The 57,671-nt window shown below is 68.1% G+C and carries 46 protein-coding genes and 1 riboswitch (2 of these 47 running past the window's edge); of the genes, 37 read left to right on the top strand and 9 right to left on the bottom strand.

What is annotated here, in order from left to right; genetic code table 11:
* Window positions 1-892, top strand: the 3' portion of a protein-coding gene (locus AC07OX_RS20055; protein ID WP_447743754.1) for a LysR family transcriptional regulator. Its footprint begins 50 nt before the window's first position; 892 of the gene's 942 nt are visible here — the last part of the coding sequence; its start codon lies off the left edge, out of view; the stop codon is at window positions 890-892.
* Window positions 893-895: 3 nt separating this feature from the next.
* Here the strand turns inward: AC07OX_RS20055 and AC07OX_RS20050 are convergent, their stop codons facing one another.
* The gene (locus tag AC07OX_RS20050; protein WP_495261652.1) at window positions 896-1,834 is read right to left on the bottom strand and encodes a LysR family transcriptional regulator; all 939 of its coding nucleotides are present in this window, start codon (window positions 1,832-1,834) and stop codon (window positions 896-898) included.
* Window positions 1,835-1,974: 140 nt separating this feature from the next.
* On the opposite strand from AC07OX_RS20050, the gene AC07OX_RS20045 reads away from it, so the two are divergent.
* From AC07OX_RS20045 to AC07OX_RS20010, 8 genes are all read left to right on the top strand, one after another.
* A complete protein-coding gene (locus tag AC07OX_RS20045) occupies window positions 1,975-2,748 on the top strand; it encodes an SDR family oxidoreductase (RefSeq protein ID WP_070060483.1) in 774 nt (257 codons plus the stop codon).
* 42 nt (window positions 2,749-2,790) lie between these two features.
* Window positions 2,791-3,060: a hypothetical protein gene (locus AC07OX_RS20040; RefSeq protein WP_390344242.1), complete on the top strand. Its 270-nt coding sequence runs from the start codon at window positions 2,791-2,793 to the stop codon at window positions 3,058-3,060.
* Window positions 3,061-3,117: 57 nt separating this feature from the next.
* The gene (gene lgt / locus AC07OX_RS20035) at window positions 3,118-3,948 is read left to right on the top strand and encodes a prolipoprotein diacylglyceryl transferase (RefSeq protein WP_492726432.1); all 831 of its coding nucleotides are present in this window, start codon (window positions 3,118-3,120) and stop codon (window positions 3,946-3,948) included.
* 190 nt (window positions 3,949-4,138) lie between these two features.
* Window positions 4,139-4,807 (top strand): GntR family transcriptional regulator, encoded by a 669-nt coding sequence (locus AC07OX_RS20030; RefSeq protein ID WP_062480546.1) that lies wholly within the window; start codon window positions 4,139-4,141, stop codon window positions 4,805-4,807.
* 40 nt (window positions 4,808-4,847) lie between these two features.
* Window positions 4,848-6,314: a malonyl-CoA decarboxylase gene (locus tag AC07OX_RS20025; protein ID WP_495261651.1), complete on the top strand. Its 1,467-nt coding sequence runs from the start codon at window positions 4,848-4,850 to the stop codon at window positions 6,312-6,314.
* Window positions 6,315-6,407: 93 nt separating this feature from the next.
* Window positions 6,408-7,397, top strand: a complete 990-nt coding sequence (locus AC07OX_RS20020) for a Bug family tripartite tricarboxylate transporter substrate binding protein (protein ID WP_495261650.1) — start codon at window positions 6,408-6,410, stop codon at window positions 7,395-7,397.
* Complete coding sequence (locus AC07OX_RS20015) at window positions 7,394-8,176, top strand: enoyl-CoA hydratase/isomerase family protein (protein ID WP_495261649.1); 783 nt, start codon at window positions 7,394-7,396, stop codon at window positions 8,174-8,176. Before AC07OX_RS20020 ends, AC07OX_RS20015 begins: the two co-directional genes overlap by 4 nt.
* A 27-nt stretch (window positions 8,177-8,203) precedes the next feature.
* A complete protein-coding gene (locus AC07OX_RS20010; protein ID WP_495261648.1) occupies window positions 8,204-9,748 on the top strand; it encodes a malonate--CoA ligase in 1,545 nt (514 codons plus the stop codon).
* Window positions 9,749-9,769: 21 nt separating this feature from the next.
* Here AC07OX_RS20010 and AC07OX_RS20005 read toward each other — a convergent pair whose 3' ends face one another.
* Together AC07OX_RS20005 and AC07OX_RS20000 are read right to left on the bottom strand one after the other, a co-directional pair.
* Window positions 9,770-10,834: a phenylacetaldoxime dehydratase family protein gene (locus AC07OX_RS20005; RefSeq protein ID WP_495261647.1), complete on the bottom strand. Its 1,065-nt coding sequence runs from the start codon at window positions 10,832-10,834 to the stop codon at window positions 9,770-9,772.
* Window positions 10,835-10,854: 20 nt separating this feature from the next.
* Entirely contained in the window at window positions 10,855-11,859 is a 1,005-nt protein-coding gene (locus AC07OX_RS20000) for a carbon-nitrogen hydrolase family protein (protein WP_492695968.1), read from the bottom strand.
* A gap of 179 nt (window positions 11,860-12,038) precedes the next feature.
* Between AC07OX_RS20000 and AC07OX_RS19995 the strand changes: the two genes are divergently transcribed.
* Window positions 12,039-13,004, top strand: a complete 966-nt coding sequence (locus AC07OX_RS19995; protein ID WP_495261646.1) for an AraC-like ligand-binding domain-containing protein — start codon at window positions 12,039-12,041, stop codon at window positions 13,002-13,004.
* Between the two features lie 45 nt (window positions 13,005-13,049).
* On the opposite strand, the gene AC07OX_RS19990 is transcribed toward AC07OX_RS19995, so the two are convergent.
* From AC07OX_RS19990 to AC07OX_RS19975, 4 genes are all read right to left on the bottom strand, one after another.
* Complete coding sequence (locus tag AC07OX_RS19990) at window positions 13,050-13,475, bottom strand: universal stress protein (RefSeq protein WP_062480532.1); 426 nt, start codon at window positions 13,473-13,475, stop codon at window positions 13,050-13,052.
* A gap of 73 nt (window positions 13,476-13,548) precedes the next feature.
* A complete protein-coding gene (locus AC07OX_RS19985; protein WP_062480530.1) occupies window positions 13,549-14,376 on the bottom strand; it encodes a sulfite exporter TauE/SafE family protein in 828 nt (275 codons plus the stop codon).
* A 292-nt stretch (window positions 14,377-14,668) separates the two neighbouring features.
* Window positions 14,669-15,004 (bottom strand): cell division protein ZapA, encoded by a 336-nt coding sequence (locus AC07OX_RS19980; protein ID WP_369647215.1) that lies wholly within the window; start codon window positions 15,002-15,004, stop codon window positions 14,669-14,671.
* Window positions 15,001-15,228, bottom strand: coding sequence for a hypothetical protein (locus tag AC07OX_RS19975; RefSeq protein WP_056581479.1), 228 nt, complete (start codon window positions 15,226-15,228; stop codon window positions 15,001-15,003). Before AC07OX_RS19975 ends, AC07OX_RS19980 begins: the two co-directional genes overlap by 4 nt.
* A 133-nt stretch (window positions 15,229-15,361) precedes the next feature.
* A riboswitch (cobalamin riboswitch) is annotated at window positions 15,362-15,601 on the top strand.
* A gap of 72 nt (window positions 15,602-15,673) precedes the next feature.
* Here AC07OX_RS19975 and AC07OX_RS19970 point away from each other — a divergent pair.
* The 21 genes from AC07OX_RS19970 to AC07OX_RS19870 all read left to right on the top strand — a co-directional run bounded on the left by AC07OX_RS19970 (window position 15,674) and on the right by AC07OX_RS19870 (window position 46,620).
* Entirely contained in the window at window positions 15,674-17,638 is a 1,965-nt protein-coding gene (locus tag AC07OX_RS19970) for a TonB-dependent receptor domain-containing protein (protein ID WP_495261645.1), read from the top strand.
* Window positions 17,623-19,020 (top strand): cobyrinic acid a,c-diamide synthase CobB, encoded by a 1,398-nt coding sequence (locus tag AC07OX_RS19965; protein WP_495261644.1) that lies wholly within the window; start codon window positions 17,623-17,625, stop codon window positions 19,018-19,020. The genes AC07OX_RS19970 and AC07OX_RS19965 overlap by 16 nt, the downstream gene beginning before the upstream one ends.
* Window positions 19,007-19,588, top strand: a complete 582-nt coding sequence (locus tag AC07OX_RS19960) for a bifunctional adenosylcobinamide kinase/adenosylcobinamide-phosphate guanylyltransferase (RefSeq protein ID WP_159271953.1) — start codon at window positions 19,007-19,009, stop codon at window positions 19,586-19,588. The genes AC07OX_RS19965 and AC07OX_RS19960 overlap by 14 nt, the downstream gene beginning before the upstream one ends.
* Before the next feature lie 11 nt (window positions 19,589-19,599).
* A complete protein-coding gene (locus AC07OX_RS19955) occupies window positions 19,600-20,466 on the top strand; it encodes an ABC transporter substrate-binding protein (RefSeq protein WP_495261811.1) in 867 nt (288 codons plus the stop codon).
* A 5-nt stretch (window positions 20,467-20,471) separates the two neighbouring features.
* Window positions 20,472-21,482 (top strand): FecCD family ABC transporter permease, encoded by a 1,011-nt coding sequence (locus AC07OX_RS19950; protein WP_095747588.1) that lies wholly within the window; start codon window positions 20,472-20,474, stop codon window positions 21,480-21,482.
* On the top strand, window positions 21,479-22,261 hold the full coding sequence (locus AC07OX_RS19945; RefSeq protein ID WP_493192460.1) for an ABC transporter ATP-binding protein: 783 nt from the start codon (window positions 21,479-21,481) through the stop codon (window positions 22,259-22,261). The genes AC07OX_RS19950 and AC07OX_RS19945 overlap by 4 nt, the downstream gene beginning before the upstream one ends.
* Before the next feature lie 307 nt (window positions 22,262-22,568).
* The gene (cobO, locus tag AC07OX_RS19940; protein WP_495261643.1) at window positions 22,569-23,138 is read left to right on the top strand and encodes a cob(I)yrinic acid a,c-diamide adenosyltransferase; all 570 of its coding nucleotides are present in this window, start codon (window positions 22,569-22,571) and stop codon (window positions 23,136-23,138) included.
* A gap of 5 nt (window positions 23,139-23,143) precedes the next feature.
* The gene (gene bluB / locus AC07OX_RS19935; RefSeq protein WP_354343563.1) at window positions 23,144-23,842 is read left to right on the top strand and encodes a 5,6-dimethylbenzimidazole synthase; all 699 of its coding nucleotides are present in this window, start codon (window positions 23,144-23,146) and stop codon (window positions 23,840-23,842) included.
* Window positions 23,842-24,315 carry a MotA/TolQ/ExbB proton channel family protein gene (locus AC07OX_RS19930; RefSeq protein ID WP_159271949.1) on the top strand — a complete coding sequence of 158 codons (474 nt, stop codon included), beginning with the start codon at window positions 23,842-23,844 and terminating at the stop codon, window positions 24,313-24,315. The genes bluB and AC07OX_RS19930 overlap by 1 nt, the downstream gene beginning before the upstream one ends.
* On the top strand, window positions 24,312-24,665 hold the full coding sequence (locus AC07OX_RS19925; protein ID WP_062479884.1) for a DUF2149 domain-containing protein: 354 nt from the start codon (window positions 24,312-24,314) through the stop codon (window positions 24,663-24,665). The genes AC07OX_RS19930 and AC07OX_RS19925 overlap by 4 nt, the downstream gene beginning before the upstream one ends.
* The gene (gene cobN, locus AC07OX_RS19920; RefSeq protein WP_495261642.1) at window positions 24,662-28,654 is read left to right on the top strand and encodes a cobaltochelatase subunit CobN; all 3,993 of its coding nucleotides are present in this window, start codon (window positions 24,662-24,664) and stop codon (window positions 28,652-28,654) included. The genes AC07OX_RS19925 and cobN overlap by 4 nt, the downstream gene beginning before the upstream one ends.
* 18 nt (window positions 28,655-28,672) lie before the next feature.
* Window positions 28,673-29,653 (top strand): adenosylcobinamide-phosphate synthase CbiB, encoded by a 981-nt coding sequence (gene cbiB / locus AC07OX_RS19915; RefSeq protein WP_495261641.1) that lies wholly within the window; start codon window positions 28,673-28,675, stop codon window positions 29,651-29,653.
* Entirely contained in the window at window positions 29,650-30,666 is a 1,017-nt protein-coding gene (locus tag AC07OX_RS19910) for an aminotransferase class I/II-fold pyridoxal phosphate-dependent enzyme (protein ID WP_495261640.1), read from the top strand. Before cbiB ends, AC07OX_RS19910 begins: the two co-directional genes overlap by 4 nt.
* Window positions 30,667-30,720: 54 nt before the next feature.
* Window positions 30,721-31,074 (top strand): CidA/LrgA family protein, encoded by a 354-nt coding sequence (locus tag AC07OX_RS19905; protein WP_056581435.1) that lies wholly within the window; start codon window positions 30,721-30,723, stop codon window positions 31,072-31,074.
* Window positions 31,071-31,799 (top strand): LrgB family protein, encoded by a 729-nt coding sequence (locus AC07OX_RS19900; RefSeq protein WP_495261639.1) that lies wholly within the window; start codon window positions 31,071-31,073, stop codon window positions 31,797-31,799. The genes AC07OX_RS19905 and AC07OX_RS19900 overlap by 4 nt, the downstream gene beginning before the upstream one ends.
* A 42-nt stretch (window positions 31,800-31,841) precedes the next feature.
* Entirely contained in the window at window positions 31,842-32,312 is a 471-nt protein-coding gene (locus AC07OX_RS19895) for an OsmC family protein (RefSeq protein WP_495261638.1), read from the top strand.
* A gap of 208 nt (window positions 32,313-32,520) precedes the next feature.
* Window positions 32,521-43,122 (top strand): two-partner secretion domain-containing protein, encoded by a 10,602-nt coding sequence (locus AC07OX_RS19890; RefSeq protein WP_495261637.1) that lies wholly within the window; start codon window positions 32,521-32,523, stop codon window positions 43,120-43,122.
* A gap of 10 nt (window positions 43,123-43,132) precedes the next feature.
* Window positions 43,133-43,483, top strand: a complete 351-nt coding sequence (locus AC07OX_RS19885; protein ID WP_495261636.1) for a hypothetical protein — start codon at window positions 43,133-43,135, stop codon at window positions 43,481-43,483.
* A gap of 114 nt (window positions 43,484-43,597) precedes the next feature.
* A complete protein-coding gene (locus AC07OX_RS19880; protein WP_492696453.1) occupies window positions 43,598-45,316 on the top strand; it encodes a ShlB/FhaC/HecB family hemolysin secretion/activation protein in 1,719 nt (572 codons plus the stop codon).
* A gap of 24 nt (window positions 45,317-45,340) precedes the next feature.
* Entirely contained in the window at window positions 45,341-45,826 is a 486-nt protein-coding gene (locus tag AC07OX_RS19875) for a hypothetical protein (RefSeq protein ID WP_492695993.1), read from the top strand.
* Window positions 45,827-45,993: 167 nt separating this feature from the next.
* Window positions 45,994-46,620 (top strand): FMN-binding negative transcriptional regulator, encoded by a 627-nt coding sequence (locus tag AC07OX_RS19870; protein ID WP_495261635.1) that lies wholly within the window; start codon window positions 45,994-45,996, stop codon window positions 46,618-46,620.
* Window positions 46,621-46,643: 23 nt separating this feature from the next.
* Here AC07OX_RS19870 and AC07OX_RS19865 read toward each other — a convergent pair whose 3' ends face one another.
* Entirely contained in the window at window positions 46,644-47,558 is a 915-nt protein-coding gene (locus tag AC07OX_RS19865; protein ID WP_159271942.1) for a LysR family transcriptional regulator, read from the bottom strand.
* A 181-nt stretch (window positions 47,559-47,739) separates the two neighbouring features.
* Between AC07OX_RS19865 and AC07OX_RS19860 the strand changes: the two genes are divergently transcribed.
* The 4 genes from AC07OX_RS19860 to AC07OX_RS19845 all read left to right on the top strand — a co-directional run bounded on the left by AC07OX_RS19860 (window position 47,740) and on the right by AC07OX_RS19845 (window position 54,832).
* Entirely contained in the window at window positions 47,740-48,621 is an 882-nt protein-coding gene (locus tag AC07OX_RS19860; RefSeq protein WP_070060505.1) for an alpha/beta hydrolase fold domain-containing protein, read from the top strand.
* Between the two features lie 155 nt (window positions 48,622-48,776).
* On the top strand, window positions 48,777-50,030 hold the full coding sequence (locus AC07OX_RS19855; RefSeq protein ID WP_487847065.1) for an efflux RND transporter periplasmic adaptor subunit: 1,254 nt from the start codon (window positions 48,777-48,779) through the stop codon (window positions 50,028-50,030).
* A gap of 40 nt (window positions 50,031-50,070) precedes the next feature.
* Window positions 50,071-53,343: an efflux RND transporter permease subunit gene (locus AC07OX_RS19850; protein ID WP_495261634.1), complete on the top strand. Its 3,273-nt coding sequence runs from the start codon at window positions 50,071-50,073 to the stop codon at window positions 53,341-53,343.
* A gap of 25 nt (window positions 53,344-53,368) precedes the next feature.
* Window positions 53,369-54,832: an efflux transporter outer membrane subunit gene (locus AC07OX_RS19845; protein WP_495261633.1), complete on the top strand. Its 1,464-nt coding sequence runs from the start codon at window positions 53,369-53,371 to the stop codon at window positions 54,830-54,832.
* A gap of 16 nt (window positions 54,833-54,848) precedes the next feature.
* Here the strand turns inward: AC07OX_RS19845 and AC07OX_RS19840 are convergent, their stop codons facing one another.
* Window positions 54,849-55,088, bottom strand: coding sequence for a hypothetical protein (locus AC07OX_RS19840; RefSeq protein ID WP_495261632.1), 240 nt, complete (start codon window positions 55,086-55,088; stop codon window positions 54,849-54,851).
* Between the two features lie 90 nt (window positions 55,089-55,178).
* Here AC07OX_RS19840 and AC07OX_RS19835 point away from each other — a divergent pair, with 90 nt between their 5' ends.
* Together AC07OX_RS19835 and cobT are read left to right on the top strand one after the other, a co-directional pair.
* The gene (locus AC07OX_RS19835) at window positions 55,179-56,645 is read left to right on the top strand and encodes a cobyric acid synthase (protein WP_495261631.1); all 1,467 of its coding nucleotides are present in this window, start codon (window positions 55,179-55,181) and stop codon (window positions 56,643-56,645) included.
* Window positions 56,642-57,671: the 5' portion of a nicotinate-nucleotide--dimethylbenzimidazole phosphoribosyltransferase gene (cobT, locus tag AC07OX_RS19830; RefSeq protein WP_495261630.1), read on the top strand. The gene runs 14 nt beyond the window's last position; the window shows 1,030 of its 1,044 coding nt (coding positions 1-1,030); its start codon is at window positions 56,642-56,644; its stop codon lies beyond the right edge, outside the window. The genes AC07OX_RS19835 and cobT overlap by 4 nt, the downstream gene beginning before the upstream one ends.

Raw genomic sequence — 57,671 nt, 5'->3', positions numbered from 1 at the left:
GGCCGAAGAACTGCACTTCGGTCGCGCCGCCCTGCGCCTGCACATGACGCAGCCGCCGGTCACGCAGGCCATTGCCCAGCTCGAGAAAACGCTGGGCGTGGTGCTGTTCGACCGCACCCGAAGGCGCGTGGCGCTCACGCCGGCCGGCGAGGCGCTGCTGCCCGATGTGCGCGAGCTGCTGGCGCGTGCCCAGGCGCTGCCGGCGCGGGCGCGCGCGGCGGCGGCGGGGCAGGTGGGGCGCGTGCGCATCGCCTTCGTTTCGACGGTCGGCTTCGAGCAGTTGCCGGCCTGGGTGCGCGAGTTCCGCGTGCTGTGTCCCGAGGTGGCGCTGGAGCTGGTCGAGGCCACCGGCGACGTGCAGCTCGAAGCCTTCGCGCGCGGCGAGATCGACGCCGGCCTGATGCTGCATTCGCCAGGCGCCGCGCCGCCGGGGCTGGCCTGCCTGCCGGTCGAGGTGGAGCCGCTGGTGCTCGCGCTGCCCGCCCAGCACCGGCTGGCCGAGGCGCGGCCCGTGCCGCTGGCCGAGGTGCTGGACGAGCCGCTGGTGATCTTTCCGCGCCGCATCGTGCCTTCGCTGCACGACGCGATCTTCGACCTCTACCACGCGGCCGGGCGCACGCCGCAGGTGGCGCAGGAGGCGATCCAGATGCAGACCATCGTCAACCTCGTGTCGGGCGGCATCGGCGCGGCCTGGGTGCCGCACAGCGTGATGCAGTTCCGGCGCGCGGGCGTGGTCTACCGGCAGGTCCACGAGTTCAAGGGCGTGGGGCGCCGCCGCGTGACGCTGCCAGTGTGCGAGACCAGCCTCGTGTGGCCTGCACAGGCGGCGCATCCGGCGCTGGCGCGCTTCGTGGCCTTCGTGCGCGAGCGGGCCGGTCGCGTGACGGTGTAAAGCTCAGGCGCTGCGCGCCGCCCGGCCGGCGGGCGAGGGCGCATCGAGCGTGGCCGCCAGCAGCGTGTCGAGCCATCCCGCGAAAGCCTGCACCCGTCGCGACAGATTGCGCCGGTGCGGGTAGACGAGGTGCACCGGCAGCGGCTCGGCGCGCGCGTCGGGCAGCACTTCCACCAGCTCGCCGGCCGCGAGGTGCTCGCGCACGTCGTAGGCCGGGATCTGGATCAGGCCCAGCCCCGCCAGCGCGCAGGCGATGTAGGTCTCGGCGTTGTTCGCCGCCACCTGGCTGCGCAGGCGCAGCACCTGGGTCTCGCCGTCGCGCACTTGCCACTCCCAGGGCGCGGCCCGGCCGCTGATCGGCGAGGCGTAGTTGACCGCCATGTGCTGCGGCAGGTCGGCCGTCGTGCGCGGCGTGCCGTGACGCGCGAGGTAGGCGGGGCTGGCGCAGTTGATGAGCGTGAAATGCCCCAGCGGCCGGGCCACGAGGCTGCTGCTGGCGAGCGGGCCGACGCGCAGGGCGCAGTCCACACCTTCGAGCACGAGGTCGACCGCGCGGTCGCTGGAGCCCAGCTCGAGCTCGACCGCCGGGTGGCGTGCAAAGAAATCGGGCAGCGCCGGCGCGATCAGCAGGCGCGCGATGCGGCTGGGCACGTCGACCTTGAGCCGGCCGCTCACGCTGCTGTGCGCGGGCTGGAACTGCTGCTCCATGTCTTCCATGTCGGCCACCAGCGCGCGGGCCCGCTCGAGCAGCACCTCGCCGTCGGGCGTGAGGCCCACGCGGCGCGTGGTGCGGTGCAGCAGGCGCGAACCCAGGCGGGCCTCGAGCTGCTGGATGGCGGTCGAGATGGTGGCGCGCGGCAGCGCCAGCCGGTCGGCGGCGCGCGTGAAGCTGCCGGTTTCGGCCACGCGCAGGAAGACCTGGAGGAGTTCGATGCGGTCCATGTCGGCGGGGCTGATTGCTCGTATTTTTCAGAACAGTCTAGCCTTGAATGAATGATTTATCTGCAACTTGGCGATCAATAGACTGGCGGCTCGTCACACATCCCGTCCCGGGTCTTTCACTCACTCAGAGGAATCCATCCATGTCCGCACGCACGCTCACGAACAAGGTCGCCGTCATCGCCGGCGGTGGCAAGAACCTCGGTGCCCTCATCGCCCACCAGCTGGTCGACGGCGGCGCCCGCGGCATCGCCATCCACTACAACAGCGACGGCTCGCGCGCCGAGGCCGAGCAGACGGCCGCCGCGCTGAAGGCCAAGGGCGCCGACACGCTGCTGGTGCAGGGCGACCTCGCGGTGGTCGAGAACAACGTGAAGCTGTTCGACCAGGCCGTGAAGCACTTCGGCCAGGTCGACCTCGCGATCAACACGGCGGGCGTGGTGATCAAGAAGCCGATCCTGGACATCACCGAGGCCGACTACGACAAGAGCTTCGACGCCAACGCCAAGGCGGCCTTCTTCTTCATCCAGCAGGCCGGCCGCACGCTGGCCGACGGCGGCAGCATCGTGACGCTGGTGAGCTCGCTGCTGGCGGCCTACACGCCGTTCTATGCGATCTACCCGGCGGCCAAGGCGGCGGTGGAGCACTACACGCGCGCGGCCTCCAAGGAGTTCGGCGACCGCGGCATCTCGGTGAACGCGATCGGCCCCGGCCCGATGGACACGCCGTTCTTCTACGGCCAGGAAAGCCCCGAGGCCGTGGCGTACCACAGCAGCGCCGCCGCGCTCAGCAAGTACTCGAAGAAGGGCCTCACCGACATCGAGGACATCGCGCCCATCGTGCGCTTCCTGGTCACCGAAGGCTGGTGGATCACGGGCCAGACCATCTTCGCCAACGGTGGCTACACCACGCGCTGAAGCGCCGATATCCGGCAAGATGCGCCCAGGAGGACAACGCAGATGCACACAGTCATGGTGATGGGGGGCGGCTTCGCGCTGCTGGTGGTGTTTCTTCTGGCCGGCCGCTTCATGGGCGACGGCTCGTCGATGGCGCTGGCCGCGGCGGCCAAGTGGTTCATTCCGGCGTGGTTCGTCGGCGCGGGCATCAACATGGCCGTGGGCGTGCTCAAGGCCGGGTACTCGGTGGCCGAGGAGCTGCCGATCTTCCTGTTCGTCTTCGCGGTGCCGGCCCTGGTGGCGGGGTTGCTGTGGTGGAAGTTCGGGCGCTGACATTGCCCTGAATGCCCCCGTGGCGGCGGCGTCATTGCGCCACGGCACAATCGTCGGATGCTCATGTATCCGCAGATCAATCCCATCGCCTTGCAGCTGGGGCCGGTGGCCATCCACTGGTACGGCCTGACCTACCTGGCGGCCTTCGCGCTGTTTTATTTTCTGGGCACGCGCCGCCTGCACCACGAGCCGTTCCGCTCGCTGGCCACGGCCGGCGTGTGGCAACGCAAGGACATCGAGGACATCCTGTTCCTGGGCGTCATGGGCGTGATCGTCGGTGGCCGGCTCGGCTACTGCCTGTTCTACAAGCCCGAGTACTACCTCACGCACCCGCTCGAGATCCTGTACGTGTGGCAGGGCGGCATGAGCTTCCACGGCGGCCTGCTCGGCGTGATCGGCGCCATGGTGTGGTTTGCGCGCTCGCGTGCGCGGCCGTTCTGGCAGGTGATGGACTTCGTCGCGCCCTGCGTGCCGACCGGCCTGGCCGCGGGCCGCGTGGGCAACTTCATCAACGGCGAGCTGTGGGGCCGCTTCAGCAGCCCCGAGCTGCCCTGGGGCATGGTGTTCCCGCAAAGCGGCTCGATGCTGCCGCGCCATCCGTCGCAGGTCTACCAGTTCCTGCTCGAAGGGCTGCTGCTGTTCGTCGTGATGTGGCTCTACGCGCGCAAGGAGCGCAAGCAGGGGCAGGTGGCCGCCGTGTTCCTCATCGGTTATGGCGTGCTGCGCTTCGTGGCCGAGTACTTCCGCGAGCCCGACGATTTCCTGGGCCTGCGCGCGCTCAGCCTGAGCCAGGGCCAGTGGCTCAGCGTGCCGATGGTGATCGGCGGCATTGCGCTGTGGTTCTGGTTCGGCCGCGCCGGCAAGACGGGCAGCACCGCGCGCGCCTGACCTCTCCACACCCCGCACAACGCGGCGCGGCACCTTCGGGTGCGCGCCGCTTTTTTTCGTCTGTCTCAGGGTAATTCCGGGCCGCAAGGGCAGGGCGCGGCCCTTGCATTGCGTTAACCATGCACTCACAATTATGCGTAATTACAGGAAATTACGCGAAAAGCCCACCGACTTTCCGAGTCCTTCACGCATGCGCCTGGTCCCCAATTCCCTCCACGACGAAGTCGCCGCCACGCTGCGCGAGCAGATCTTCGACGGCACGCTGTCGCCCGGCAGCTTCGTGGACGAGGTGGCCCTGTGCGAGCGGCTGTCGATCTCGCGCACGCCGCTGCGCGAGGCGCTGAAGGTGCTCACCGCCGAAGGCCTGCTGCGCCACGAGCCGCGCCGCGGCTGCTTCGTGAACGAGGTGACCGAGCGCGACCTCGACGAAATCTTTCCGGTGATCGCGCTGCTCGAAGGGCGCTGCGCCTACGAGGCCGCGCGCAATGCCAGTGACGCGGAGCTGAACGAGCTCGACGCGCTGCACGAGCGCCTGGTGCGCCACGCCAAGGCGCGGCGCATCAACGACTACTACGCCACCAACCACATCATTCACGAGGCGATCATCAAGCTCGCCGACAACAAGTGGCTGGCCCAGGTGATCGGCGACCTGCGCAAGATCCTGAAGCTGGCGCGGCTGCAGCAGCTGCACGCGCCGGGGCGGCTCGACCAGAGCCTGTCGGAGCACCTGGCCGTGTTCGCGGCGCTCAAGGCGCGCGACAGCGAAGGCGCCGACGCCGCCATGCGCACCCACATGACGCGCCAGCGCGAGGCGCTGCGCGAAGTGATGCAACAGCAGAAATCCCGGGTGATGCCGTGACAGGCATCGCCCATACAGCCAACGGCACAGGAGCAGATCGATGAGTGCGACCGAGTGGTTCCAGGCGCGCCTGCGCATGGGCGAATCGTCCAAGGTTCCTGTGGCGAGCAACGGCGCCACGAAAGGCCCGGCCCGCCACACGCCCAAGCCCAGCGCCCGCACCACCGCCGAGCGGCTGCAGGCCACGCTGCGCAAGGCCGACGAGGCGCTGTCGCCGCGCACGCTGCGCCGCGTGCTGGCCGAGCTGCAGGCCGTGATCGATCCGCGCGTGAGCGAGGTCGAGGGCGGCCGCCGCGCCCATGCCATCGCGCAGGCCTATGCCGGCGCCTCGCCCGAAGAACGCCGCGACTACTGGGCGCTCATGAGCGAGCATTTCGCCGCCGATGCGGGCAAGCTCAAGAGCGCGCGCGACCAGCACCAGAGCGCCGTCGGCACCCCCGACGAAGGGCAGGCCGAGCTGCGCCTGCGCCGCGCGCTGGTGTCGCCGCGCATGCGGCTGCTGCAGCGCTTCGCGGTCGAGCCCGGCGGCATGCGCTTCCTGGTCGACCTGCGCGCCGACCTGCTGCCGTGCCTGAAGTCCGACAAGCGCCTGCTGGCGCTCGAGGCCGAGCTGGAGCACCTGTTTTCCACCTGGTTCGACGTGGCTTTTCTCGAGCTGCGCCGCATCGACTGGAACTCGCCGGCGTCGCTGATCGAGAAGCTCATCCGCTACGAGGCGGTGCACGACATCAAGAGCTGGTCCGACGTGAAGAACCGCCTGGACGACAGCGACCGCCGCTGCTACGGCTTCTTCCATCCGCGCCTGCCGAACGAGCCGCTCATCTTTGTCGAGGTGGCGCTGGTCGACCGCATCAGCGAAGGCATCATGCCGCTGCTCGACGAGGCCGCCGTGCCGGTGCAGCCGGCCAAGGCGACCACCGCGATCTTCTATTCGATCAGCAACACGCAAACGGGCCTGCGCGGCGTGAGCTTCGGCGACTCGCTCATCAAGCGCGTGGTCGAGACCCTGCAGGACGAGCTGCCGCGCCTGAAGACCTTCGCCACGCTGTCGCCCATTCCGGGGCTGCGCGCGTGGCTCGCCAAGAACGCCGGCGAGCTGCTGCCGCGCCTGGACGAGAAGCGCGAAGCCGAACTCGGCCGGCTCGTCGGCTCGGTGCCGCCCACGGCCGAGCGCCTGCTGGCGGCGGTCGACGCGGGGCCCGAGCTCGATGCCAAGTCGCCGCTGCGCCAATGGCTGCTGCAGGCCACCGCCGAGTACCTGGGCCGCACGCTGGTCGACGGCACGCCGGCCGACCCGGTGGCGCGCTTCCACCTGGGCAACGGCGCGCGCGTCGAGCGGCTCAACTGGGCCGGCGACCCGTCGGCCAAGGGGCTCAAGCAGTCGTACGGCCTCATGGTCAACTACCTGTACGACCTCAAGCGCCTGGACCGGCATCGCGGCTGGCTGGCCGAAGGCAAGATCGCGGTTTCGGGAGACATCGAAGGCCTGTTCCTCAAAAAAGGCTGAGTCCGTTCGCTTCGCCGCGGCAGCGCTGCGGCCCGCACCTTGACCGCCGGAGGGCGGCAACATCCACAACGACGACGACAGGAGACGAGACAGATGACGCAACAGAGTTTTCAACGACGCGATGTGCTGCGCGTCGCCGCAGCAGCCGGGGCCGTGGCCCTGTGCGGTGGCGCACGTGCCCAGGGCTGGCCGACCAAGCCCGTGACCATGGTGGTGCCGTTCCCGGCCGGCGGAGGCACCGACGCCTTCGCGCGCCCGCTGTCGGCGCAGTTCGCGCGCGCGGCGGGCCAGACGCTGGTCATCGACAACCGCGGCGGCGCCGGCGGCACCGTGGGCGCGAGCATCGCGGCCAAGCTGCCGGCCGACGGCTACGCGCTCTTCATGGGCGCCGTGCACCACGCGATCGCACCGTCGATCTACCCCAAGCTCGACTACGACCTCGAGAAAGACTTCGTGCCCCTGATGCTGCTGGCCAACGTGCCGCAGGTGGTGGTGGTCAACCCGAAGCGGGTGCAGGCCGCGACCATTCAGGAGCTCATTGCCACCGCCAAGCGCAACCCCGGCAAGCTCAACTACGGCTCGGCCGGCTCGGGCACCTCGCACCACCTGGCGGGTGAGCTGTTCAAGCTGCAGACCGGCACCTTCATCACCCACATCCCGTACCGCGGCGCGGGCCCGGCGCTGTCCGACCTGATCGCGGGCAACGTCGACCTGATGTTCGACGGCCTGGGTTCCTCCGCGCAGCACATCAAGGGCGGCCGCATCAAGGCGCTCATGGTGGCCGGTGCCAAGCGCAACCCCGCGTTCCCCGACGTGCCCTGCGCCGCCGAGGTCGGGCTGCCCGACTACACCGTCACCACCTGGTACGGCCTGTGGGCGCCCAAGGGCACGCCGGCCGAAGCGCAGACGCAGATCATCGACACGATGAAGAAGGCGCTGGGCACCGACGAGCTGAAAGCCATCTGGGCCCAGAACGGCTCCGAGATCCCGAACGTCACCACCGCCGCCTACGGCCGCTTCGTCAATGCCGAGATCAAGCGATGGGCGACCGTCGTGAAGGCCTCGGGCGCCAAGCTCGAATGACCGAGCGGCAGGTCTCGCTGCGCCGCGAAGGCGCCGTGGCGCTCGTCACGCTGTCGAACCCGGGGCGTCTCAATGCGATGACGCGTGCCATGTGGCGTGCGCTGCGCGCGGTGTTCGACGACCTGCGCGGCGACACCGCGCTGCGCTGCGTCGTCGTGCGCGGGGAGGGCGGTGCCTTCTGCGCGGGCGGCGACATCTCCGAGTACCCCTCGTTCCGCTTCGAGGAAGCGAGCCTGCGCGAGTTTCACGAGAACGAAGTCTGGGCCGCGCTGCAGGCGATGCTCGACTGCCCGCTGCCGCTGGTGGCCCAGATCGAAGGCGCCTGCATGGGCGCGGGCGTCGAGATCGCCAGCTGCTGCGACATCCGCCTGGCCGGTGCGTCGGCGAAGTTCGGCGCGCCGATCGCGAAGCTGGGCTTTCCGATGGCGCCGCGCGAAGCCGCGCTGGTGCATGGCGCCATCGGCGACGTGCTGGCGCGCGACATGCTGCTGGCCGCCGGCGTGCATGGCGCACAGCGGCTGTACGACGCGGGCTTTCTGCTGCATGTGCTGCCCGATGCCGAGGTGCCGGCCGCCGCGCAGGCGCATGCGGCGCGCATTGCCGCGCTGTCGCCGCAGGCCGCGCGCCTGCACAAGGCCACCTTCACCGCCCTGAAGAGTGGCGGCGCGGCGGCGCAGCAGCTGCTGGCCACCGCGTACGACTACGCCGACACCGCCGAGCACCGCGAGGGCATCGATGCCTTCCTGGGCAAGCGCCCTCCGAATTTCCGACCTTCCTGAGCCTGCCGTTTGATGATGACGAAGATGATGAAGACGAAGTCCTCCCCCAACGCCAACCTGTTCGCCGCCTTGCGCGCCGCCTTTCCCGCCGACCTCGATGCCATCGCGGTCGAGACCGAGAACGGCCTGCACTACTCGTGGCGCGACCTCGACCGCGCCAGCGCGATGATCGCCAACCTGCTCGACGGCCTGAAGCTCGAGAAGGGCGCGCGCGTCGCCGTGCAGGTCGAGAAATCGGTCGAAGCCATGCTGCTGTACCTCGCGACCTTGCGCGCGGGCTACGTGTTCCTGCCGCTCAACACGGCCTACCAGAGCGCCGAGATCGAGTACTTCATCGGCAACGCCGAGCCCGCCGTGGTCGTGTGCACCGGCCGCAACGCGGCCTGGGTGCGCCCCATCGCCGAGGCGGCCGGCACGCGCCACGTGTTCACGCTGGACGACGACCGCACCGGCACGCTGCTCGACGCCGCGGCGCGCTGCAGCGACCGCCACGCCGTGGCGCTCAAGAAGCCCGACGACCTCGCCGCCATCCTGTACACCAGCGGCACCACCGGCCGCAGCAAGGGCGCGATGCTCACGCACCGCAACCTGCTGTCGAACGCCGAAGTGCTCAAGGACTACTGGGGCTGGACAAAGGGCGACGTGCTGATCCACGCGCTGCCGATCTTCCACGTGCACGGCCTGTTCGTGGCGCTGCACGGTGCGCTGCTCAACGGCAGCAAGATCCTGTGGTTCTCGAAGTTCGACCCCAAGCGCATCGTCGCCAAGCTGCCCGAGGCCACGGTGTTCATGGGTGTGCCCACGCTCTACGTGCGCCTGCTGGCCGAGCCGGGCCTCACGCGCGAGGCGGTGCGCACCATGCGCCTGTTCGTCGCGGGCTCGGCGCCGCTGCTCATCGAGACGTTTGACGAATGGCGCGAGCGCACCGGCCACACCATCCTCGAACGCTACGGCATGAGCGAGACCGCCATGCTCACGTCCAACCCGTACGACGCGAAGAAGGGTGAGCGCCGCGGCGGCACCGTCGGCTTCGCATTGCCCGGCGTGCAGCTGCGCGTGCGCGACGACGAGGGCAAGGACCTGCCGGTCGACGAGATCGGCGGCATCCAGGTGAAGGGCCCCAACGTGTTCGCGGGCTACTGGCGCATGCCCGAGAAGACCAAGGAAGAGTTCACCGCCGACGGCTTCTTCAAGACCGGCGACGTGGGCAAGATCGATGCACGCGGCTACATCACCATCGTCGGGCGCAGCAAAGATCTGATCATCAGCGGCGGCTACAACGTCTACCCGGCCGAGATCGAGGGCTACATCAACGAGATGGCCGGCGTGGCCGAAAGCGCCGTCATCGGCGTGCCGCACCCCGACTTCGGCGAGGTGGGCGTGGCCATCGTGATCCCCAAGGGCGGCGCCACGATCGACGCCGACGCCATCGTGGCCGAGCTCAAGGCCAAGCTGGCGAACTTCAAGATCCCCAAGCGCTGCTTCGTCGTGCCGGAACTGCCGCGCAACACGATGGGCAAGGTGCAGAAGGCGTTGCTGCGTGCGGAGCACAAGGGGCTGTTCGCCGTCTGAGCCCCGCCGCGCGCCCGGGCTTCAGGCGGCGGGCGCGAGCCCGTTCATCAGCCCGCTGCGCGCGTGGCAGTTGATGTACTCGTAGCTTTGCTCGTCGGCCTTCAGCACCGACACCTCGTGGTACAGGCGCAGGCGCAGCTCGAAGTTCAGCGCCTGCACATAGCGCATGAAGCTGCCGAAGATCGCGACGTGCGTCGGGTGCGACTCGGCCCAGCGCTCCATGTCGGCCAGCGAGCGCCAGTAGCTCAGGCCGAAAGACTTCTGCAGCGGCGCGCCGTGTGCGTCGAGGTGGTGCATGAAGCGGTTGCTGTAGCAACCGATGGGCAGGCCCTGGTCGCGCAGGAAGTCCATGCCTTGGCGCAGCACCGGGGCCATGTCTTCCAGGTAGCGCTGGCGTTCCTGGCCGGTGGTCTCGGTCCACTCCTGGCCCGAACGGATCATCGCGAGGTGCGTGTGGCCCGCGATGCGCACGCGCTGGCCCGGTGCCGGCGTGCCGGCGATCACCGCGCGCGTGCCCGAAGGCGCGAGCGCGTCGGCCTGCGCGAGCGGGAGTCGATCGCGCATCGACCCCCAGTAGCCGTGCTCCTGCAGCTCGCCGCTCACACCGCCCATCACCACGCCGATGCCCTCGAGGCGGTCGGGCGTGCTGAACAGGGTCTCGAAGTGCGCAGCACGCGGGGAAGCGATTTCTCGGAAGTAGCCGAGGCCTTCATGCAAGCGCTCGTCGGCGTTCCACCAGGCCTCGATGGCGGGCGTGGCACACCAGCGCGCGAACGCCGCCGCATCGCGCCAGCAGGCGATGGCGATCAGGTTGTCGCAGCCGTCGGCGTCGACGCAATGGGCCAGGTCGTGGTGGCCGGGGCCGTCGGGCAGGGCGAAGTCGCGGGCGATCTTCAGGAGCGCGGCGCAAGCCCGGCCCTGCATCGCCGGGCCGCGCGATTGCACACCGAAGTAGCCCATCACGACCTGGGTCGTCGTCACGGGCGCGCGCGCCGACCAGCCGGGGTAGGGTGGCGTGTGGTCGTCTGCCACGCGGCGCTCGCGGGTGCGCGGGCAGCGCAGGTGCTCGGGGATGGCCGATTCCATGGTGCGGCTCCGTGGTCCGCTCAGGCCACCACCGGCTCGGGCACGCTGCCCTCGGGCTCCGGCGTGAGCTGCACCACCACGGGCGTGCGCCGCGTCTTGTTCAGCAGCAGCTGCGTGACGTCGGGCCGCGAATAGTGACCGCTTGGATCGGCCGCCGCCTTGGCGAGCGCGATCATCCCGAGGTCGATGTCGGCGATCACCAGGCCCTCGGCGTCTTCGGCCAGCGGCGTGCCCAGTGGCGAACCGTCCGGGCCGTAGATGCGCGCATGCCCCCCGCCGACGCCCAGCATCTGTCGCTTGCCGTCGTCGGTGCACATCAGCTCGCTCATGGCCTTCGACACCGTGGCGCAGGGCGCGATGACGAAGCAGCCGCCCTCGACCGCGTACACCTGGCTCGCGGCGTTGTTCACTTCATGGCCCAGCGCGTAGGCCGCGCCGCGGTAGAGCGAAAAGCTCGGCCATGCACCGCAGTGGATCTGCTCGTTCTGCGCATACATCGCGTACTTGCTCAGCGGCTGCAGGTGCTCCCAGCAACACAGCGAGCCGATGTTGCCCAGCGGCGTCTGGACCACGTGCAGGTCGGCGCCGTCGCCTTCGCCGAACACGGTGCGTTCCACGTGCGTCGGCTTGAGCTTGCGGCGCGTCTGCACGGTGCGGCCCTGGTCGTCGATCAGCGCCTGCGCGATGTACAGGCTGCCCGCCGCTTTCTCGCTGTAGCCGAGCGAGAGCCAGATCTTGTGCTGGCGCGCCGCCGCCTGCAGGCGTTCGAACTCGGGCGAGCCGATGACCAGCGAGTTGTCGTGGTAGCGCTGCACGAACTGCATGCCCCAGGCCGGCGAATCGAGCCAGACCCACCACGGGTAGCCCGGCACCCAGGTCTCGGGAAAGGCGATGAGCTGCACGCCCTGTTTCGCGGCCTGCGCCATGAGGTCGATGGTCTTGTCGATGGTGGCGTCGAGGTCGAGGAACACAGGCGCGGCCTGCACGGCGGCGACGCGGAGCTTGGGGTGGACGGTGGTCGGCATGGGGTGTTCTCCAGGGGGCAATGAACGTAACGAAATCCCCACTGTGCGCACCGGGTTTGCGCGGTGGCATGCGGGTTGCATGAAGCGTAAATTCGCGCCGCCGGAACGCCTTGACCCGGATTGGCGGCGTTCTTGTTCCAGCGTTGCATGTGCCTTGCGAAGGCCTTCCGAGGACCCCGATGACCCCCTTGCTCAGCACCGATGCCGTCCCGCGCGACCAGCGGCTCGCGTACTGGACCGACATGATCTGCAATGTCTACGTGCAGCTCGAATGCGACGCGGTGCGCACCGGCGACGGCGGCGACTTCGAGGGCAGCATCCGCCAGCACGCGCTGCCCGGCCTCGGCATGTCGGTCGTGACCTCGCGGGCGCAGAAGGTGATGCGCACGCCGGGCCACATCGCGGCGTCGAGCGACGACTGTTTTCTCGTGAGCATCCAGGCGCGCGGGCAGGGCGTGGTGCGCCAGGACGGGCGCGACGCGGTGCTCGGCGCCGGCGACTTCGCGCTGTACGACAGCACGCGGCCTTACCAGCTGCTGTTCGACCAGCCCTTCGAGCAGATCGTGCTCAAGCTGCCCGGCGAGCGGCTGCGCAGCGAACTGCGCGACACCGAGGCACTCACGGCCACCACGGTGTCAGGGCGCGAGGGCGCGGGGCACCTGCTGCTGGGCATGATCCGCACGCTGCGCGAGGACTTCGACGCGCTGCAGCCGGCCTCGGCGCTGGCGGTGGCCCATGGCGTGCAGAACATCCTCGTGGCCGGCCTGCAGACGCTGCCCGCGGCGCACGCACCGGCGCTCAGCAAGCTCACGGCGTACCACCTCGCGCGCGTGAAGCAGCGCATCGACGAGCAGCTGGCCGATCCGACGCTGTCGGTGGGCACGCTGGCGGCGCAGCTGGGCATGTCGGTGAGCCACATCCACCGCGTGTTCAAGAGCGAGCCGCTGGCGCCCTCGCAGTACATCTGGGAGCGCCGGCTCGACGCATGCAGCCGCGACCTGCTGGAGCCGCGCCTGGCAGGGCGGCCCGTGGGAGAGATCGCGTACGGGAGGGGGTTCAACGACGCGGCGCACTTCAGCCGCGCGTTTCGCGAGCGCTTCGGATGTTCGCCGCGCGAATGGCGGCAGCAGCGCTCGCCGCAATGACCGCGGCCACGGCGCAGCGGCCGTCGCCGGGGCGGTCGGGTCTTCTTACTGGACCAGCAGCACCGAGATGTCGGTCTCGGCCACGACCTTGGTCGCGACCGAGCCCATCAGCGCGCGGCCCAGGATGCCGTGGCCGTGCGTGCCGAGCACGATCAGCTCGGCCTTCGATTCGGTGGCCGACTTGAGGATTTCCTCAGCCGCGTGGCCGTGGCGCGCGTCGGCGGTGAAGTTGGCCACGCCTTTCTCGGCGAACCAGGCCTTCACCGGGTCGAGCACCTTGGCGTTTTCCTCGGCGTAGTACTCGGTGACGATTTCCTTGCTCAGGTGGCGCGCCACGTGGCCGGAGATGCCGGTGCAGACATTGACCACCACCAGTTCATGGCCGTCCACGAACATGGCGCGGTTGGCGAGCAGGTAATTGAGGGCCTTTTGCGTGTAGGCGCTACCGTCGACTGCAATGAGGATTTTCATGGCTTTCCTTCTACGACTGTGAACAAGTGCCGCATAGGATGGCACAGGAAAGCCACGGGGTGTTTGATATGCCTCAGCCCCGCAGGCCCTTCCAGAGCATGTAGGCGGCCAGCAGGTACAGGATGCTCGCGAACACGCGCTTGAGCTTCTTCACCGGCAGGCTGTGCGCGGCCCTGGCGCCCAGCGGGGCGGTGAACACGCTGCAGGCCGCGATCACCACGAGCGCGGGCAGCCAGATGTAGCCGAAGGCGCCGGCCGGCAGGCCCTGCACCGACTGCCCGCTGAGCACATAGCCCAGCACGTTGGCCACCGCGATCGGAAAGCCCAGCGCCGCGCTGGTCGCCACCGCGTTGTGGATCGCCACGTTGCACCAGGTCATGAACGGCACGCTGATGAAGCCGCCGCCCGCGCCCACCAGGCCCGAGATGAAGCCGATGGTGCCGCCCGCCGCGAGCTGGCCCCCGGTGCCCGGCATCTGGCGCGTGGGCTTGGGCTTCTTGTCGAGGAACATCTGCGTGGCCGAGAAGCCCACGAACAGCGCGAAGAAGATCGCCAGCGCCGTGCCCTTGAGCAGCGCGAACACGCCCAGGCTGCCCGCGAGGCTGCCGATGACGATGCCGGGCGCCAGGCGCTGCACGATGTCCCAGCGCACCGCGCCGCGCTTGTGGTGCGCGCGCACGCTGGACACCGACGTGAAGATGATCGTCGCCATCGAGGTCGCGATCGCCATCTTCACCGCCAGGTCGGCCGGCACGCCGCGCTGGCCCATGATGATCGTGATGAACGGCACCATCAGCATGCCGCCGCCGATGCCCAGCAGGCCGGCGAGGAAACCGGTGCCCAGGCCGAGCGCGGCGAGTTCGGCGATCAGGAGCGGGTCGAGCAGGGCAGCGAGGTTCACGGGAGGATGGGGAAAGAACGAGCGGCTGAAAAAGCAACGGCCCCGTGCGGTGAAGCAGGGGGCCGTGGCGGGAAAAGGTGTCTGCAGATGGTGTGCCGGACCCGCATCCTGAACCAGGGTTCAGGTGGGCGAGGGCAGCAGGACTTCGGGTTCATCTGACGCGAGATGATCACGCCCGTCAAGCGATGTACCAAGCCCGGCTCCGGAGAGCATTGGAACAAGGAAATATTAAGCCCGACACGTCTGCAGACAAAACGGATTTTACGCCCCGGATGTGCCGGGCCGCGTGCCCTCAGAGCAAATGTCCATCGCCCGCCAGGGCCTGATCGAGTCTCTGAATGAGCTGGGCGGCCTTCGGGTCGGTGTCGGCGGCGGTTTCTTCGGTGGCTGCGGCAACGGCAGGGGCCGGTGCGGCGGCAGCAGCGGCCTGCTGGGCCGCGAGATCGAAAGCCAGGTTCAGCGAGGCGAGCACGGCGATGCGGTCGCGTGCCTTCACCTTGCCCGCGTCGCGGATCTTGCACATGGCCGCGTCCACGCGGTCGACGGCCTCGCGCAGTTGCGCTTCGCCGCCGTCGGGACAGCCGAGCAAATAGCTCTGGCCCATGATCTGTACTTCAATCTGCTTCATGCGTGATGGGAATCTTCGGAAGGGGGTTCGGCCGGCAGCCGTTCGAGCAGGGCATCGAGGCGGGTGCGGGCCGCGGCGAGCCGCGACTTCAGGCCGTCGCGTTCACGCGTGAGCGCATCGACCTGTTCCTGCAGCAGCGCGTTGGTGCGCTGCACCTCTTCGTGACGCACGAGCAGGCGTTCCACACGCTCGGCGATCTGGTCGATGGGGCTGGAGGCGGGCATGGTTGGCGATTGTAGTTTCCCGGGAATTCGGAACATCCGGCGCACCGCGCGGGGCGCGCACCGGACGTGGCCGAGATTCTGGGGCCTGCGCCGCCCGCGATCAAACACGGTGTGGTGTGCGCGCCCCGTGGGCCTAAAATCTCGCCCGTTGGTGCTCGCGGCGTGGTTCGCACGGCGCAGTTCAACGGGAAGCAGGAGTGGACGCCCCCCGGGGCCGAAGCCGCCTGCGCTGCCCCCGCAACGGTCAAGCAGACGACGCCGCAACGCGTCACCCCTTTCCATCCAGCCACTGGGCGCCCTGAAACAGGTGCCTGGGAAGGCGGCAAAGGGTCGATCTGCCAGCCCGGATACCGGCCAACAAGGCGGCTGCCGCATCGGCAGCCATGACGCCCATGGCGCCGGCGGGGAAGCCGGCCAGGGCATAGAAGTTCGTTCGGTTCACCCCATGATTTCCTGTGTTTCCCTCTCCAGCGGCCGCGCCAGCGTGCGCCGCAACCGTCCCGCGTGCCTGCCGCTGACGCTCGCCCTGGCCTCGGCCTTCGGCGGCCTGGCCCTGGTGCCGCTGGCCGCGCAGGCGCAAGTCGCAGCTGCAGCAGCAGCAGCAGCACCTGCCACGCTCGACGAGACCGTCGTCACCGCCAACCGCACGCCGCAGGCGCTGTCGGACCTGGTGGGCGATGTCTCCATCATCGACCGCAAGACCATCGAACGCAGCGGCGCGACCGGCGTGGCCGACGTGCTGGCGCGCCTGCCCGGCATGGAGATCTCGCGCAGCGGCGGCGTGGGCAACGCCACCAGCGTGTTCATCCGCGGCGCCGAATCGCGCTTCACCGCGGTCTACCTCGATGGCGTGCGCATCGATTCGCAATCGACCGGCGGCGCCGGCTGGGAAGGCATTCCGCTCGCGCAGATCGACCGCATCGAAGTGCTGCGCGGCCCGGCTGCCGCGGTGTACGGCTCGGACGCCGTGGGCGGCGTGATCCAGCTCTTCACCAAGCGCGGCGAGGAGGGCGTGTCGCCCTACGCCGGCATCGGCTTCGGCAGCCACGGCCTGCGCCGGATCGAAGGCGGCGTGAGCGGCAAGTCGGGCCTGCTCGACTACTCGTTCGGCGTGGCGCACGAGGAAAGCAAGGGCTTCAACATCCAGCCGATCGCCAAGCGCACGCCCTCCAAAGACGGCTTCACCAACCCCGATCGCGACGGCTACCGCAGCACCTCGGGCAACCTGAAGCTGGGCTTCCAGATCACGCCCGACCAGCGCATCGACGCCACCTTGCTCACCAGCAACACCGAAGCGGCCTACGACCCGTCGGTGAGCTTTCGCACCAGGCCGCCGATCACCTTCCGCAACGACGTGTCGACCAACGAGCTGCGCACCGCCGGCCTGACCTGGTCGGCCAAGTGGAACGACATCTACAGCACCCGCCTGCAGGTGACCGATTCGCAGACCGTCTACAAGACCCAGCCCTCGTTCTACCGCACCGAGACCCGCCTGCGCGGCTACCTGTTCCAGAACGAATTCCGTTTCGGCGCGCACCTGGTGACCGCCACCCTCGAGCGCCGCGAAGACGCGCTCGAGAACGCGCCGACCACCTCGGCCAAGCTGTTCTCACGCGACCGCTCGCAGAACGCCGCCGCACTGGGCTACGGCTATGTGAAGGGCCCGCATTCGCTGCAGCTGCATGTGCGCCATGACGACGACAGCGAGTTCGGCGGCAAGACCACCGGCAGCGCCGCCTACGGCTACGCGATCACGCCGAGCCTGCGCGCCACCGTGTCGGCCGGCACCGCGTTCCGCGCGCCCACGCTGTACCAGCGCTTCAGCGAGTACGGCCTGGCGAGCCTGCAACCCGAATCGAGCCGCAACGTCGAGCTGGGCCTGCAGTACACCGCCGGCGCCACGCAGGCCGGCATCGTGCTGTACCGCAACCGCGTGCAGAACCTCATCGTGTTCGACGGCAGCGCCAAGGGCTGCCAGTCGTCGTTCGGCTGCTACGCCAGCACGGCGCGTGCGCGCTACCAGGGCGTGACGCTCACGGGCGGCCACCGCATCGGCGACGTCACGCTGCGCGCCTCGCTCGACTACCAGGACCCGCGCGACCTCGCCACCGACCACCTGCTGGCACGCCGCGCCCGGGCTCACGGCACGCTGGGCGCCGACTGGCGCATCGCCGGCTGGACGCTGGGCGCCGAGGTCCAGAGCTCGGGCAAGCGCTACGACGACGCGGCCAACACCGTCAAGCTCGGCGGCTACACGCTGCTGAACCTGTCGGCCAGCAAGCAGATCATGCGCGACCTGAACCTGGTGGCGCGCGTGGACAATGTGGGCGACAAGGACTACCAGTTCGCACGGCTCTACGCCACCGGGGGCCGCACCGCGTACGTCGGACTCAAGTGGACTCCGCAGTAAACACCCGCCGCTCTTCGCCCGGCGCAGCTGTCACCTGCGCCGCGGTGCTCGTGGCCGCGCCGGCCTCGGGGCAGGGCAAGACCACAGTCGCCGCCGCGCTCGCGCGGCTGCACGTGCGCCAGGGCCGCCGCGTGCGGGCCTTCAAGTGCGGTCCCGACTTCCTCGATCCGCACTGGCTCGCGCTGGCCACCGGCGCGCCGGTGCATTCGCTCGACCTGTGGATGACCGGCGAGGCCGACTGCCGCGCGCGCCTGCATGCCGCCGCGAGCGAGGCCGACCTGGTGATCGTCGAAGGCGTGATGGGCCTGTTCGACGGTACGCCCAGCGCGGCCGAACTGGCCGAGCGCCTGGGCCTGCCGGTGCTGGCCGTGATCGACGCCCAGGCCATGACCGGCACCTTCGGCGCGCTGGCCTACGGCCTGCAGAACTTCCGCCCGGGCCTGCCCTGGGCCGGCGTGCTGGCCAACCGCGTGGCCAGCGAGCGCCATGCCGACATGCTGAAGGACGCCTTGCGCGACCCCGGCGACTGGCTCGGCGCCTTGCCGCGCAGCGCCGATTTCGCGCTGCCCGAACGCCACCTGGGGCTGGTCGGTGCCGCCGAACTCGGCGACGCGATGGTGCGGCTCGATGCCGCGGCCGACGTGCTCGCCGCCACGCCGCTGGGTCAGCGCGCGCCCGGGCAGCTGCCGCAGGTGCGCTTCGAGCCCGCGCCGACGGCGCCCGTCGCGCCGCTGCTGGCGGGTCGCACCATCGCCATCGCGCGCGACACGGCGTTCTCGTTCATCTACCCGGCCAACCTCGAGGTGCTCGAAGCCCTCGGCGCGCGGCTCGCGTTCTTCTCGCCGCTGGCCGACGAGCCGCTGCCGCCCTGCGACGCCGCCTGGCTGCCCGGCGGCTACCCCGAGCTGCATGCGGCCGTGCTGTCGGCCAGCGACCGGTTGCGGCTCTCGCTCGCCAACCACGTCACGGCCGGCAAGCCGATCTGGGCCGAGTGCGGCGGCATGATGGCGCTGTTCGACGAACTCGCCACGCGCGACGACGCCGAGCCAACCGACGTGCACCGTCTTTGGGGCGTGCTGCCGGGGCGGGCCGTCATGCAAAAGCGGCTGGCCGGCCTCGGCCCGCAGCAGCTCGACCTGGGCACGCATGCCCTGCGCGGCCACACCTTCCACTACTCGCGCTGCGAGACGCCGCTCGCGCCCGCCGCGCGCACCGTCGGCACGCGCGGCGGCGAGGCGCTGTACGTGCACGGCCCCGTGCGCGCGAGCTACTTCCATGCGTGGTTCGCGTCCAGCCCGGAAGCGACCGCGCGGCTCTTCAGCGCCATGCCCCTCGAACTCGACAGCCACGCCGCACAGGCGCCCCCCGATGCCCCTCACTGAGCACGAATTCATCCTCGGCGGCCAGAAAAGCGGCAAGTCGCGCCGCGCCGAACAGCGCGCGGCCGACTGGTTGGCTTCCGGGCCCGCATCGCGTCGCGCGGTGCTGATCGCCACCGCGCAAGCCCACGACGACGAGATGCGCGAGCGCATCGCGCGCCACCAGGCCGACCGCGCCGAGCGCGTGCCCGGTCTGCAGACCCTCGAGGAGCCGATCGAGCTGGGGCGCGCCATCGTCACGCAGAGCGCGCCCGACACGCTCGTGGTGGTCGACTGCCTCACGCTATGGCTCACCAACCTGCTGATGCCGCTGCGCACCGAAGGCGCCGCCGTGGTCACACGCACGCCCTCGGCGCACGCCACGCTGCTGCTCATCGCGCTGCGCGAGGCGCGCGGGCCGGTGGTGCTGGTCGGCAACGAGATCGGGCTGGGCGTGATCCCGCTGGGCCGCGAGACCCGCGCCTTCGTCGACGTGCTCGGCCGGCTGAACCAGGACGTGGCGGCTGCCTGCCACCGCGCGACGCTGATGGTCGCCGGCCTGCCACTGACGCTGAAGGCGCCCGGCGCATGAGCTTCGATCGCATGAAGACCTGGTTGCGCGCGTCGCTGCTCGGGCTCGCCCTGGTGGTGGGCGCGCAGGCGGCGCAGGCCGTGGATGTAGTGGATGAGCGCGGCGTTACCGTGCACCTGCCGCAACCGCCGCAGCGCATCGTCTCGCTGCTGCCGTCCCTGACCGAAGGCGTCTGCGCGCTCGGTGCCTGCGACCGGCTGATCGGCGTCGACCGGTATTCCAACTCGCCCGCGCAGGTGCGCGCGCTGCCGCAGCTTGGCGGCGGGATCGACCCGAACGTCGAAGCCATCGTCGCGCTCAAGCCCGACGTGGTGCTGCTCGCCAAATCGTCGCGCGTGACGCAACGGCTCGAAGCGCTGGGCCTGAAGGCGATCGTGCTCGAACCCAAGAGCCACGCCGACGTGCGCCGCGTGCTGGGCGCGCTCGACCAGGTGCTCGGCACGCACGAGGCGCCCGCCGTGTGGCGCGCCATCGACGCGGCCGTGTCGGCCGCGGCGCAGTCGCTGCCCGCCAGCGCCAAGGGCCTGCGCGTGTACTTCGAGGTCAACACCGGCCCTTACGCGGCAGGCGACTCGTCCTTCATCGGCGAGACGCTCGCGCGGCTGGGCGTGAAGAACATCGTGCCGGCGTCGCTCGGCCCCTTTCCCAAGCTCAACCCCGAGTTCGTGGTGCGCGCGAACCCCGACCTCATCATGGTCAGCGTGCGCAGCGCGATGGGGCTGGAGCAGCGGCCCGGCTGGGGCGGCATCCGCGCGGTGCGCGAAGGCCGCGTGTGCCGCTTCGACGCCGAGCAGACCGACGTGGTCGTGCGCCCCGGCCCGCGCATGGACGAGGCCGCGCGCCTGATGGCACAGTGCCTGTCGGACAAGGGGCGGTGAGCGGCATGCATTCCGCCCATCTGCGTCGCGTGTTGCTGCTCGGTGCCGGCTTGCTCGTGTTAGGCGCGGCGCTGCTGCTCTTCGGTCTGGGCATCGGCAGCACCGGTTTCCAGAGCCTGCTGTCCGCGCGGCACGATCCGGTGGCGCTGCAGATCGTGTGGGACATCCGCCTGCCGCGCACCCTCGGCGCGTGGCTCGCGGGCGCACTGCTCGGGCTTGCGGGCGCGGTGGCGCAGGGCCTGTTCCGCAACCCGCTGGCCGACCCGTACCTGCTGGGCAGCGCCTCGGGCGCGTCGCTCGCCGTGGCGCTGGCGCTGATGCTGTTCGGCGGCTCCGTCACCAGCACGCAATGGGTGATGCGCCTGGGACTCACCGGCGCGGCCTTCGTCGGCGCGGTGGCGGCGGTGCTGCTGACGCTCACGCTGGCGCGTGGCGTGCAGCAGACCCTGCGGTTGCTGCTGGCGGGCGTGATCGTCGGCGTGGTGCTGGGCGCCGCCAAGGACCTCATCACCATCGCCTCGGCCGACATTCTTCAGGCGTTGCAGGGCTTCGTCCTCGGCAGCACCGGCCTGGTCGGCTGGGCCGCCTGCGCCGTGATGGCGGCGGTCGGCGCGGCCTGCCTGCTGCTGGCCTGGGCGCTCGCGCCGGTGCTCGACGGGCTCGCGCTGGGCGAGGCCACGGCGCGCAGCCTGGGCCTGCCGCTGGGCGCCATGCGCGCCGCGCTGGTGGCGGTGCTGGCGCTGGCGACCGGCGCCGCCGTCGCGCAGACCGGCCTCATTGCTTTCGTCGGCCTGGCCGCGCCGCACCTGGTGCGCTCGGTGGTCAAGACCACGCACGCGCGGCTGATCGTGCTGTCGGCGTTGATGGGCGGGCTGCTGCTGATGGCGGCCGACCTGCTGGCGCGCTGGCTGATTGCGCCGCAGGAGCTGCCAGTGGGCGTGCTCACGGCCGTGCTCGGCGGCAGCTACCTGCTGTGGCTGATGCACCGGCGCGGCGCGAAGGGAGGCGGCCTATGAGCCGCACGCCATCCGCCGCGCTCGAAGCGCACGGCCTCAGCGCCACGCTCGGGTCGGTCGAGGTGCTGCACGGCATCGACCTGTCGCTCGCGGCTGGCCGCTGGACCAGCATCGTCGGACCGAACGGCGCCGGCAAGTCGACGCTGTTGAAAGCGCTGGCAGGGTTGCTCGCACATCGCGGCGAAGTGCGGCTTTTCGGCGAGGCGCAGGCGGCCGTGCCGGCCCGCGTGCGCGCGCGGCGCCTGTCCTGGCTGGGCCAGAGCGGCACGGGCGAGGGCAGCGCCGACGATTTGATGGTCTACGACGTCGCCATGCTGGGGCGCCTGCCGCACCAACGCTGGCTCGCGGCACCCAGCGAAGCGGATCGCGATGCGGTGGAGCGCGCATTGCGCAGCACCCAGGCCTGGGACTGGCGCGACCGTCCGTTGGGGCAACTCTCCGGCGGCGAACGCCAGCGTGTGCTGCTGGCGCGCGCGCTGGCGGTCGAGGCCGAGCTGCTGCTGATGGACGAGCCGCTGGCCAACCTCGATCCGCCGCATCAGGCGGACTGGATGCAGACGGCGCGTGCACTGGTCGCGCAAGGCCGCACCGTGGTCAGCGTGTTGCACGAGCTGCCGATGGCGCTGGCTGCGGACGAACTGGTGGTGATGAATCGGGGGAGGGTGACGCATCACGGTGCCTGTTCCGACCCTGAAACTCACCAGGCGCTGGAGCAGGTGTTCGACCATCGCATTCGCGTGCATCGCGTGGCGGACCAGTGGATCGCATTGCCGCTATGAAGCTTCGCGCATCAAGTCATTCGGGGCGCGCTCCCGCCGACGGGGCACCTTGCTCCGCGAATGTCCCCCGGCCTGCGGCCTCCTCCTTGATTTCGCTGCGCAAGGCACCTCATCGACGCGAGCGTGGGGCAGTGCGGTTGTTGATCGAGCAGCACAACGACCGCGCTCGGTGTGCGCAGGACACTGGGTACTTCCCGCAGCGAAATCAAGGAGGAGGGCGAAGCCCGGGGGACATTCGCGGAGGGAAGTACCCGGTGGCCTGCGCACACGCCCTGAACCACAAGAACACCCAAGAACGGAACCCCTCATGCAAATAGAAACCCCTCCCAGCGAAAAGCCCTACGAAAAACCCGAAGGCGAACGCCGCGGCATCGTCATCGTCAACACCGGCGACGGCAAGGGCAAGAGCACCGCAGCATTCGGCCTCGCGTTGCGCGCACACGGCCGCGGCAAGGCCGTGAAGATCTACCAATTCATGAAGGTGCCCTCGGCGCGCTTCGGCGAGCACCGCATGTTCGAGCAGATCGGCATTCCCATCGAAGGCCTGGGCGACGGCTTCAGCTGGAAGAGCCAGGACCTCGAACGCTCGGGTCAGCTCGCGCGCGACGGCTGGGAGAAGGCCAAGGCCGCCATCCTGTCGGGCGACTTCTTCCTCGTGGTGCTCGACGAGATCACCTACCCGTTGATCTACGGCTGGCTGCCGCTCGAAGGCGTGCTCGAGACCCTGCGCGCGCGCCCCCAGCACGTGCATGTCGCGCTCACCGGCCGCCGCTGCCCGCCCGAGATCATCGAGCTGGCCGACACCGTCACCGAGATGCAGATGGTCAAGCACGCGTTCAAGGCCGGCATCCCGGCGCAGCGCGGCATCGAGGACTGACCCCGATGGTGGCGCATGCGTTCGCGGCCGACGAGGCGAAGGCGGTGTACCGCGCCATCCACGAGCGGCGCGACATGCGCCACTTTGCGGGCGGCGAGGTGGCGCCCGAGGTGCTGCGCCGCCTGCTCGACGCCGCGCACCATGCGCCCAGCGTCGGCTTCATGCAGCCGTGGCGCTTCATCCGCGTGCGCGGCGAAGGGCTGCGCCGGCAGTTGCATGAGGTGGTCGAGCGCGAACGCGTGCTCACCGCCCGCGCGCTCGGCCAGCGCGAAGACGAGTTCATGCGTCTCAAGGTGCAGGGCGTGCTCGACGCGGCCGAGCTGCTGGTGGTGACGCTCGCCGACGGCCGCGAGCAGCACGTGTTCGGCCGCCGCACCTTGCCGCAGATGGACCTGGCCTCGGCCTCCTGCGCCATCCAGAACCTCTGGCTCGCCGCGCGCGCCGAAGGGCTGGGCATGGGCTGGGTGTCGCTGTTCGAACCCGCCGAGCTGGGCGTGCTGCTCGGCCTGCCCGAAGGCGCCGAGCCGATCGCCTTGCTGTGCCTGGGCCCGGTGCATGCGTTCTACGAAGAGCCGATGCTGCAGCGCGAACGCTGGGCCCGGCGCGCGCCGCTGGCCTCGCTGGTGTTCGACGAAAGCTGGGGCCGGCCGTCGGACCTGTTCGATCCTTCTTCCACTTCATCTTCTTGCGTGGAGCCCACCTGATGCTGGCCTTCGACACTGTTCTCTTCGAGCTCGCGCGGCTGTTCCTCTGGCCCGTGACGCTCGGCGTGCTGCTGTCCTTCGTCTATGCCGTGTACTGCCTCGGCGCCTTCGGCATCGAGTGGTGGCAGCGCCGCCGCGACCCGTCGCGTGCGCTGGTGCTGCAGCCTCATGCGCAGGCCAGCCAGGAACAGATGGAGCTGGTCGTGCTCAAGCAGCTCGAAGGCGTGCGCCTGTGCAGCCGCGTGGCGCCGATGCTGGGGCTGATCGCCACCATGATCCCCATGGGCCCGGCGCTCGTGGCCGTGGCCTCGGGCGAATCGCAGGGCGTGGCGCAGAGCCTGGCGCCCGCGTTCGCGGCCGTGATCGTGGCGCTGGCTTCGGCCTCGATCACCTTCGTGGTCTACACGGTGCGCCGCCGCTGGCTCATGCGCGAGCTGGTGATGCTGCTCGACGCGCGGGACCGGCTGTCATGAGCCGCAGGCAGTTCTCCATCCTGAGCAGCCTGGACAGCGACGACGACGACCCGGTGCTCTCGACCATCAACCTGATCGACGTCTTCATGGTCGTCATCGGCATGCTGATGATCGCGGTCATCAACAACCCGGTGAACCCGTTCTCGCAGGACAAGGTGACGGTCATCCGCCACGAGGGCCAGCCCGACATGGAGATCATCACGCGCGAAGGCCGGAAGGTCACGCGCTTCAAGGCCAGCGGCGCAACGGGGCAGGGCGACGGCGAAAAGGCCGGCACCGCCTGGCGCCTGAAGGACGGCACGATGATCTACGTGCCGGCGGACGCGGTGCCGGCGTCGGGCGGGAAGTGACGCGGCTTTTCGTCTTCTGGCTCGGGCTCCTGTGCCTGATGGCGCAGCCTGCGGTGGCGGCCGAGTCAGGTGTCGTGGTGCTGAGCACGGCGCTGGTGTCGCCTGCGCGTGTGGTGCGGCTGCAGACGGCGGCGCGTGAGGCCGGCGTGCCGCTGCAGGTGGTGTCGGCTGCGCAGGACGCGCCCGAGGCGTTGGCTACCGCACTCGATGGCGCGCGCCTGCTGGTCATCGATGCGCCGCACCTCAGCGTCGCCCAGTCGGCGGCGGCGCGCTTCGGCGATGCCATCGCGCGAACCTCCGTTCCCTATGTGCAGATCGGTGAATTCGCGCTCGTGGCAAAGGGGCAGAAACCACCCGAGGTGCCGCCGCTCGCGGCCGAGCGCGGCGTCGATGCGGCTTGGGCGCAGCGCCTGCGCGCCTACTGGCGTTTCCCGGGCGAAGCGAACCTGAAGGCCTCGGTGCAGGCGATGGCACGCGTCGGAGATGTCGCCGGTCTGCCCGACCCCGTGCCGTTGCCGCTCGCGGGCTTCTATCACCCCGACTGGCCGCGCGTCGAAAGCAGCATCGCGGCCGTCGAGGCATTGCCGGGCGGTCAAGGCACTGTCGCCATCGCCGTCAACAGCGCCACGCTCACCAGCGACGACACCGGCTGGCTCGACCGCCTGATCGGCACGCTCGCGCAGCGCGGCCTGCGCGCCTACGCCTTCTACGGCCCGCGCCAGCAGAAGGACCTGTTCTTTCGCATGACGCATGCGGGGGAGGGCGACCGTCGTGTGGCCGACCTTCTCGTCAACGCCGCGCTGGTGTTCAGTCCGAACGAGCGCAAGGCCGAACTCGAACGCATCGGCGTGCCCGTGCTGCAGACGCTGCCCTCGCTGGCCATGGACGCGGTGCAATGGGCACGCAGCAGGGACGGCCTCGCGCAGACCGACATCGCGGCCTACTACAGCCCGAGCGAACTCGCAGGCATGACCGACCCGATGCTGGTCACCGCGCGCGACGCCGCCACCGGCAGCCTGCAGCCGCTGCCCGCGCAGCTCGACGCCGTGGCCGACAAGGCCGCTGCGCTGCTGCGCCTGCGTCGCACGCCCGCCGCCGAGCGCCGCGTGGCGATGCTGGTCTACAACTACCCGCCGGGAGAGGCGAACTTCGGCGCGTCGTTCCTCAACGTGCCGCGCAGCGTCGACCGGATGCTGTCCGCGATGCAGGCGGCCGGCTACCGCACCGAGGCGCCGGGCGCGGACAAGGTGATTGCACAGGTGCAGGCCACGATGAAGGCCTACTACCCGACAGCGCAAGGCGGCGACGTGCTGCAGCCGCTGCTCGACCAGGACCTGGCCGACACGCTGCCGCTGTCGCAGTACCTCGCGTGGTTCCGCGCGCTGCCTTCCGACACGCAACGCCGCATCGAAGCCTACTGGGGCCCGCCCGAGGCCTCGACGATGCTGCGGCCTGTGGCCGGCGCACCGGCCTTCGTGGTGCCGCGCGTGCAGTTCGGCCAGGTGGTCGTGCTGCGCCAGCCGCCGCGCTTCGAGCCCGGCACGCAGGTGGCCGGCAAGGCGCAGCAGGTCTACCACCGCGCGGCCGTGCCGCTGAGCCACGGCTACCTCGCGACTTATCTCTGGCTGCGCAGCCGCTTCGGCGCCGATGCGCTGGTGCATGTGGGCACGCACGGCACGGTCGAGTGGTCGGCGGGCAAGGAGCGCGGGCTCTCGGTACAGGACGATCCGCTGCTCGCGCTCGGCGACGTGCCCAACGTCTACCCGTACATCATGGACAACCTCGGCGAGGCGACCACCGCCAAGCGCCGCGGCCGCGCGACCATGGTGAGCCATTCGACGCCCATGTTCACGCCCGCAGGCTTCCGACCCGGCGTGCGGGACATGCACGAGCGCCTGCACGATTGGGAAACGCTGTCGCCCGGTGCGGTGAAGACCGCGCTGGAGCGGCGCCTCACCGCCGACTTCGTCGCGCAGCACTACGACCGCGACCTGCAATGGACGCCCGCGCGCATCCGCGCCGACTTCGCGGGCTTCATCGCCGTGCTGCACCCGTACCTCGACGAGCTCGCGCAGACCGCGCAGCCGCTGGGCCTGGCCACCTTCGGCGAGGCGCCCGATGCGCAGCGGCGGCGCCAGACGATCCTGCAGATCCTCGGCAAGCCCGTGGCGCAGGCGATGGGCGAAGACCTCGACGAGATGTTTCTCACCGATGCGCAGGGCATCGCGGCCTCGAAGCCTGCGCGCTGGCTGGAGGCCGTGCTGGCGGGCAACGACACCGCCGCCGATGCTGAACCCTTGCGTTCGCTCGCCGCCCGGGCCCGCGCGCTCGACGCGATGCTGGCCCACAACGAGGAAATCGAAGGCCTGCTCACCGCACTCGATGGCCGCTACCTGAAATCGCGCTACGGTGGCGACCCGGTGCGCGACCCCGACAGCCTGCCGACCGGGCGCAACCTCTACGGCTTCGACCCCAGCCGCGTGCCCACGCGCGCCGCTTGGGACACCGGCGTCGCCGCGATGGACGATTGGATCGCCGCGCACGCCCGCACCCACGGCGGCCGTGCGCCGCAGAAGATCGCCTTCACGTTCTGGGCCGGCGAGGCCTCGCGCCACCAGGGCGTGACCGAGAGCCAGGCTTTCCACGCGCTGGGCGTGAAGCCGCGCTGGGACGAGGCCGGGCGCATGGTCGGCATCGAGGTCGTGCCGGCCGCGGTGCTGAAACGACCGCGCATGGACGTGCTGATCAGCGTCACCGGCTCCTACCGCGACCAGTTCCCGCACGTGATGCGCTGGCTCGACGAGGCCGTGCAGCAAGTGGCCGCGCTCGACGAGCCCGGCAACGCCGTCGCGCAGCACAGCGAGGCGATGGCGCGCACGCTGCGCGCCGGGGGCGCGACAGCGGCCGAGGCGCGGCGCTGGTCGACCGCGCGCGTGTTCTCGAACGAGCAGGGCAGCTACGGCGCCGGGCTCGAGGAAGCGGTGCTGGCCACCGAGCTCTGGAAGGGCCAGCAGCGCGGCGGCGGCGACGCGCAGATGGCAGGGCTCTACATGGACCGCATGGGCCACGCCTACGGGCGCGGCCTCGACGGCGTCACGCGCCCGGGCGCCTTCGCGGGCAACCTCGCGCAGGTCGATGCGGCGCTGATGGCGCGCACCTCCAACCTCTACGGCGTGCTGACCAACGACGATCCGTTCCAGTACCTGGGCGGCATCGCGCTGGCCGTGCGCCATCTCACGGGCAAGGACCCGGCGCTGTACGTGCAGAACCTGCGCGACGGCGCGGCCGTGCGCACCGACACCGCCGCCGGCGCCATCGCACGCGAGATGCAGACGCGCTACCTGCACCCCCAATGGATCGAGGCGCAGAAGGCCGAGGGCTACAGCGGCGCGCTGCAGGTGCTCAAGACCGCGCAGTTCCTCTGGGGCTGGCAGGCGACCGCACCCGCGGCCGTGCGCGCGGACCACTGGCAGTCGCTGCATGAGGTCTATGTGCGCGACACCTACAAGCTCGGCACGCGGCAGTGGCTGGAGCGCGAGAACCGCGCCGCCTTCGCGCAGACGCTGGAACGCATGCTCGATGCCGTGCGGCTGAACTACTGGACGCCCGATGCCGCGACGCGGCGCGAGCTGGCGCAGGCCTACACGGAGGCGGTGCGCGCCACGGGGCTGCGGGAGCGGAACGAGGCGGTGCAGCGGTTTGCGCAGGCTGCGTTGGTGGCGTCGCCTGTCACTGCTTCTGCACCGGTCGTCGTCGCGTCCCCCATCGCGCCCGTCGAAGCGACCCAACCTGCACCCGAATCACCCGCCGCAGCGGACCTCGCACAACCGGTGGCCGGCCTCCAGCTGAAGCCCGTCGCCGACACCCCATCGCCCCCGCCACCATCCGCCGTGCTGCCGCGCCTGCTCGCCGCTTTCGGCGCTGCCTTGCTGCTGGCCGTCGGCGCGCTGGTGCAGTGGCGGCGCGGTCGGGCCGTGCCTGCCGCCTGATTCACGAGAATGCCTGCCATGCCCGCGCTCGATCCCTTCGCCGTCTTCGCCCTCGTGCTGGTCGCCGCCTTGTGGCTGGCGCTGGCCGTCGACCGCTGGCTGGGCGAGCCGCCCGCCGCACTGCATCCCGTCGTGTGGATGGGCCGCTACCTGGACTGGATCGGCAGCCGCCTCGCACCGCGCGCGGCCGACGCGAAGCCGCGCGACCTGCCCGGCTTCGCGATGGGGGCGCTCAGCTGGTGCGTGGGCGCGATGGCGGCGTTCGCCGTCGCGTCGGCGGTGCAGAGCCTGGCGATGCAATGGCTGCCGGTGTGGGGCATGGCCGTGGTGCTCGGGCTCGCGTTCAAGCCGCTCTTTGCATGGCGCATGCTGCGCGACGAGGTGCAGGCGGTCGAAGCCGCGCTGGGCGAATCGCTCGACGCGGGCCGCGCACGGCTCGCGCGCCTCGTGAGCCGCGACGTCTCGGTGCTGAGCGAGCGCGAGGTGCGCGAGAGCGCCATCGAGTCGCTGGCCGAGAACCTCAACGACTCGCTGGTGGCGCCCGTGTTCTGGTTCGTGCTGTTCGGCCTGCCGGGCGCGGCGCTCTACCGCTTCGCCAACACCGCCGATGCCATGTGGGGCTACCGCGGCGAACGCGGCGGGCGCGACTGGACCTGGTTCGGCAAGTGGGCCGCGCGCGCCGACGATGTGCTCTCGTGGCTGCCCGCGCGCCTCACCGTGCTGCTGCTGGCCCTCGCGGCCGGCCGCTGGCCGCGCGGCGTGGCCCGCGAGGCGCGCCGCACGCCGTCGCCCAACAGCGGCTGGCCGATGGGGGCGATGGCGCTGCTGCTGGGGGTGCGGCTTGCGAAGCCGGGTGTCTATGCGCTGAACGGGGAAGGGCGCGCCGCCACATCGGCCGACACCGCGCGCACCGCGCAGCTCGGCGAGCGGGCGGCGTGGGGGCTGGCGGTGATCGCCTCGTTGGCGATGCTGCCGCCGTTGCTGGCGAGGTGGGCATGACGACCCCCGCCATGGTGCACGGCGGCCCCGACGAGACGGGCGCCGCGCCGCACGACTTCTCGACCAACGGCAACGCGGTGGGTTCGTGCCCTGCGGCGCTGGCTGCGCTGCGCGAAGCCGACGCGGCGCACTATCCCGATCCGCGCTACACCGCGCTGCGTTCCGCGCTTGCCGATTTCCACGGCGTGGCCGTGGAGCGCATCGCGATCGCCGCGAGCGCGAGCGAATTCATCCACCGCATCAGCGCGGTCGTGGCACAGAGCGGCGGCGGAGAGGTCTGGTTGCCCGCGCACAGCTACGGCGACTACGAACGTTCGGCCCAGGCCTGGGGCCTCGGCGTGAAGCGCGCACCTGAGGAGGCCGACGGCGCCGCGCTGCGCTGGTGCTGCGAACCGTCCAGCCCGTTCGGCCAGCCGCAACCCGACATCGCGCAGCATGCCGCCAGCGATGCCGTCTGCGTGCTCGACATGGCCTACGAGCCGCTGCGCCTCGAAGGCCAGCCCTCGCACGACGCCGCACAGCGCGACCGCCTCTGGCAGCTGTGGACGCCGAACAAGGCCATGGGCCTCACGGGCATCCGCGCTGCCTACGCCATCGCACCTGCAAACGCCGACGTCGCCGGCCCGCTGCTGGCGCGGCTCGCGCGCCTCGCGCCGTCGTGGCCGCTGGGCACGCACGGCGTCGCGCTGCTCACGACCTGGACCAGCGACGAAGCGCAAGGCTGGCTGGCGCGCAGCCTCGACATCCTGCGCGACTGGAAGGCGCGGCAGCGCGCCGTGTGCGAATCTCTGGGCTGGCAGGTGCTGTCCGGCGACGCCAACTTCTTCGGTGCGCAGCCCGACGTGCCATACCCGCCCCGCGCCGCCGCGCTGCGCGCCGAGGGCATCAAGCTGCGCGACTGCGCTTCCTTCGGCCTGCCCGGGCACCTGCGCCTGGGCGTGCTGCCGCCGGCCAGCCAGCAGGCCTTGAAGGCCGCGTGGGCGAGGGCCAGCGCCGCACGACACAGCGGCTGAACGCACCTCGCACCACAATAGGGCCGTCTCAAGAAAAGGAAAACGAACAGGCCCATGCTCTACGCCATCACCACGCTCTTCCTGTGCCAGCTTGCCGGCGAACTGCTCGTGCAGTGGCTGTCGCTGCCGATTCCCGGTCCGCTGATCGGCATGCTGCTGCTGTTCGTCGGCCTGCTGGTGCGCGGCGGCGTGCCGCAGGAGCTGACCGACACCTCGGGCCACCTGCTGCGCAACCTGATGCTGCTGTTCATCCCGGCGGTGACCGGCGTCATGCTGCATTTCGAGCGCGTGGGGCGCGAATGGCTGCCGTTCCTCGCGGCCGGCGTCGTGGGCGGCGCCTTCACCATGGCGGTGACCGCGCTCACGCTGCGCTGGATGATCCGCATCACCGGCAAGGACGCGGAATGAACGCGCCCGCCAAGCTGTCTGAAATCTGGGTCTTCCTGGCCCAGTCGCCGCTGCTGTGGCTGTCGCTCACGCTGCTGGCCTACCTGGGCGCGCTGTGGCTGCACGCGCGCAGCGGGCGCAACCCGATGGTCAACCCGGTGCTGGTGTCGGTGATCGTCATCGTGGGCGTGCTGCTGCTCACGCGCACGCCTTACGACACCTATTTCGAGGGCGCCAAGTTCGTCCACTTCCTGATCGGCCCGGCCACCGTGGCGCTGGCCGTGCCGCTGTATAGCCAGGTCGGCCGGCTGCGGCGCCTGTGGCTGCCGATCGGCGTGGCGCTGCTGGTGGGCTCGGTGGCTGCCATCGCGTCGGCCATCGGCATCGGCTGGGTGCTCGGCGGTTCGCGCGAGCTCCTGATGTCGCTCGCGCCCAAGTCGGCCACCATGCCGATCGCGATGGGCGTGGCCGAGAAGATCGGCGGCCTGCCGTCGCTGGCGGCCGTGGCCGCGGCCATCGCCGGCATCTCGGGCGCGATCATGGCCACGGGCTTGCTGAACCTGTTGCGCATCAAGGAACCCGCGGTGCGCGGCTTTGCCGTCGGCATGGCGGCGCACGGCATCGGCACGGCGCGCGCCATCCAGGTGAACGAGACCGCGGGCGCGTTCTCGGCGCTGGCGATGGGGCTCAACGGCATCGCGACCGCGCTGCTGGTGCCGCTGATCGTGAAGCTGATGACCGTCTGACATCCATCGTTCATTCATTCCATTCATCGAGGAGCACGACCCATGTCCGAGTACACCGCCGAGATCGTCTGGGAGCGGGGCGACCAGGACTTCCTGGCCAACACCTACAGCCGCCACCACGTGCTGCATTTCGACGGCGGCGCGCAGGTGCCGGGCTCTTCATCGCCGCACGTGGTGCCGTTGCCTTTCTCCGACGCGTCGGCGGTCGATCCGGAAGAGATGTTCGTGGCCTCGCTGTCCAGCTGCCACATGCTGTGGTTCCTCACTATGGCAGTGAAGCGCAAGTTCGTGGTCGACCGCTATGTCGATGCGGCCACGGGCGTGATGGAGAAGAACGCCGAAGGAAAGATGGCGATGACTGTCGTCACGCTGCGCCCGCAGGTGAGTTTTTCGGGCGAGAACCTGCCCACGCGCGAGCAGATCGAACACTTGCACCATCGGGCGCATGAGGAGTGTTTCATTGCGAATTCGGTGAAGACCGAGGTGCGGTGCGAGCCGGTCATCTTGCCCTGACACCGGTCAATTTCACGCTTTGTTTGCGGTTGCAAACAAGTGTTGTAGTGCCTTCGAATTACTTCTGAAAAACGCCGCTGCAAGCTTCGTCAAACCGTGACGAAGTGCCGTGTGCGTGGTGTTCCCCCTTCCCATAATCGGCCGCGACTGCTGCGTCTTGTCACAGACGGCGTCGCGAGATACCAACTATCAGGGGAGCACCAAAACAATGAACCGTCATCTGCATCGCATCGTCTTCAACGCCGCCAGAGGCATGCGCATGGTGGTTCAGGAGACCGCGAACAGCACTGGCAAGGGCGCCTCCAGAGCCACGACAGTGGCAGCAGCCGGTGTGGCCGCGTTGAGTCCCATGGTGGTCGGTGCAGCGCTCGCGGGCTTGCTGGGGGCGGGGCCGGCGAGCGCGCAGATGACGGGGGCGTTCAACGTTCCCGGGACCCAGCGGCCGACCGTGCTGGTGGCTCCCAACGGCGTGCCGTTGATCAACATCCAGACGCCGTCGGCCGCGGGCGTTTCGCGCAACATCTACAACCAGTTCAACGTCGGCCCGAATGGGGCGATCCTGAACAACAGCCGCACCAATGTGCAGACGCAACTCGGCGGCATCGTCCAGGGCAATCCGTTCCTCGCAACGGGACCCGCGCGGATCATCCTGAACGAGGTCAACGGCGGCAATCCGAGCCAGTTGCGCGGCTACATCGAAGTCGGCGGGGCGAGGGCCGAAGTGATCATTGCCAACCCGGCCGGCATCAGCGTCGACGGTGGCGGCTTCATCAACGCGAGCCGCGCCACGCTCACCACCGGGGCGCCCCAGTTCAACGCGATGGGCGGGCTCGACAGTTTTCTTGTGCGCGGCGGCACGGTCACCATCGACGGTGCAGGCCTGGACGCCAGCAAGACCGACTACGCAGCCATCCTGGCCCGCGCCGTGCAAGCCAATGCGGGCATCTGGGCCAGTGAGTTGAAAGTGGTGACCGGGGCCAACCAGGTCTCGGCCGATCACAGCCAGGTTGCGCCGACCGCCGGCACCGGCGCCGCGCCCACCTTTGCGCTCGACGTGGCGGCGCTGGGCGGCATGTACGCCGGCAAGATCACATTGATCGGCACTGAAGCGGGCCTGGGCGTGCGCAACGCAGGAACCATCCAGGCCGCTCCGGGAACGCCTGTACTGGGCGGTGCCGGCCAGCTCGTCGTGACGACCGCCGGCCGCCTCGAGAACATCGGAACCCTGCAGGCCACAGCCGACGCGAACCTGGCCGTATCGAGCCTGGCCAACAGTGGCCGCATCAGCAGCGGCGGCAATCTGAAGATTGCCGCGCAAGACACGCTGGCCAATTCGATCGACGGCAAGGGCGGTACGTTGGAGGGGGCGCGCGTCGAGTTGAGCAGTGCCGCAGGCAACATCGACAACCGCAATGGCGGCACGATCCGCCAGACCAGCAGTGCGCCGCTGTCGATCTCCGCGCCGGCATTGAGCAACACGGGCGGTGGCGTGATCGGGTTGGAGCCCGTTTCGGAAACGCCGTCGCAACCCGGTGGCGGCACGGGTTCCGGCGCCGGCGGTGGCGCCAACCCTGGTGCGCCTGCGGAAGGCGGCAATTCCGGATCAGGCACAGGCTCCGGCGCAGGCGAAACAATCACACCGGCGCCCTATGTGCCTCTTTCGCCCGGTGTCATCCAGGCGGCGGGCGCCATCCTGAACGATGGCGGAAAGATCTACGCAGGCGGCCCGATCACGCTGCAGAGCGCGAACATCAACAACAACGGCGGGACCCTGAGCCTCGCCAGCATGACCGTCAACCAGCCGACCTTCGACAACCACGGCGGCACGCTCAACGTCAGCAACGGCTTCAGCGCCAACGTCGGCCAGTTCGACAACACCGGCGGCAAGCTCAATGCAGGTTCTCTGAACATCGTCACGAGCGGCGATCTGATCAACGTCGATGGCTCGCTCGCCAGCGGCAGCGATGCCAGCCTCACGGTCGGCGGCAAGGCGGACAACACGCGAGGCACGATCTCGGCCACCGGCAGTTTGACGGCGCACGTGGTGGGGGCCATGAACAACAACGCCGGCACGCTGATTGCCAATCAGGCGGTGGTGCTGGGTGCTGGCAGCCTCGACAACACCAAGGGCAGCATCCAGTCGGCGCAGGCCGGTGTGCAGGTCAACGTGGTCAATGCGCTGGTCAATGGCAGCGGTGGCTCGCTTGGCGCGGCGACCGATCTGAATGTCAAGGCGGGGTCGATCGCCAACAGCGGCAGCCTGCGGGGCGAGAACGATGCCAGCGTCGTGGTTGACGGCCAGCTGGCGAACGACGGCAGCATCACGGCAGGTCGCCATACGACGGTCGCGGCAGGCAGTGTGCAAGGTGGAACGACAGGTGTCCTCGGAGCAGGCGTCCAGAGCGACGGCAAGCTCGGCGGTGTGGGCGACCTGCATGTCACGACTTCCGGGGCGCTGGTCGCAACTGGGACCAACCTCGCGGCGGGCGATGCCATGCTGCAAGGTGCGAGCGTCGATGTGTCGGCCAGTCAGACCAGCGCGGCCAACATCGCCATCACCGCGACGCAGGGCAATGTGACCACGAGCAAGGCCACCGTCGTCACACCGGGCACCCTGAGCGTGACGGCCAATGAGCAGCCTGGCCAGACCCTGGTCAACGAAGGCGGCAAGCTCAACGCAAACCAGTTGGACCTGAAGGTCTCGAACATCGCGAACACCCAGGGCGGTGAGATCGTGCAGACTGGCACTGGCGCCACCCACATCGTGACCTCCGGAGCCATCGATAACAGCGGCGGCACGCTGGCAAGCAACGGCAGTTTGGCCTTCACCGCTGCCAGCCTGAACAACAAGGGCGGCACCTTGCGCGCAGCCCAGACATCGGACCTGACGGTCACGGTGGCAGGCCTGGTGGACAACCGCCAGGGCGAGATGAGCGCGGGTGGCACCACGACCCTGAATGCCGGCAGCCTCGACAACGATGGCGGCCGCATCACCGCAGCAGGCGATGTATCGAGCACCACGAGCGGCGCCACCAGCAATCAGAGTGGCACGATTGCTGCGAACGGCGATACCACCCTGAACGCTGGAAGCCTGAACAACAACGGTGGCGCCGTCTCCGGACTCCAGCAGTTGACGGTCAACGTCCAAGGGATGGCCGACAACACTGGCGGTACGCTGGTTGCAAAACAGGCGGTCTTGCTCAATGCCGCCGCTTTGAACAATGACAAGGGCTCGATCCAATCCACTGAAGCTGCGGCCTCACTGAATGTGAGCGGGGCCCTGACGAATGCTCAAGGCAACATCGGCGCTGCTACTGATCTGGACATCCACGCTGGCAGCCTGACAAATGGTGCGAGTGGCAGTTTGCGCGGCAGCCACGACACCACGATCGCCGTGAGCGGCCAGTTGGCAAGCGACGGCAGCATCACGGCGGGGCAGGACGCCACGATCACGGCAGGAAGCTTGCGAAGTGGCAGCACCGGCGTGCTCGGTGCCGGCATTCAGAACGACGGCAAGCTCGGCGATGTGGGCGAGTTGAGGGTCACGACCTCGGGCGCACTGGTTGCGAATGGCACCAACTTGGCGGCCGGTGACGCCGCGCTGCAGGGCGCGAGCGTTGACGTGTCGGCTAGCCAAACCAGTGCGGCCAATATCGCGATCACGGCCACGCAGGGCAACGTGACCACCAGCAAGGCCACCGTCGTCACACCCGGAACGCTCGCCATTGCCGCCAACAGCAACGTCGCGCAGACCTTGGTCAACGAGGCCGGCAAGATCAACGCGAACCAATTGGACTTGAAGCTCTCGAATCTCACGAACACGCAGGGCGGTGAGATCGTGCAGGTCGGCACAGGCCCGACCACCATCGCGATGAGCGGAACGCTGAACAACGACGGCGGACGCATTGCCAGCAACGGGCAAGACCTGACGCTGCAAGCCGCGAAGATCGGAAACGCCGGAGGGAAGATCGAACATGCGGGCCCCGGTACGCTGACCATCGGCGGTGGTCGCTTCGACGGCGCCAACGGCCAGATCACGACCAATGGCGCACTGGCGGTCGCTCTTTCGAGCGCGTTCAATCAGGATGGCGGCGTCACCAGCGCGAAGCAGATCACCATCGATGCGGGCTCCTTGAGCAACAGAGGTGGCCAGATCGTCCAGACCGGCACTGAAGCCACCCGCATCACGGTGAAGGGGGCGGTCGACAACAGCAATGGCGGTGTTCTCGCCAGCAATGGCAACACCACCATTTCCGCGGGCAGCCTCACGAACCAAGGCGGAACGATCCGCGCGGCGGAAGATTCGAGCCTCAGCTTGACGACGAGTGGCTTGCTCGACAACGGCAACAAGGGCGTGATCGGTGCGGGCAGCGATATGACGATCACTGCTGGCGGCCTGAACAATGACAGCGGCAGAGCGACAGCCGTCGGCGATCTTCATGCTGCCGTCGGCGGCGCCGCCACCAACATCGGCGGCACGCTGGCCGCGAATGGAAGCACTACGGTCGCGGCCGGCACTTTGGACAACACCCGTGGCACCGTGGCGGCGGTGGAAGGCGATCTGGCCATAACCACCACGGGCGCAACCATCAACGACAAGGGCACGCTGCAAGCGGGTGCGAATGCCACGTTGACGAACGCAGGCCTGAGCAACGTCGGCGGCAAGGTCTTCGGCGCGAGTTTGACCATCGATACGCAAAAGAGCACGCTGAACAACGCGCTCGGAACATTGGCCGCAACCACCACGGTCACCATCGGTTCGGGCCCGCTCACAAACGATGCGGGCTTGATCCAGTCCGGTGGTGCGATGGTCATCGACACGAACGGCCAGACGCTGCGCAACACCAACGCCGCCGGCTACGACAACAAGCAGGGCGGCATCACGAGTGCGGATACGCTCGACATCAAGAGCGGTGGCGTCGACAACACAGCCGGCTTCATCGGCGCGAAGAATGCGCTGACTGCCAAGACAGGTGATTTCCTGAACTCAAGCGGTGGCATGGTTCTTGGGCAATCCACAGTCGCGATCAACACGGCTCTCGGGAGTTACGACAACAGCGGTGGCAAAACGCTCGCAATGGGCGACCTCGAGATCGGCGCCATCGGCCTCGGAAATACCCAGGGCTTGATCCGCTCCGGAGCGACGACCACGATTCGCGCCGTCAACATCGGAAACGACGGCACACAGGGAACGGACCAGGGGATCGAAGGCAAGAACGTCGTCATTGACGCCGGCAACCTGAGCAATACGAACGGAGCCATTCGTGCCGACGTCGATGCCACCATCACCAGCGGCGGCACGGTCGATAACACCGGCGGTCTGATCTCCGCGGGCAACGCGCTGAGCATCCTCGACCCGAATCGCGCGAACCCCGGGGCCAAGAGCCTGAACCTCGTCAACACCAACGGCACGCTGGTGGCTGACAAGAGCTTGAAGATCGATGCGGCGATCTTCAGTGGGGATGGCAAGGCGGTGTCGGGCCAGGACCTGAGCATTGCGCTGCGCCAGGACATCGTCAACAACGGTGAGGTGGCCGCCAACGGCAACCTCAGCTACACCACGACCGGCAACTTCACCAACAACGGCAAGCTGCTGGCGGGCCAAACCCTGACGGTGGGCGGCAACAACGTCGAGAACACCGCCAACGCGGAGATGTCGGGGACCGACACCATCGTCAATGCGGCCGGGACACTGACCAACCGTGGCCTGATTGACAGCAGGGGGGCGACGCAGATCAATGCGAGCACGCTCAACAATATCGGCACCGGGCGAGTCTACGGCGACGCCGTTTCCATTGCGGTGGGCACGCTCAACAACGATGCAGAGACGGCCAATGGTGTGACCAAGGCCGCGACCATCGCGGCGCGGGCCGACTTGGACATCGGCGCCAGCACGATCAACAACCGAGAGCACGCGCTGATCTTCAGCGCCGGTGATATGCACATCGGTGGCTCGCTGGACGCGAATCGCTATGCAGCGGGACAGGGGGCAGAACTCAACAACCTGAGTGCGGACATCGAGTCACTGGGCAACATGTCCATCTCGATGGGGCAGGTCAACAACCGGGATGCTCACATCCAGAAGGGCGCACCGACAGTGACTCCGAGCGTGCTGGTCGGCATCGCGCCGGTGACGCCTGTCGGTAGCGGCGTTGGCATGACCACGATGTTCTCCCTGGACGAAGTCAATGTCGATCCTGCTAACGGGTTCGTCTATCGAAAGGACACCGGAGAACTGGTGGGCATTGGTGGCTATGGCATCTGGACCAACTTTGTCACCACCACCGAAGACACGGCTATCAATGCCGACCCCGCTCGTCTGGTAGCTGGCGGAAACATGAATGTCCAGGGGCGGCTGTACAACGAAAACAGCCAGGTACTGGCTGGAGGGACGATCACCGCCACGAGCTATGAGTCTTCCGAGCTGCAAGGCACTCGAACGATGACGGGCTTCGCTTCCGTGGTCAATAACAAGGGCCAAGTCCAGGCCGTGAACGTGCCGCTCATTGCACCGCCTCAGACGTTCTCACTTGGCAGCTACAAATACCAGCAGAACACCAATGGGACCGCTGGCTACGACGCAGGCGTGGCGCCTGTCGGCGGTTCGACAGGCGGCGCGGGCAATGCCGGTAGTGTGGGTGGCGGACAGGCGCAAACCGTTATCGTCGAGGTGCCCGCCAATGTAGGTGCTGTGGTCAAGACCGACGGCCAGAGCGCGGGCAATCTGGCCGGAACCGCTGGCGGCACTGGTGCCCAGATCGGCGCGCCGTTGGGGGGAGGTCCGGCGACCGTGAGCGCCAATGGATCGGAAAATGGAGCGGCCTCGTCAGCTCAGGGCGGCGTTACCCAGACCATCCCGATGGTCGTTCGCACCAGCACGCCCAACGTGCGTGTTCCCAACGCCAGCCTCTTCAACGTTCACTCGGGACCGGGCAGCTACCTCATCGAGACCGATCCGCGGTTCGCGAACTACCGCAACTGGCTCAGCAGCGACTATCTGCTGAACAACCTCGGGCTCGATCCGAACAACATTCTCAAGCGCCTGGGCGACGGGTTCTATGAGCAAAAGCTCATCCGGGAACAGGTCGCGCAATTGACGGGCTACCGCTACCTGGACGGCTTCAGCAACGACGACGACCAGTACACGGCGTTGATGAATGCGGGAGTGACCTTCGCGAAGCAGTACGGGCTGCGCCCAGGCATTGCGTTGACTCCAGCCCAGATGGCGCAGCTCACCAGTGACATCGTCTGGCTGGTTGAGCAGACGGTGACGTTGCCCGATGGCACGACACAGCGCGTTCTGGTGCCGCAGGTCTACGTGCGCGTGCGACCCGGCGACATTGACGGATCAGGCGCGCTGCTGGCAGGCAACCAGATCAAGATCGATGGCAAGGACAACAATCTGGTCAATACGGGCACTATCGCCGGGCGCCAGTTGGTCAGTATCAATGCGAACACCATTGACAACCTGGGCGGTCGCATCAGCGGCGGGCAGGTGGGTCTGAAGGCGCAACTCGACATCAACAACATCGGCGGCACGATCGACGCCCGGGACCAGCTCACACTGGATGCTGGGCGAGACATCAATGTGCGCACGACCACGGGCACGGCCTTGGGGAACACAGGCATCGATCGCGTCGCGGGCCTGTACGTGACCAACCCGGGCGGCACACTCGTGGCCAGCGCGGGACGAGACATCAATCTGATCGGCGCCATCGTTTCCAATCAAGGCGCTGGCGGCTTGACGTCTTTCAAGGCAAAGAACGACATCAATCTTGGCACGGTCACCACGTCGTCGACCGTCGTGGCTTTGGGCGATAAGGTGAACGGCCACACCACGACGACGCAGGAACTTGGTACGACAGTCACCACGAACGGAACCACGCTGTTCAATGCCAAGCAGGACATCAATGCCCGGCAGGCCACGGTGGATGCAGGCGGCGGTTTGTTGAGCATGCACGCCGATCGCGACATCAACATCGCATCGGGGCAGTCCGATGTGTCCGGCGGCTTTACCCAGAAGTGGAAAGAAAAGGGAACCTTCAGTCGAACCGACAACACGCTTACTGGCGAATACAGCTTCAGCACCAGCGTAGGCAGCCGTTTTTCGGGTGGTGTCGTGTCCATGGATGCTGGGAGAGATATCAGCATCGAAGGCTCGCACATCAGTGGCACACAAGGTGTAGCGATCAGTGCCGGCCGAAACCTCGCCATCGTCGAGGGACGCAACACTGGGAGCGTCAGTGCCGACTTGCAGAGCAACAAGAAAGGCATCGGCGGCTTGACTGGCTTGCTCATGGGTACGCCGACCATTCCGTCGCTACCTTATGGCAAAGCCAGCACCAAAACCGCTGGCATCGAGACAGACATGGCGTCGGCAAGCACGATCACCAGCAGCCAGGGAGGCGTATTGCTTCAGGGCGGAAATGTCTTCCTCCAAGGGGTGCAAGTCGACGCAGCCAAGGACATCAATATCAAGGGTGGCAATGTCGTAATTCAGGCTGCGACCAATAGCAGTTCGGTCACGGGATCTAACAGTTCTCGCACCAAGGGCATCGAGCCTGGCCAGATTCTTTGGCACGATCCAAGCACAGGCATCAACGCCCGCAAGACGACCGAGACGAAAGTCGAAGACAGCAATCTGACGCGCACGACCCTCAACGGGGCGAACGTGTCCATCGAGGCCGTGGATACGCTGGCAATGGCTGGTGCGACAGTGAACACGCCCGGCACGCTGGCGCTGAAAGCCGATCAGCTCATTCTGGGAACCCAGACCACCGAGCACAGCGAGCAAACCACCAGTCAAGGTCGCGACTTGGCATATCAAAAGAACAAGGACAAGGGACAAAGCGACCAAACCACCAACTACAACCAGTTCAATACAGGCAAGCTGGTGGTCACCGCGAACCACATTCAAGCGGGCCTGGGAGCCAGAGACAGTGTTGAGCAGTTGGCTAAGCAGCCGGGAATGGGTTGGGTGGACCAACTGACGAACGATCCCAAGCTCAAGGACAAGATTGAGTGGCAACGGGTCGAAGAGGCCCACAAGAACTGGAACTATGACCAGCAAGGGCTGACGCCGGAGGGGGCAGCCATCGTGACGATTGTGGTTGCGTACTTCACCGCAGGCGCAGCTTCGGAGATTGGTGCTGTTGCTGGCGAAGCTGCGGGTTCAGCGGCGACTGGTGGTGTTGCCGCCCTGGGTGAAGGGGGATTCATAGCGGCCGGGGGAGCAACCATTTCCTCCGTGGTGAGTGGCGCTGTCACAGCTGGCATCACAGCGTTGGCCAGCCAGGCTGCTGTAGCTGTCATCAACAACCAGGGCGATCTCGCTGCTGCACTGCGCGATCTGGGCAGCAGCGCCAATGTGAAGAATCTTCTAACGGCAATCGTCACGGGCGGTGTGCTCGGGGCGATGGACCTCAATCCCACGGGTGCCCCCACACTCAGTGGTGGAGCACAGCCGTTTATGGATCAACTACGGCAAAACCTGACCGCAGGTGCGGCGCGGGCCGTTGTTGGAACGGCGATCAATGGGGGTAGTTTTGAGCAGAACCTGAAGGACAGCCTGAAGAACGCCATTCTCGACACCGTTGCTGCACAAGCAGCATATGCAATTGGGGACCTGACCAAGAACGAACGGGTTCTCAATGACTTCACCAACAAGGTAGCACACGCGATTGCCGGCTGTATGGTCGGCGTTGTGCGGGCGGACAGTGCCTCTGGATGCGGTGCGGGAGCCTTGGGAGCGGCTATCGGCGAGCTGGCAGCGGAGGCCTATGGCAGACAAGCCAATACGACGCAGTTCGCCGCCCTAATTGCAGGCGTTGCTGTTGCCGTGACAGGGGGTGATGTCGCACAAATCAATCTTGGTAGTCAAGCTGGAGCCAACGCAGCCGCGAACAACTACCTGAGCCATACCGAAGCGACTCTGCGCGAGCGCTTGAAAGACAAGCAGCGGCGTGGTCAACCTCTCACCGAGGCTGAGCAGACTCAATTGAATGGGATTGAAGTCTTGGATATTGCAAGAGACTTGGCTCTACGGGATGCATGTAAGACAGAAGGCGACGTATGTAATGCAGCGCGGCGAGGGCTGAACGCGGCAATTGCTAGTTATTCATCTGGCGCAAATTCTATGACAGATGCTGGCTTGAGTGCTGCTGCGAATGCAGCAATCACAGCAGAGCGAGATCAAAATCTCGCAATCGGCAATGACCCAAATCTGGCTTCCCAAACTCTGCTTGATAGTTTTGCAGAGTTTGCCGTGCCACAAGCAACAGGTTACGTAATTGGCGGTGCTCTTGGCGCATACATTCGCGAAGCACGAATTGTTTACGCTGCGATTCAAGCCGAAAATGAGTCGATTACATTAATCCAGCAGGCGGCGAGTGCGCGGGCATTACTCCCTACCAATCTTCAAGGTCGCGGCAATATGGGTGTTGCTACGATCGACCTTCCAGGTGTTCAGTCGCAAATGGCCGCCTTTAGTGGCCTCAAAAGCCCAACTTCCACCCAAAAGGCGGCGGGCTTCGTTGGGGAAGTTTCCGAAACGTTTGCTAGCTCAGTTGTTCCTACAAATAGTTCGCGTCCATTTTTACTAAATCGCGCAGTAGACTCTGAAGCAAAGATACTAAACAATGTCGCACTTCAATTGGGTGAAAATACGTCAGCCAAGGGGGTGATAAATCTTTTTACTGAACGTCCGCCATGCCTTAGTTGCTCTGAAGTGATTAAAAAGTTTCAAACGAACTATCCAAACATAAAAATCAATGTCTATGATAATTCAGGAAAATTTGTCCCCGTGAATTAGAGGGTAAGTCATGAAAAAAAACGACAGATACACCTATCAGCTTCTGAAAAACCAAGCCTTGGAGGCGTACTACAGCTTTTCTCGAGATCAGGTGGGCGGGGAAAATCCATCTCACGCCCAAGTATTGGCGCAATTGGATTATCACTTTGATGGGACCTTTGGGGATCCCGCTGAGGAGTTGATGTTTCTGGTGATAGAGTTAATTCTTTCGGGTGGGTGGAATAAAGATATCGAGGTGTATTGCAGGGCGAAAATTGAAGAGTGGAAAGAAAAAAATGACGTGGAAGAGTTGATTAAAAAAATGGCGGATGAGGAGCTTGATTTGTTTATGCATGACCTCGAAGTTCTCAATTTGATTTGAAATCTAGCCTTTCAAGTCGAATTGAAATAATTTTTGATTATTTTGCGTTCTCGGTGCTTTCTAAAAAATCAAGAATCAGTTAAGGGAGAAAAATTGAAAACGAACTCGCGTGCCATGCTGGCCGGTGTACTGCTGAGCAGTCCTTTGTTGGCGCTAGCCCAGCAGACGCCGACGACCCCGCAGCCCTTTGTGGAGCAGCAGCGGCAGCAAGAACGCGAGCGTGCTTTGCGCGAGCAGAACGAACGCACCGTCGACCAGCGCCCGCAAGCCGCACCTCCGGCACCAACCCAGCGCATCCCCGAATCCGAGTCCCCGTGCTTTCGCATCGACCGCGTACTGCTGATCGGCGAGCAGTCCGAGTCCTTCCAATGGGCCGTAGCCGACCTGTCTGGCCCCGAGCACAACGATTCCCCCATCGGCCGCTGCCTTGGTACCGCCGGTGTCAACGCCGTCCTCGCACGCGCCCAGCAGGCAGTCATCGCGCGCGGTTACGTGACCACCCGGGTGCTGGCCGCACCGCAGGATCTCTCGACGGGCACTTTGACCTTGTCGCTCGTGCCCGGCCGCATCGCCGCCATTCGATTGACGCCGGACTCGTCGCCCGCGTTGCTCGGAAGTTCAGCGCTACTGACCTCAGCCATCCCAGCACGCCCCGGCGATCTGCTGAACCTGCGCGACATCGAGCAGGGCCTCGAAAACCTCAAGCGCGCTCCGACCGCAGAAGCCGACATCCAGATTGAGCCCTCCACCGCGCCCAATGCAAAGCCCGGCGACAGCGATCTCGTCGTCAAGTACGCGCAGTCCAAGAAATGGCGCGTCGCGCTGAGCCTGGACGACAGCGGCACCAAGGCCACGGGGCGCAACCAGGCCGGTGTCACGGTGTCGGTGGACAGCCCTCTGGGCCTGAATGACCTGTTCTACGTCAGCGCCAACCACAGCATCAACAGCCATTTCCTGTCCGAGCCCAGCTACGGCACCGAAGGCCAGACGCTGCATTACTCGTTGCCGTACGGCCACTGGCTGCTGGGCTTCACGGCCTCCAACAGCCAGTACCACCAGAGCATCGCCGGCCTGAGCCAGGACTACATCTACGCGGGCAAGTCCAACAACGCCGAGGTCAAACTCTCGCGCTTGCTCTACCGTGACCAGAGCCGCAAGACGACGATGGCGATCAAGGGCTGGCGGCGTGAGTCGCGCAATTTCGTCGATGACACCGAGGTCGACGTGCAGCATCGCGTGGTGGGCGGTTGGGAGTTGAGCCTGAACCACAAGGAGTTCATTGGCGAGGCCACCCTCGAAGGCACGCTGGCCTACAAGCGCGGCACGGGAGGCTTTGGTTCGCGTGCGGTGCCTGAAGAAGAGTTCGGGGAAGGCACTTCGCGACTGAAGCTCTACACGGCCGAGATCAGCCTCAACGCACCGTTCAAGCTCGGCGAACAGAAGCTGCGCTACTCGGGCCTGGTCCGCGCGCAGTGGAACCGCACGCCGCTGACGCCGCAAGATCGCTTCGCCATCGGCGGGCGCTACACCGTGCGTGGCTTCGACGGCGAAACCAGCCTGATGGGCGAGCGCGGCGTCTTGATCCGCAACGACGTCGGCTGGGCTATGGGGCAGAGTGGGGCGGAGCTCTATACAGGCCTGGACTACGGCCATGTCGGCGGTCGCTCCACGGCCGATCTGCTGGGCCGTCATCTGGCGGGGGCTGTCATCGGCGTTCGTGGCCAATGGAGCAAGTTGAGCTACGACTTCTTCGTTGGCGCTCCTGTTGCCAAGCCCGAGGGCTATCGCACGGCGAAGGTCACGCTCGGGTTCAATCTCAACGCGAGCTTTTGACAGAGCTTGATCACCGATCCGCCTATGGACCCCAAGCCCACAGTGATGCAAGACAGCGAGATCAGCATGCATGGAAATTTCAAAGCCCTTGCGGCTTTCGCATCGGCCGCCGCAGTGATGCTCGCTGGCTGCGCCGCAGCGCCGTACCGCGCGCCTGGCACCGAGACGGCTCCGCTTTCCAGCCTTGCCGTCGTCAAGTCTGGGCCGCGCGGAGCGTCCTACTTTCACTCGATCGATGGAGAAAGAGTGCCCCATGTGCTTCTGCCCGTGGACCGCTGGGAAATAGTGCCCGGCGAGCACGCCGTGGTGGTCGGGCTCAGGACGCACCCGCAATTCCAGGCGAGCACCATCCCCATGAAGTTCGTCGCGCACGCTGGGAAGGCCTACGTGATCCAGTATGAAGTCAAGACATCGTGGGGCCGCGGCACGTGGCGTGGATGGATCGAAGACGAGAGCGGTACGACGGTCTCGTTCCCGGACACGGCCCGGTCGAGCCCGGTGAGCAAGTAGAGCGGCCGATCATCCGTTCCGTGCTGCAACTGTTGGCGGGCGGCCGTCGACCTTCTTCGTGAAGCCTTGAGACCACCTCGCCGGCAACACGAATCGCCCAGGCGACGGAGGAAAGCCTGACGCGGCGCAATACTCGACGCGCATCGATCCCCCGAAAGGCCTCCCCCGTGCACATCCAGCCCCTCTTCGCCATCGAGGCGCGCGACGAGCTTCACCGGCTCATGCGCGCCTACCCGCTGGCCACGCTCTTCACGGTTGCGGGCGGGGCGGTCGATGCCAACCTGCTGCCGCTGGAGGTGATCGATCGCGGGGCCCACGGTGTGTTGGCAGGTCATGTGGCCCGCAGCCATGCGCTGTGGAGCAGCGAAGCGCGACATGGTTGTGACGTCACCGTCGTCTTCCAGAGCCCGAACGCGTTCATCTCCCCGCGCTGGTACGTCAACGGCCAGCGCAGCGGGCGATTGGCGCCGAGCTGGAACTACATCGCGGTGCAGGCGACGGGCCGCTTGCGGTTCATCGAAGACGCCGCCTGGCTGCGCTCGCACCTCGAAGCGCTGACGCGGTCGCAGGAAGCGGGGCGCGACGAGCCTTGGTCGCTCGCCGATGCATCGCCCGAGTTCGTCGACGACGCGTTGCAGCGGCTGGTCGGGTTCGAGGTCGACATCCTCGCGCTGAGCGGCAAGCGCTTTCTCTCGCAGCAGCGCACCGAGGCCGACCGGCGCAGCCTGGTCGAGCACCTGTCCCGAGAAGAATCGCTGCCGGCACGTGCGCTGGCAGCGCTGATCCAGCCCTGAGAGGAGGCCGGGAAAGGCGCCCCTCAGCGCCGCTGCAACCGCGGATTCTTCGCAAACAGCTCCGCCGCCCAGTCCACAAACGCCCGCACCTTCGCGCTCAGGTGCCGGTTCGGCGGGTACACCACGTGGATCGGCAGCGGGTCGCGCTGCCAGTCGGCCAGCACTTCGACAAGTTCGCCGCTTTCCAGCAGCGGCTCGGCGGTGAAGGTGATGCACTGCGACAGGCCGAAGCCCGCGAGCACCGCCGTCATGTGCGCATTGCTCTCGTTGACCGACACGCGGTAGGGGCCGTTGAGTTCGATGTACTCGTCGCCCTTCTTGAACTCGTGCGGGTACACGCGCCGGGTGGTGCCCGAGAAGTAGCTCACGACGTGGTGGCGCTTCTCGATGTCGTTCGGATGCTGCGGCGCACCATAGCGCTTGATGTAGGCCGGCGAGGCCACGGTGACGAAGTGCAGGGTGCCGATGCGGCGGGCCACCAGCGACTGGTCGCTGAGCTCGCCGGCGCGGATCACGCAGTCGACGTTGTCGCTGATCAGGTCGACGGTGCGGTCGCTCACGCCCAGGTCGACCTGGATGTCGGGGTAGCGGTCGCAGAAGCTGGCCAGGTTGGGCAGGATGATCTGCTGCGCCACCGAGGTGCCCACGTCGATGCGCAGCCGCCCCGTGGGGTTGGCCTGCGCGTTCGTCATGCTGGCTTCCATGTCGTCGAAGTCGTTCAGCAGCCGCGCGGCGCGCTCGAAGTAGGCGGCGCCGTCGGGCGTGACGGTGACGCGCCGCGTCGTGCGGTTGAGCAGCTTCACGCGCAGGCGCGATTCCAGCGCCTGGATCTGCTTGGTGACGGTGCCCTTGGGCAGGGCCAGAGAGTCGGCGGCACGGGTGAAGGTGCCGGCTTCGACCACGCGGACAAAGATCCGCATTGCCTGGATTTGATCCATCGAATGCCTGTTCAGGGAGACCGGCGTATGCCGGAAGGAGGCGGATTCTCACACAAGGAATGCGCCCCTACGGTATGCCCGATTGTTCTCCGTTTGGAAACAGAGTAGGGCCGTGTTTCCTGTTTCAACGCGCTTGTAGCGCCTTATATTTCAACCATCGCCCATCCCCCTGAGGTCGCCCATGTCACCCCGTCCATCGTCCCGGTCCGCTGAAGCTGCTGCGCTTGCCGCGGCGCAAGGCGTGGAGTCCGATCTGTCGATCGAGCTGCCCGGCCGCGAGCCCGTGGCTGCCCGTGTCTACGGTCAGCGTCCGCGGGGCGAGACCGTGCCGCTGGTGCTGCATTTCCATGGCGGCACCTTCATCTGCGGCAACCTGGACAACGGCCGCAACGTGGCCCGGCTGCTGGCCGGCGCGGGTGCGGTGGTGGTCTCGCTCGACTACCCGCTGGCCCCGGCAGCCCCGTTCCCGGAGCCGGTCGAGGTGGGTTATGCGGCGCTCGAATGGCTCTACAAGCAGCGCGTGAAGCTCGGCGGCAAGGGCGCCCAGGTGTACCTGGCCGGCGAAGAGGCCGGCGGCAACCTGGCGGCCAGCGTGGCCCTGGTGGCCCGCGACCGCGCCCATCCGCCGCTGGCAGGCCAGATCCTGCTGTCGCCGATGCTCGACCCGTGCGCCGGCACCGCCTCGCTGCGCAATGCGACCAACGACGCCGCCGAATGCCGCTGGGCCACGGGCTGGGCCAAGTACCTGAGCTGTCCGTCGAACGCCACGCACCCCTATGCGGTGCCGAGCGGATCGCTGCGGCTGGCCGCCCTGGCGCCGGCGCTGGTGCTGGTGGGGCCCGACGACGCGATGCGCGACGAGGCCATGACCTTCGCGGGCCGCCTGCGCTCGGCCGGCATCGAGGTCACGAGCAGCGTGCTGACCGGCGCCGACAACTGGCCCAAGGCCCTGTACGACACCGAGGCCGTGGGATGCGCATCCTGCGAAGCCAGCGTGCAGCAGCACTTCCGCGAGTTCTTCAGCGCCACCACACCGCCCCCGGCGGTCCCTGAGCCCAGCTAGGCCCGCGAGGGTCCGCTCCGCCCCCTGAACCAAGCCGCCGCCTCCACCGAGGCGGGTGGCAGGGCTTTCTGTTCTCCGAATTCCGCCTCCTGACGCCGCCGGCGCCGGGATGGCCTGTTGCATCCCGAAAAAGTCATCGAGAAGGACGAACCATCATGTCGAACAAGAACGAACACACGCTGTCTTCCGCCGCCCGCAAGAGCCTGTGGCCCGCCGTCACCGGCCTCACCGCGGTGCTGGCCGTGGCCGCCGCGGTGGTGGGCATGTACAGCTTCAAGGCCGAGGCCACCGCCCCGGTCGCCGCGCAACAGGGCACCCCGGTGTCGGTCGCCACCGTGGCGTCGAGCGAGATCAACGCCTGGGACGAGTTCTCGGGCCGGCTCGAAGCCGTGCAGCGCGTCGACGTGCGCTCCCGCGTGGCAGGCGCGGTGCAGGCGGTGCACTTCCGCGAAGGCGCGCTGGTGAAGCAGGGCGACCTGCTCATCACCATCGACCCGGCGCCGTACGCCGCCGAGGTGGAGCGTGCCGAAGCGCAGGTGGCGTCGGCCCAAGCCCGCCAGGCCTTCAGCCGCAGCGAGCAGGAACGTGCCCGCCGCCTGTGGGACGAGCAGGCCATCGCGCAGCGTGAACTGGACGAGCGCGTGAACGCCGGCCGCGAAGCCGAAGCCAACCTGCGCGCCGCGCAAGCCTCGCTGCAGACCGCACGCCTGAGCCTGGGCTACACCCAGGTGCGCGCACCGGTCTCGGGCCGCATCGGCAAGCTCGAGGTGACCGTGGGCAACCTGGTGGCCGCCGGCCCCGGCGCACCCGTGCTGACCACGCTGGTGTCGGTGAGCCCGATCTACGCGAGCTTCGACGCCGACGAGCAGGTCATCACCCGCGCGCTGAAGGACCTGCCGGCCAACGCCGGCGCCCGTGGCCAGATCGACACGATCCCCGTGCAGATGGGCACCGCTGGTCTCGAGGGCACGCCCTTCACCGGCAAGCTGCAGCTGATCGACAACCAGGTCGACGCCCGCAGCGGCACCGTGCGTGTGCGCGCTTCGTTCGACAACAAGGACGGCGCGCTCATTCCCGGCCAGTTCGCCCGCATCCGCATGGGCCAGGCCCGCAACGACACCGCGCTGCTGGTGAGCGAGCGTGCCATCGGCACCGACCAGAACAAGAAGTTCGTGATGGTCGTGGGCGACGACAACAAGGCCATGTACCGCGAGGTGACGCTGGGCGCGCCCATCAACGGCCTGCGCGTGGTGAGCAAGGGCCTGAAGGCCGGCGACCGCGTGGTGGTGAACGGCCTGCAGCACATCCGCCCGGGTGCGCTGGTGGTGCCGCAGACCGTGACCATGGACGCCAAGCTCGATACGAAGCAACAACAACCGGAACGCGTGGCCGAGGCCGCGAAGTCCTGATTTCGGAGGAGGGCGCCCTGGCGCCCGCCGGAGAACCAACATGAATCTCTCAAAATTCTTCATCGACAGGCCGATCTTTGCCGGCGTGCTGTCGCTACTGATGCTGATCGCCGGCCTGATTGCGCTGCGCGGTCTGCCGATCTCGGAGTACCCCGAAGTCGCGCCGCCTTCGGTGGTGGTGCGCGCAACGTACCCCGGCGCCAACCCCAAGGTGATCGCTGAAACGGTGGCCACGCCGCTCGAAGAGCAGATCAACGGCGTCGAAGGCATGCTCTACATGGGCAGCCAGGCGACGACCGACGGCGTGATGACGCTCACGGTCACCTTCCGCCTCGGCACCGATCCCGACAAGGCCCAGCAGCTGGTGCAGAACCGCGTCTCGCAAGCCGAGCCGCGCCTGCCCGAGGAAGTGCGGCGCCTGGGCATCACGACCGTCAAGAGCGCACCCGACCTGACGATGGTGGTCCACCTCGTCTCGCCGAACAACCGCTACGACATCAACTACCTGCGCAACTACGCGGTGCTGAACGTGAAGGACCCGCTCGCGCGCATCGAAGGCGTGGGCCAGGTGCAGATCTTCGGCGGCGGTGACTACTCCATGCGCGTCTGGCTCGACCCGCAGAAGGTCGCGCAGCGTGGCCTCTCGGCTTCCGACGTGGTGGCTGCCATTCGTGGCCAGAACGTGCAGGCCGCGGCCGGCGTGGTCGGCGCATCGCCGGGCCTGTCGGGCGTGGACATGCAGCTGTCGATCAATGCGCAAGGGCGCCTGCAGAGCGAAGAAGAGTTCGGCGACATCATCGTCAAGAGCGGCACCGACGGCGCCGTCACGCGCCTTCGCGACATCGGCCGCCTCGAAATGGGCGCCGCCGACTACTCGCTGCGTTCGCTGCTGAACAACGACCCGGCCGTCGGTATGGGCGTGTTCCAGGCACCGGGCTCCAACGCACTCGACATCTCGTCCAACGTTCGCAAGACGATGGAAGAGCTGAACAAGAACATGCCGGAAGGCCTGGAATACCGCATCGCCTACGACCCGACGCAGTTCGTGCGCGCATCGATCGAATCGGTGATCCACACGCTGCTCGAAGCCATCGCGCTGGTGGTGCTGGTGGTGATCCTGTTCCTGCAAACGTGGCGCGCCTCCATCATTCCGCTGCTGGCTGTGCCGGTGTCGGTGATCGGTACCTTCGCGGTGCTGCACGTCCTCGGTTTCTCGATCAACGCGCTGAGCCTGTTCGGGCTGGTGCTGGCGATCGGCATCGTGGTGGACGACGCCATCGTGGTGGTGGAGAACGTCGAGCGCAACATCGAGGCGGGGCTCACACCGCGTGAAGCCACGTACCGCGCGATGCGCGAAGTGTCGGGCCCCATCATTGCGATCGCCCTGGTGCTCGTGGCCGTGTTCGTGCCGCTGGCGTTCATCAGCGGTCTCACGGGCCAGTTCTACAAGCAGTTCGCGGTGACCATCGCGATCTCGACGGTGATCTCGGCCATCAACTCGCTGACGCTGTCGCCGGCCCTGGCAGCACTGCTGCTGCGCGGCCACGACCAGCCGAAGGACGCCCTGACGCGCGGCATGGACAAGGCCTTTGGCTGGCTGTTCCGCGGCTTCAACAAGTTCTTCCATCGCGGCTCCGAGGCCTACAGCGGCGGTGTCAAGCGCGTGATCTCGCGCAAGACGCTGATGCTGGTGATCTACCTGGCGCTGGTCGGCGTGACCTTCGGCCTCTTCAAGGCGGTGCCCAGCGGCTTCGTGCCGGCGCAGGACAAGCAGTACCTCATCGGTTTTGCCCAGCTGCCCGACGGCGCCACGCTCGACCGCACGGAAGAGGTGATCACCCGCATGGGCGAGATCATGAAGAAGAACCCGAACGTGGAAGACGCCATTGCCTTCCCGGGCCTGTCGATCAACGGCTTCACCAACAGCTCGAACTCGGGCATCGTGTTCGCCACGCTCAAGCCCTTCGACCAGCGCAAGCGCGCCGACCAGAGCGGTGGTGCGGTGGCGGGCCAGCTCAACGGTGCGTTCTCGAGCATCCAGGACGCGTTCATCGTGATGTTCCCGCCGCCGCCGGTGGCAGGCCTGGGCACGACCGGCGGCTTCAAGCTGCAGATCGAAGACCGCGCCTCGGTCGGCTACGACCAGATGGACGTCGCGGTGAAGGCCTTCATGGCCAAAGCGTATGCAGCGCCTGAACTGACGGGCATGTTCACGAGCTGGCAGGTCAACGTGCCGCAGCTGTACGCCGACATCGACCGCACCAAGGCGCGCCAGCTCGGCGTGCCGGTGACGGACATCTTCGACACGATGCAGATCTACCTGGGCAGCCTGTACGCCAACGACTTCAACAAGTTCGGCCGCACGTACTCCGTGCGCGTCCAGGCCGATGCGCCGTACCGCGCCCGTGCCGAAGACGTGGGCATGCTGAAGGTGCGCTCGACCTCTGGCGAGATGGTGCCGCTGGCCGCGCTGATGAAGGTCAACTCGACCTTCGGCCCGGAACGCGCCATGCGCTACAACGGCTACCTGGCCGCCGACATCAACGGCGGCCCGGCCCCCGGCTATTCGTCGGGCCAGGCGCAGGACGTGATCACCAAGATCGCGGCCGAGACGCTGCCCAAGGGCGTGAGCTTCGAGTGGACCGAGCTGACCTACCAGGAAATCCTGGCCGGCAACTCCGCCTTCCTGGTGTTCCCGCTGGCGATCCTGCTGGTGTTCCTGGTGCTGGCCGCGCAGTACGAAAGCCTGACGCTGCCGATCGCGATCATCCTGATCGTGCCGATGGGCATCATGGCCGCGATGGCGGGCGTGTGGATCTCGGGAGGCGACAACAACGTCTTCACGCAGATCGGGTTGATCGTGCTGGTGGGGCTGAGTGCGAAGAACGCGATCCTGATCGTGGAGTTCGCACGGGAGCTGGAGTTCGCCGGACGCACGCCCATCCAGGCCGCGATCGAAGCCAGCCGCCTGCGCCTGCGCCCGATCCTGATGACCTCGCTGGCCTTCGTGATGGGTGTGCTGCCCCTCGTGCTCTCGACCGGCGCGGGCTCCGAGATGCGCAAGGCGATGGGCGTGGCGGTGTTCGCCGGAATGATCGGCGTGACGGCCTTCGGCCTGTTCCTGACGCCGGTGTTCTATGTGCTGATGCGCCGCCTGGCGGGCAACCGGCCGCTCAAGCTGCACGGCGAAGTGCCGCACGGCGACGACTTCGTGTCGGCCGACCATCCGGTGGTGCCTTCGCACGGTGGCGGTGGTGGCGGTCTGCACCCGGTGCCGGCCTCGCCGCGCCCCTCGCATGGCGCGCATGACTGATCGACAAGAAGAAAGAAGGTTGTCCATGACATTCGCAATCCCAACCCTGATGCGCCCCTTGCGCGCCTCCGTGCTGCCGCTGGTGGCGGCCCTGGTGCTGGCCGGTTGCGCCAGCGTGCCTTCGGGCATGCCCACGGTGCCGACCGCGGCGCAGTTCAAGGAACAGCCGGGTGCCACGGCCCCGGCCGGCTTCACCCGGGCCACGCCCGCCGAGGCGCAACCGCGCGGCGAGTGGTGGCTGGCGTTCAACGACCCGGTGCTCAACACGCTGATCCAGCGCGCCGAGGTCGACAACACCAACATCCAGGCCGCCGCCGCGCGGCTGGCCGAGGCCCGCGCGCTGGCGCGCAGCGCCCAGGCCGACCGCCTGCCGCAGATCGGCCTGGGTGCCGGCGCCAACCGCGGTGCGGGCCTGGACAAGGCCACGGCCAGCACCCGGCCGGGCACCATGACCAACATCGGTGCCACGTTCTCGTACGAGGTCGACCTGTTCGGCCGCCTCTCGGGCGCGGCCGATGCGGCCAAGCTCGACGCGGCCGGCCGCGAGGCGCTGCTGCAGAGCACCCGACTCGCGGTGCAGGCCGAAGTGGCGCAGACCTACCTGCAGCTGCGCGCGCTCGACGCCGAGCGCGTGCTGGTGCGCGAATCGGTCGCCGCCTACCGCGACACGCTGCGCCTGACGCAGCGCCGCCAGCAGGCCGGCGACATCGCCGAGCTCGACGTGGCGCGCGTGCAGACCGAGGTGTCGTCCACCGAATCGGACGCGCTCGCGCTCGACCGTCAGCGTGCCCAGGTGGAACATGCGCTGGCCGTGCTGGTGGGCGATTCGGCCTCCAGCTTCGGCATGCGGCCCGACGACTGGGGCACCGCGCTGCCGGTGATCCCGCCGGGCGTGCCGTCCACCGTGCTCACGCGCCGGCCCGACGTGTCGGCCGCGCAGAGCGCCGTCATGGCGGCGCAGGCCCGCGTGGGCGTGGCGCAGACCGCGTGGTTCCCGAACATCTCGCTGACCGGCGCGGCCGGCTACGCCTCGCCCGAGATCGGCGACCTCTTCAAGTGGTCGGCCCGCTCGTGGGGCGTGGGTGCGCTGCTGTCGCTGCCGATCTTCGACGGCGGGCGCCGCGAGGCCGGCGTGCAGGGCGCCAACGCCCAGCTCGACGGCGCACTGGCCAGCTACCGCTCGCAGGTGCTGGTGGCGTTCCAGGAGGTCGAAGACCAACTGGCCGCCATCCGCATCCTGCAGGAACAGTCCGTGGTGCAGGCGCAGGCCGTGACCTCGGCGCAGCGCGCCACCAGCCTGTCGGACACGCGCTACCGCAACGGCTACGTGAGCCAGCTCGACCTGCTCGACGCGCGCCGCAGCGAGCTGCGCAACCGGCGCCAGGCGCTGCAGGTGAAGTCGGCCCAGTACCAGGCGACGGTGGGGCTGATCCGCGCCATCGGCGGCGGCTGGGAAGTGCCGGCCGCCGAGAAGGTGGCGACCCGCTGATCGGGCTCTTCCGGGCTCAGGCGCGATCGCCCGGGCCCGGATGCGTCGCCGTAGCGGCGGCCTGTTTCAGCGCCACCGCGCCCAGCGCGAGCGCACTCGAATAGCTGGATTGCGGGCGCGCAGCCAACCGCAGCGGCCGGTAGCCGAGCGTGTCGGAGGTGCTGCCGGTGTCGTGGACGGCTTCGAGCAGGAGCCAGTAGAACCGGCCCGGCTCGCGTTCCTCGACCGTCAGCGCCAGATCGTTGAGGGCGGACATGATTTTCCGGTGCGGCCCTGAGAGGCCTCATCCTTATTACGTCTGAGTCGGCCTTCCGGTTTCAGTTCGGCGCTCAACGACAATCCCCGGATGAGTTCTAGAGCGACAAGCGGGCCGGCGCGCTGCGTCATGGTCCTGGGCACCACCAGCGGCGCCGGCAAGAGCTGGCTGGCCACCGCGCTGTGCCGGTGGTATGCCCGCCAGGGGCTGCGGGTGGCGCCGTTCAAGGCGCAGAACATGAGCAACAACGCCCGCGTGGTCGAGGGCGGCGAGATCGGCAGCGCCCAGTACTTCCAGGCCCTGGCCGCCCACGCCGTGCCTGACGTGCGCATGAACCCGCTGCTGCTCAAGCCCGAGCGCGACACCCACAGCCAGGTGGTGCTGATGGGGCAGGTGAACGAGGCGCTGTCGACCCTGCCGTGGCGCGGGCGCAGCGAGCGCGTCTGGCCGCAGATCGCGCAGGCCTTCGACGAACTGCGCGCCGAGAACGACGTGGTCGTCATCGAAGGCGCCGGGTCGCCGGCCGAGATCAACCTCATGGCCAGCGACATCGTCAACCTGCGCGTCGCCCGCCACGCCCAGGCGCGCTGCCTGCTGGCGACCGACATCGACCGCGGCGGCGCCTTCGCCCACCTGTACGGCACCTGGGCGCTGCTGCCCGAGGCTGACCGGACGCTCATCCATGGTTTCGTGCTCAACAAGTTCCGGGGCGATGCGTCGCTGCTGGCGCCCGCGCCGCAGCAGCTGCAGGCGCTGACCGGCGTGCCCACCGTGGCCACGCTGCCCATGTGGTGGCAGCACGGCCTGCCCGAGGAAGACGGCGTGTTCGACGACCGCAGCCGCGCCAGCGGCGTGGTCACGCGCACCGTGGCGGTGGTCGCGTACCCGCGCCTGAGCAACCTCGACGAATTCCAGGCGCTGAAGAACGTGCCCGGCGTGCGCCTGGTCTGGGCCCGCACGCCGGCCGACGTGGCCGGCGCCGACTGGATCGTGCTGCCGGGCTCCAAGCACACGAGCGGCGACCTGGCCTGGCTGCGCGCGCAGGGGCTGGACCGCGCCGTGGCCGAGCATGCCGGGCGCGGCGGCGCGGTGCTGGGCGTGTGCGGCGGGCTGCAGATGCTGGGCGAGGCGCTGGTCGATCCGCATGGCATCGACGGCAACGCACCCGGGCTCGGGCTGCTGCCGCTGGTGACCGTGTTCGAGCGCGAGAAGACCGTGCGGCACCGCGAGGCGACCTTTTCCGGCGATCTCGTGGCCGGCCCCTGGTCCGCGCTGGCGGGCGTGCGCATCGCCGGCTACGAAATCCACCATGGCCAGACGGCCGCCCACCCGCAACTGGCCCACGACGGCCGCGCCGTGATGCCCGAGGGCCTGGCCTGGCAGAACACGCGCGGCAACGTGCTGGGCCTCTATTTGCACGGCCTGTTCGAAGACCCGGCCGCGCTGCAGGCGCTGTTCGGCACCACGGCGCCCACGTTGGACGCCACCTTCGACGGCCTGGCCGACTTCATCGACACCCACTTCGACGCCGGCGTGCTCGCCGGCTTGATCGCATGACCGACACCGATTTGATCCCTGCCATTCCAGACATCGCCGACGCCGCACTCGCGGCGCGCCTGCAGGCCGCGCTCGACAACAAGACCAAGCCCGTCGGCGCGCTGGGCCGTCTTGAGGCGCTGGCGCTGCGTATCGGCACGATCTTGGGCACCGAGCAGCCGGTGCTCGATGCGCCGCAGATGCTGGTGTGCGCGGGCGACCACGGGCTGGCGGCGCGCGGTGTGTCGGCCTACCCGAGCGACGTGACCTGGCAGATGGTCGAGAACTTCCTGGCCGGCGGCGCGGCCGTCAGCGTGCTGGCGCGCCAGCACGGCCTGGCGCTCACGGTGGTCGATTGCGGCGTGCGGCGCGACTTTCAACCGCGACCCGGCCTCGTGTCGCGGCGCATCGGCGCCGGCACGGCCGACGCCTCGGCCGGCCCCGCCATGACGCCCGAACAGTGCACCCAGGCCATCGCCAACGGCCGCGAGGTCGTGCGCGCGCTGCCGGGCAACGCGCTGCTGCTCGGCGAAATGGGCATCGGCAACAGCTCGTCCGCGGCGCTGCTGCTGTCGCGCCTGGCCGGGCTGGACATTGGCCTGTGCACCGGCGCCGGCACGGGGCTCGATGCCGATGGCCTCGCGCGCAAGCGCGAGGTGCTGCGCGAGGTGCTCGCCCTGCACGCGGGCGCGACCGCGCCGCTCGACGCGCTGGCCGCGTTCGGCGGCTTCGAGGTGGCGACGCTGGTCGGCGCGGTGCTGCAGGCGGCGCAGGAGCGGCGCGTGATCGTGGTCGATGGCTTCATCGCCAGCGCCGCCGTGCTGGTCGCCCAGGCGATCCGCCCACAGGTGACGCAGCGCTGCGTGGCGGCGCACAGCTCGGCCGAGCCGGGGCACACGCTGCTGCTGAAGCACCTCGGGCTCGAGCCTTTGCTGAACCTCGACCTGCGCCTGGGCGAAGGCTCGGGCGGCGCGCTGGCGTGGCCGCTGCTCGAATCGGCCTGCCGCATCCTGCGCGAGATGGCGAGCTTCGAATCGGCGGGCGTGT

The organism is Variovorax sp. GW821-FHT09D07 (genome assembly GCF_059416345.1).
The sequence above is the reverse complement of the archived record's forward strand: the minus strand, read 5'-3'. Positions and strand labels throughout refer to the sequence as shown.

Bases quoted from the DNA above. Each gene is read 5' to 3' on its own strand.
- AC07OX_RS20050 (WP_495261652.1), bottom strand. From the start codon at position 1,834: ATGGACCGCATCGAACTCCTCCAGGTCTTCCTGCGCGTGGCCGAAACC.
- AC07OX_RS20045 (WP_070060483.1), top strand. From the start codon at position 1,975: ATGTCCGCACGCACGCTCACGAACAAGGTCGCCGTCATCGCCGGCGGT.
- AC07OX_RS20040 (WP_390344242.1), top strand. From the start codon at position 2,791: ATGCACACAGTCATGGTGATGGGGGGCGGCTTCGCGCTGCTGGTGGTG.
- lgt (WP_492726432.1), top strand. From the start codon at position 3,118: ATGCTCATGTATCCGCAGATCAATCCCATCGCCTTGCAGCTGGGGCCG.
- AC07OX_RS20030 (WP_062480546.1), top strand. From the start codon at position 4,139: ATGCGCCTGGTCCCCAATTCCCTCCACGACGAAGTCGCCGCCACGCTG.
- AC07OX_RS20025 (WP_495261651.1), top strand. From the start codon at position 4,848: ATGAGTGCGACCGAGTGGTTCCAGGCGCGCCTGCGCATGGGCGAATCG.
- AC07OX_RS20020 (WP_495261650.1), top strand. From the start codon at position 6,408: ATGACGCAACAGAGTTTTCAACGACGCGATGTGCTGCGCGTCGCCGCA.
- AC07OX_RS20015 (WP_495261649.1), top strand. From the start codon at position 7,394: ATGACCGAGCGGCAGGTCTCGCTGCGCCGCGAAGGCGCCGTGGCGCTC.
- AC07OX_RS20010 (WP_495261648.1), top strand. From the start codon at position 8,204: ATGAAGACGAAGTCCTCCCCCAACGCCAACCTGTTCGCCGCCTTGCGC.
- AC07OX_RS20005 (WP_495261647.1), bottom strand. From the start codon at position 10,834: ATGGAATCGGCCATCCCCGAGCACCTGCGCTGCCCGCGCACCCGCGAG.
- AC07OX_RS20000 (WP_492695968.1), bottom strand. From the start codon at position 11,859: ATGCCGACCACCGTCCACCCCAAGCTCCGCGTCGCCGCCGTGCAGGCC.
- AC07OX_RS19995 (WP_495261646.1), top strand. From the start codon at position 12,039: ATGACCCCCTTGCTCAGCACCGATGCCGTCCCGCGCGACCAGCGGCTC.
- AC07OX_RS19990 (WP_062480532.1), bottom strand. From the start codon at position 13,475: ATGAAAATCCTCATTGCAGTCGACGGTAGCGCCTACACGCAAAAGGCC.
- AC07OX_RS19980 (WP_369647215.1), bottom strand. From the start codon at position 15,004: ATGAAGCAGATTGAAGTACAGATCATGGGCCAGAGCTATTTGCTCGGC.
- AC07OX_RS19975 (WP_056581479.1), bottom strand. From the start codon at position 15,228: ATGCCCGCCTCCAGCCCCATCGACCAGATCGCCGAGCGTGTGGAACGC.
- AC07OX_RS19970 (WP_495261645.1), top strand. From the start codon at position 15,674: ATGATTTCCTGTGTTTCCCTCTCCAGCGGCCGCGCCAGCGTGCGCCGC.
- AC07OX_RS19960 (WP_159271953.1), top strand. From the start codon at position 19,007: ATGCCCCTCACTGAGCACGAATTCATCCTCGGCGGCCAGAAAAGCGGC.
- AC07OX_RS19955 (WP_495261811.1), top strand. From the start codon at position 19,600: ATGAAGACCTGGTTGCGCGCGTCGCTGCTCGGGCTCGCCCTGGTGGTG.
- AC07OX_RS19950 (WP_095747588.1), top strand. From the start codon at position 20,472: ATGCATTCCGCCCATCTGCGTCGCGTGTTGCTGCTCGGTGCCGGCTTG.
- AC07OX_RS19945 (WP_493192460.1), top strand. From the start codon at position 21,479: ATGAGCCGCACGCCATCCGCCGCGCTCGAAGCGCACGGCCTCAGCGCC.
- cobO (WP_495261643.1), top strand. From the start codon at position 22,569: ATGCAAATAGAAACCCCTCCCAGCGAAAAGCCCTACGAAAAACCCGAA.
- bluB (WP_354343563.1), top strand. From the start codon at position 23,144: ATGGTGGCGCATGCGTTCGCGGCCGACGAGGCGAAGGCGGTGTACCGC.
- AC07OX_RS19930 (WP_159271949.1), top strand. From the start codon at position 23,842: ATGCTGGCCTTCGACACTGTTCTCTTCGAGCTCGCGCGGCTGTTCCTC.
- AC07OX_RS19925 (WP_062479884.1), top strand. From the start codon at position 24,312: ATGAGCCGCAGGCAGTTCTCCATCCTGAGCAGCCTGGACAGCGACGAC.
- cbiB (WP_495261641.1), top strand. From the start codon at position 28,673: ATGCCCGCGCTCGATCCCTTCGCCGTCTTCGCCCTCGTGCTGGTCGCC.
- AC07OX_RS19910 (WP_495261640.1), top strand. From the start codon at position 29,650: ATGACGACCCCCGCCATGGTGCACGGCGGCCCCGACGAGACGGGCGCC.
- AC07OX_RS19905 (WP_056581435.1), top strand. From the start codon at position 30,721: ATGCTCTACGCCATCACCACGCTCTTCCTGTGCCAGCTTGCCGGCGAA.
- AC07OX_RS19900 (WP_495261639.1), top strand. From the start codon at position 31,071: ATGAACGCGCCCGCCAAGCTGTCTGAAATCTGGGTCTTCCTGGCCCAG.
- AC07OX_RS19895 (WP_495261638.1), top strand. From the start codon at position 31,842: ATGTCCGAGTACACCGCCGAGATCGTCTGGGAGCGGGGCGACCAGGAC.
- AC07OX_RS19890 (WP_495261637.1), top strand. From the start codon at position 32,521: ATGAACCGTCATCTGCATCGCATCGTCTTCAACGCCGCCAGAGGCATG.
- AC07OX_RS19885 (WP_495261636.1), top strand. From the start codon at position 43,133: ATGAAAAAAAACGACAGATACACCTATCAGCTTCTGAAAAACCAAGCC.
- AC07OX_RS19880 (WP_492696453.1), top strand. From the start codon at position 43,598: ATGCTGGCCGGTGTACTGCTGAGCAGTCCTTTGTTGGCGCTAGCCCAG.
- AC07OX_RS19875 (WP_492695993.1), top strand. From the start codon at position 45,341: ATGGACCCCAAGCCCACAGTGATGCAAGACAGCGAGATCAGCATGCAT.
- AC07OX_RS19865 (WP_159271942.1), bottom strand. From the start codon at position 47,558: ATGGATCAAATCCAGGCAATGCGGATCTTTGTCCGCGTGGTCGAAGCC.
- AC07OX_RS19860 (WP_070060505.1), top strand. From the start codon at position 47,740: ATGTCACCCCGTCCATCGTCCCGGTCCGCTGAAGCTGCTGCGCTTGCC.
- AC07OX_RS19855 (WP_487847065.1), top strand. From the start codon at position 48,777: ATGTCGAACAAGAACGAACACACGCTGTCTTCCGCCGCCCGCAAGAGC.
- AC07OX_RS19850 (WP_495261634.1), top strand. From the start codon at position 50,071: ATGAATCTCTCAAAATTCTTCATCGACAGGCCGATCTTTGCCGGCGTG.
- AC07OX_RS19845 (WP_495261633.1), top strand. From the start codon at position 53,369: ATGACATTCGCAATCCCAACCCTGATGCGCCCCTTGCGCGCCTCCGTG.
- AC07OX_RS19840 (WP_495261632.1), bottom strand. From the start codon at position 55,088: ATGTCCGCCCTCAACGATCTGGCGCTGACGGTCGAGGAACGCGAGCCG.
- AC07OX_RS19835 (WP_495261631.1), top strand. From the start codon at position 55,179: ATGAGTTCTAGAGCGACAAGCGGGCCGGCGCGCTGCGTCATGGTCCTG.